The organism is Actinacidiphila alni, from assembly GCF_900112845.1.
Taxonomy (GTDB): Bacteria; Actinomycetota; Actinomycetes; order Streptomycetales; family Streptomycetaceae; genus Actinacidiphila; species Actinacidiphila alni.
Genome location: NZ_FONG01000006.1, coordinates 1 through 57,013 on the forward strand (window position 1 = coordinate 1; position 57,013 = coordinate 57,013).

At 72.5% G+C, this 57,013-nt stretch carries 52 protein-coding genes and 1 pseudogene (1 of these 53 cut by a window edge); 39 read left to right on the forward strand and 14 right to left on the reverse strand.

Going from position 1 to position 57,013, the window contains the following annotated elements; genetic code table 11:
- From BM076_RS11710 to BM076_RS11725, 4 genes are all read left to right on the forward strand, one after another.
- Positions 1-203: LUD domain-containing protein (locus BM076_RS11710; RefSeq protein ID WP_177246416.1), on the forward strand; the 203-nt coding region annotated here is incomplete at its 5' end.
- 157 nt (positions 204-360) lie between these two features.
- Positions 361-1,203: a molybdate ABC transporter substrate-binding protein gene (modA, locus tag BM076_RS11715; RefSeq protein ID WP_093713411.1), complete on the forward strand. Its 843-nt coding sequence runs from the start codon at positions 361-363 to the stop codon at positions 1,201-1,203.
- Between the two features lie 32 nt (positions 1,204-1,235).
- On the forward strand, positions 1,236-2,063 hold the full coding sequence (locus BM076_RS11720) for an ABC transporter permease (protein ID WP_093713644.1): 828 nt from the start codon (positions 1,236-1,238) through the stop codon (positions 2,061-2,063).
- The gene (locus BM076_RS11725) at positions 2,060-3,169 is read left to right on the forward strand and encodes an ABC transporter ATP-binding protein (protein ID WP_093713412.1); all 1,110 of its coding nucleotides are present in this window, start codon (positions 2,060-2,062) and stop codon (positions 3,167-3,169) included. The genes BM076_RS11720 and BM076_RS11725 overlap by 4 nt, the downstream gene beginning before the upstream one ends.
- Here the strand turns inward: BM076_RS11725 and BM076_RS11730 are convergent.
- Together BM076_RS11730 and BM076_RS11735 are read right to left on the reverse strand one after the other, a co-directional pair.
- The gene (locus BM076_RS11730; protein ID WP_093713413.1) at positions 3,135-3,416 is read right to left on the reverse strand and encodes a sigma factor; all 282 of its coding nucleotides are present in this window, start codon (positions 3,414-3,416) and stop codon (positions 3,135-3,137) included. The two genes, BM076_RS11725 and BM076_RS11730, sit on opposite strands and share 35 nt — an antisense overlap.
- Positions 3,417-3,569: 153 nt before the next feature.
- The gene (locus tag BM076_RS11735) at positions 3,570-4,817 is read right to left on the reverse strand and encodes a ThuA domain-containing protein (RefSeq protein WP_093713414.1); all 1,248 of its coding nucleotides are present in this window, start codon (positions 4,815-4,817) and stop codon (positions 3,570-3,572) included.
- Positions 4,818-5,123: 306 nt separating this feature from the next.
- Here BM076_RS11735 and BM076_RS11740 point away from each other — a divergent pair.
- From BM076_RS11740 to BM076_RS11745, 3 genes and pseudogenes are all read left to right on the forward strand, one after another.
- Positions 5,124-6,338 (forward strand): annotated as a pseudogene (locus BM076_RS11740) (alginate lyase family protein); the annotation flags it as partial.
- Between the two features lie 3 nt (positions 6,339-6,341).
- Positions 6,342-6,761, forward strand: coding sequence for a ricin-type beta-trefoil lectin domain protein (locus tag BM076_RS37425; protein ID WP_322935259.1), 420 nt, complete (start codon positions 6,342-6,344; stop codon positions 6,759-6,761).
- 253 nt (positions 6,762-7,014) lie between these two features.
- A complete protein-coding gene (locus BM076_RS11745) occupies positions 7,015-7,452 on the forward strand; it encodes a VOC family protein (protein WP_093713415.1) in 438 nt (145 codons plus the stop codon).
- Here BM076_RS11745 and BM076_RS11750 read toward each other — a convergent pair.
- Both BM076_RS11750 and BM076_RS11755 read right to left on the reverse strand, forming a co-directional pair.
- Entirely contained in the window at positions 7,439-8,158 is a 720-nt protein-coding gene (locus tag BM076_RS11750) for a helix-turn-helix domain-containing protein (RefSeq protein WP_093713416.1), read from the reverse strand. The two genes, BM076_RS11745 and BM076_RS11750, sit on opposite strands and share 14 nt — an antisense overlap.
- Before the next feature lie 40 nt (positions 8,159-8,198).
- On the reverse strand, positions 8,199-9,473 hold the full coding sequence (locus BM076_RS11755; protein WP_093713417.1) for a YihY/virulence factor BrkB family protein: 1,275 nt from the start codon (positions 9,471-9,473) through the stop codon (positions 8,199-8,201).
- 18 nt (positions 9,474-9,491) lie between these two features.
- On the opposite strand from BM076_RS11755, the gene BM076_RS11760 reads away from it, so the two are divergent.
- From BM076_RS11760 to BM076_RS11835, 16 genes are all read left to right on the forward strand, one after another.
- Positions 9,492-11,129 carry an acyl-CoA dehydrogenase family protein gene (locus tag BM076_RS11760; RefSeq protein WP_093713418.1) on the forward strand — a complete coding sequence of 546 codons (1,638 nt, stop codon included), beginning with the start codon at positions 9,492-9,494 and terminating at the stop codon, positions 11,127-11,129.
- Between the two features lie 637 nt (positions 11,130-11,766).
- Positions 11,767-13,005, forward strand: coding sequence for a GAF domain-containing protein (locus tag BM076_RS11765; RefSeq protein ID WP_093713645.1), 1,239 nt, complete (start codon positions 11,767-11,769; stop codon positions 13,003-13,005).
- A gap of 52 nt (positions 13,006-13,057) precedes the next feature.
- The gene (locus BM076_RS11770; protein WP_093713419.1) at positions 13,058-13,675 is read left to right on the forward strand and encodes a GNAT family N-acetyltransferase; all 618 of its coding nucleotides are present in this window, start codon (positions 13,058-13,060) and stop codon (positions 13,673-13,675) included.
- A 92-nt stretch (positions 13,676-13,767) separates the two neighbouring features.
- Complete coding sequence (locus BM076_RS38165) at positions 13,768-13,851, forward strand: putative leader peptide (protein ID WP_322935262.1); 84 nt, start codon at positions 13,768-13,770, stop codon at positions 13,849-13,851.
- Between the two features lie 154 nt (positions 13,852-14,005).
- Complete coding sequence (locus tag BM076_RS11775) at positions 14,006-15,730, forward strand: nitrite/sulfite reductase (RefSeq protein ID WP_093713420.1); 1,725 nt, start codon at positions 14,006-14,008, stop codon at positions 15,728-15,730.
- A complete protein-coding gene (locus tag BM076_RS37430) occupies positions 15,727-15,906 on the forward strand; it encodes a hypothetical protein (protein WP_093713646.1) in 180 nt (59 codons plus the stop codon). Before BM076_RS11775 ends, BM076_RS37430 begins: the two co-directional genes overlap by 4 nt.
- Positions 15,903-16,607 carry a phosphoadenylyl-sulfate reductase gene (locus tag BM076_RS11785; RefSeq protein WP_245795994.1) on the forward strand — a complete coding sequence of 235 codons (705 nt, stop codon included), beginning with the start codon at positions 15,903-15,905 and terminating at the stop codon, positions 16,605-16,607. Before BM076_RS37430 ends, BM076_RS11785 begins: the two co-directional genes overlap by 4 nt.
- Before the next feature lie 65 nt (positions 16,608-16,672).
- On the forward strand, positions 16,673-17,212 hold the full coding sequence (cysC, locus tag BM076_RS11790; RefSeq protein ID WP_093713422.1) for an adenylyl-sulfate kinase: 540 nt from the start codon (positions 16,673-16,675) through the stop codon (positions 17,210-17,212).
- The gene (cysD, locus tag BM076_RS11795; protein WP_093713423.1) at positions 17,209-18,144 is read left to right on the forward strand and encodes a sulfate adenylyltransferase subunit CysD; all 936 of its coding nucleotides are present in this window, start codon (positions 17,209-17,211) and stop codon (positions 18,142-18,144) included. The genes cysC and cysD overlap by 4 nt, the downstream gene beginning before the upstream one ends.
- 2 nt (positions 18,145-18,146) lie before the next feature.
- Positions 18,147-19,520, forward strand: coding sequence for a sulfate adenylyltransferase subunit 1 (locus tag BM076_RS11800; RefSeq protein WP_093713424.1), 1,374 nt, complete (start codon positions 18,147-18,149; stop codon positions 19,518-19,520).
- A gap of 259 nt (positions 19,521-19,779) precedes the next feature.
- Complete coding sequence (locus tag BM076_RS11810; RefSeq protein ID WP_093713425.1) at positions 19,780-20,934, forward strand: aliphatic sulfonate ABC transporter substrate-binding protein; 1,155 nt, start codon at positions 19,780-19,782, stop codon at positions 20,932-20,934.
- 69 nt (positions 20,935-21,003) lie between these two features.
- Positions 21,004-21,798: an ABC transporter ATP-binding protein gene (locus tag BM076_RS11815; protein ID WP_093713426.1), complete on the forward strand. Its 795-nt coding sequence runs from the start codon at positions 21,004-21,006 to the stop codon at positions 21,796-21,798.
- Positions 21,785-22,738: an ABC transporter permease gene (locus tag BM076_RS11820; protein ID WP_093713427.1), complete on the forward strand. Its 954-nt coding sequence runs from the start codon at positions 21,785-21,787 to the stop codon at positions 22,736-22,738. The genes BM076_RS11815 and BM076_RS11820 overlap by 14 nt, the downstream gene beginning before the upstream one ends.
- Positions 22,738-23,520: a sirohydrochlorin chelatase gene (locus tag BM076_RS11825; protein ID WP_093713428.1), complete on the forward strand. Its 783-nt coding sequence runs from the start codon at positions 22,738-22,740 to the stop codon at positions 23,518-23,520. The genes BM076_RS11820 and BM076_RS11825 overlap by 1 nt, the downstream gene beginning before the upstream one ends.
- Positions 23,521-23,785: 265 nt before the next feature.
- A complete protein-coding gene (locus tag BM076_RS11830; RefSeq protein ID WP_177246432.1) occupies positions 23,786-26,056 on the forward strand; it encodes an MMPL family transporter in 2,271 nt (756 codons plus the stop codon).
- Positions 26,057-26,224: 168 nt separating this feature from the next.
- On the forward strand, positions 26,225-27,256 hold the full coding sequence (locus BM076_RS11835) for a sigma-70 family RNA polymerase sigma factor (protein ID WP_245795995.1): 1,032 nt from the start codon (positions 26,225-26,227) through the stop codon (positions 27,254-27,256).
- Here BM076_RS11835 and BM076_RS11840 read toward each other — a convergent pair.
- Positions 27,215-27,436, reverse strand: coding sequence for an STAS domain-containing protein (locus BM076_RS11840; RefSeq protein ID WP_245795996.1), 222 nt, complete (start codon positions 27,434-27,436; stop codon positions 27,215-27,217). The genes BM076_RS11835 and BM076_RS11840 overlap by 42 nt on opposite strands.
- Positions 27,437-27,813: 377 nt before the next feature.
- On the opposite strand from BM076_RS11840, the gene BM076_RS11845 reads away from it, so the two are divergent.
- Positions 27,814-28,680, forward strand: coding sequence for an aminoglycoside phosphotransferase family protein (locus tag BM076_RS11845; protein ID WP_093713430.1), 867 nt, complete (start codon positions 27,814-27,816; stop codon positions 28,678-28,680).
- Between the two features lie 40 nt (positions 28,681-28,720).
- On the opposite strand, the gene BM076_RS11850 is transcribed toward BM076_RS11845, so the two are convergent.
- Positions 28,721-29,428, reverse strand: coding sequence for a 3'-5' exonuclease (locus BM076_RS11850; protein WP_093713649.1), 708 nt, complete (start codon positions 29,426-29,428; stop codon positions 28,721-28,723).
- A 173-nt stretch (positions 29,429-29,601) separates the two neighbouring features.
- Positions 29,602-30,834 (reverse strand): SAV2148 family HEPN domain-containing protein, encoded by a 1,233-nt coding sequence (locus BM076_RS11855; protein WP_093713431.1) that lies wholly within the window; start codon positions 30,832-30,834, stop codon positions 29,602-29,604.
- Positions 30,835-31,131: 297 nt separating this feature from the next.
- Between BM076_RS11855 and glgX the strand changes: the two genes are divergently transcribed.
- A complete protein-coding gene (gene glgX, locus BM076_RS11860; protein ID WP_093713432.1) occupies positions 31,132-33,267 on the forward strand; it encodes a glycogen debranching protein GlgX in 2,136 nt (711 codons plus the stop codon).
- A gap of 147 nt (positions 33,268-33,414) precedes the next feature.
- A complete protein-coding gene (treY, locus tag BM076_RS11865; RefSeq protein ID WP_093713433.1) occupies positions 33,415-35,862 on the forward strand; it encodes a malto-oligosyltrehalose synthase in 2,448 nt (815 codons plus the stop codon).
- Positions 35,863-35,944: 82 nt separating this feature from the next.
- On the opposite strand, the gene BM076_RS11870 is transcribed toward treY, so the two are convergent.
- Positions 35,945-36,706 (reverse strand): SDR family oxidoreductase, encoded by a 762-nt coding sequence (locus tag BM076_RS11870; RefSeq protein WP_093713434.1) that lies wholly within the window; start codon positions 36,704-36,706, stop codon positions 35,945-35,947.
- Between the two features lie 167 nt (positions 36,707-36,873).
- Between BM076_RS11870 and BM076_RS11875 the strand changes: the two genes are divergently transcribed.
- The 4 genes from BM076_RS11875 to BM076_RS36020 all read left to right on the forward strand — a co-directional run bounded on the left by BM076_RS11875 (position 36,874) and on the right by BM076_RS36020 (position 41,132).
- On the forward strand, positions 36,874-37,782 hold the full coding sequence (locus tag BM076_RS11875; protein ID WP_093713435.1) for a helix-turn-helix transcriptional regulator: 909 nt from the start codon (positions 36,874-36,876) through the stop codon (positions 37,780-37,782).
- Between the two features lie 274 nt (positions 37,783-38,056).
- Positions 38,057-38,989, forward strand: a complete 933-nt coding sequence (locus BM076_RS11880) for a GNAT family N-acetyltransferase (protein WP_093713436.1) — start codon at positions 38,057-38,059, stop codon at positions 38,987-38,989.
- 191 nt (positions 38,990-39,180) lie between these two features.
- Positions 39,181-40,938, forward strand: a complete 1,758-nt coding sequence (gene treZ / locus BM076_RS11885; protein ID WP_245795997.1) for a malto-oligosyltrehalose trehalohydrolase — start codon at positions 39,181-39,183, stop codon at positions 40,936-40,938.
- Entirely contained in the window at positions 40,935-41,132 is a 198-nt protein-coding gene (locus tag BM076_RS36020) for a hypothetical protein (protein WP_143120554.1), read from the forward strand. Before treZ ends, BM076_RS36020 begins: the two co-directional genes overlap by 4 nt.
- Positions 41,133-41,181: 49 nt before the next feature.
- On the opposite strand, the gene BM076_RS11890 is transcribed toward BM076_RS36020, so the two are convergent.
- Complete coding sequence (locus BM076_RS11890) at positions 41,182-42,006, reverse strand: PPK2 family polyphosphate kinase (protein ID WP_245796024.1); 825 nt, start codon at positions 42,004-42,006, stop codon at positions 41,182-41,184.
- Between the two features lie 212 nt (positions 42,007-42,218).
- Positions 42,219-43,235, reverse strand: coding sequence for a cell division protein ZapE (gene zapE / locus BM076_RS11895; protein WP_093713650.1), 1,017 nt, complete (start codon positions 43,233-43,235; stop codon positions 42,219-42,221).
- A 204-nt stretch (positions 43,236-43,439) separates the two neighbouring features.
- Here zapE and BM076_RS11900 point away from each other — a divergent pair, with 204 nt between their 5' ends.
- The 4 genes from BM076_RS11900 to msrB all read left to right on the forward strand — a co-directional run bounded on the left by BM076_RS11900 (position 43,440) and on the right by msrB (position 46,889).
- Positions 43,440-44,201, forward strand: a complete 762-nt coding sequence (locus tag BM076_RS11900; protein WP_093713439.1) for a pyrimidine reductase family protein — start codon at positions 43,440-43,442, stop codon at positions 44,199-44,201.
- Positions 44,202-44,354: 153 nt separating this feature from the next.
- Positions 44,355-44,822 carry an indole-3-glycerol phosphate synthase gene (locus BM076_RS11905; protein ID WP_093713440.1) on the forward strand — a complete coding sequence of 156 codons (468 nt, stop codon included), beginning with the start codon at positions 44,355-44,357 and terminating at the stop codon, positions 44,820-44,822.
- A 248-nt stretch (positions 44,823-45,070) separates the two neighbouring features.
- Complete coding sequence (murC, locus tag BM076_RS11910) at positions 45,071-46,474, forward strand: UDP-N-acetylmuramate--L-alanine ligase (RefSeq protein WP_093713441.1); 1,404 nt, start codon at positions 45,071-45,073, stop codon at positions 46,472-46,474.
- A gap of 10 nt (positions 46,475-46,484) precedes the next feature.
- Positions 46,485-46,889, forward strand: coding sequence for a peptide-methionine (R)-S-oxide reductase MsrB (gene msrB, locus BM076_RS11915; protein WP_093713442.1), 405 nt, complete (start codon positions 46,485-46,487; stop codon positions 46,887-46,889).
- Positions 46,890-46,995: 106 nt separating this feature from the next.
- On the opposite strand, the gene BM076_RS38170 is transcribed toward msrB, so the two are convergent.
- Positions 46,996-48,615: an ATP-binding cassette domain-containing protein gene (locus BM076_RS38170; protein WP_322935093.1), complete on the reverse strand. Its 1,620-nt coding sequence runs from the start codon at positions 48,613-48,615 to the stop codon at positions 46,996-46,998.
- Between the two features lie 106 nt (positions 48,616-48,721).
- On the opposite strand from BM076_RS38170, the gene BM076_RS11925 reads away from it, so the two are divergent.
- Together BM076_RS11925 and BM076_RS11930 are read left to right on the forward strand one after the other, a co-directional pair.
- Complete coding sequence (locus tag BM076_RS11925) at positions 48,722-49,444, forward strand: peptidyl-tRNA hydrolase (protein WP_245795998.1); 723 nt, start codon at positions 48,722-48,724, stop codon at positions 49,442-49,444.
- Between the two features lie 353 nt (positions 49,445-49,797).
- Positions 49,798-50,556 (forward strand): TIGR04222 domain-containing membrane protein, encoded by a 759-nt coding sequence (locus tag BM076_RS11930; RefSeq protein ID WP_093713445.1) that lies wholly within the window; start codon positions 49,798-49,800, stop codon positions 50,554-50,556.
- 74 nt (positions 50,557-50,630) lie between these two features.
- On the opposite strand, the gene hemQ is transcribed toward BM076_RS11930, so the two are convergent.
- Both hemQ and hemG read right to left on the reverse strand, forming a co-directional pair.
- Positions 50,631-51,383 carry a hydrogen peroxide-dependent heme synthase gene (gene hemQ, locus BM076_RS11935; protein ID WP_093713446.1) on the reverse strand — a complete coding sequence of 251 codons (753 nt, stop codon included), beginning with the start codon at positions 51,381-51,383 and terminating at the stop codon, positions 50,631-50,633.
- Between the two features lie 78 nt (positions 51,384-51,461).
- A complete protein-coding gene (hemG, locus tag BM076_RS11940; protein WP_093713447.1) occupies positions 51,462-52,907 on the reverse strand; it encodes a protoporphyrinogen oxidase in 1,446 nt (481 codons plus the stop codon).
- Between the two features lie 151 nt (positions 52,908-53,058).
- Here hemG and BM076_RS11945 point away from each other — a divergent pair, with 151 nt between their 5' ends.
- The gene (locus BM076_RS11945) at positions 53,059-54,204 is read left to right on the forward strand and encodes a DUF4349 domain-containing protein (RefSeq protein WP_177246418.1); all 1,146 of its coding nucleotides are present in this window, start codon (positions 53,059-53,061) and stop codon (positions 54,202-54,204) included.
- Positions 54,205-54,296: 92 nt separating this feature from the next.
- Here the strand turns inward: BM076_RS11945 and hemE are convergent, their stop codons facing one another.
- Positions 54,297-55,346 carry a uroporphyrinogen decarboxylase gene (gene hemE, locus BM076_RS11950; protein WP_093713449.1) on the reverse strand — a complete coding sequence of 350 codons (1,050 nt, stop codon included), beginning with the start codon at positions 55,344-55,346 and terminating at the stop codon, positions 54,297-54,299.
- Between the two features lie 169 nt (positions 55,347-55,515).
- Between hemE and BM076_RS11955 the strand changes: the two genes are divergently transcribed.
- Both BM076_RS11955 and BM076_RS11960 read left to right on the forward strand, forming a co-directional pair.
- Positions 55,516-56,148 carry a DUF3000 domain-containing protein gene (locus BM076_RS11955; protein WP_093713450.1) on the forward strand — a complete coding sequence of 211 codons (633 nt, stop codon included), beginning with the start codon at positions 55,516-55,518 and terminating at the stop codon, positions 56,146-56,148.
- Positions 56,149-56,433: 285 nt separating this feature from the next.
- Positions 56,434-57,013: the 5' portion of a response regulator transcription factor gene (locus BM076_RS11960; RefSeq protein WP_093713451.1), read on the forward strand. It continues 86 nt past the right edge of the window; 580 of the gene's 666 nt are visible here — the first part of the coding sequence; it begins with the start codon at positions 56,434-56,436; its stop codon lies beyond the right edge, outside the window.

Consider the following 57,013-nt stretch of genomic DNA (forward strand, 5'->3'; position numbering starts at 1 on the left):
TCACCCTCGTCCCCGACCACCACATCTGCGTCATCCACACCCCCGACCAGATCGTCGACTCCGTCCCCCAAGCACTCCCCCGCCTCACCCCCCACCACCCACAAACCTGGATCTCCGGACCCTCCGCCACCAGCGACATCGAACTCGACCGCGTCGAAGGCGTCCACGGCCCCCGCACCCTCGACGTCATCCTCGTGGAGTGACGGCTGCCTTTGTGTGATCGCACAAGCCAAGCGAGTGGCGGAATCGTATGGCTTATGCAATGTGACAGGAGACTTACTCCTCGCAGATGCGTCACTATGATCGTCACATCGACCTCGTGACATTCACCTTGTGCGCGGCAGAGAGAGAGTTCCCGTGATGATCCGTACCGAACGGCGCCGCACCCTGGTGGCGGCCGTCGGCGCCGCCGCCGTCCTGCTGACGCTCAGTGCCTGTTCCTCCGACTCGGACAAGAAGGACGACGCGTCGTCCTCCGCCTCCTCGTCGCCGTCCGCGTCGGCGTCGGCCTCGGCGACGCCGAAGATCACCGGCTCGGTGACCGTCTTCGCGGCCGCGTCGCTGAAGGAGAGCTTCACGACGCTCGGCAAGCAGTTCGAGGCCGCGTATCCGGGTACGAAGGTGACGTTCAACTTCGGCGGCAGCGACGTCCTCGCCGCGAGCATCACCTCCGGCGCGCCCGCCGATGTCTTCGCGGCGGCCAGCACGAAGACGATGAAGATCGTCACGGACGCCGGTGACGCGGCGGGCACGCCCGCGACCTTTGTGCGCAACCAGCTGGAGATCGCGACGCTGCCCGGCAACCCGGACAAGATCGCGTCGCTGAAGGACCTCACGAAGTCCGGTCTGAAGGTCGCGCTGTGCGCGAAGACGGTGCCGTGCGGGGCCGCCGCGCAGACCGCGCTGACCGCGAGCGATCTCAAGCTCACCCCGGTCAGCTACGAGCAGGACGTCAAGGCCGCGCTGACGAAGGTGGAGCTGAAGGAGGTCGACGCGGCGGTGGTGTACAAGACGGACGTGAACGCGGCCGGCGGTAAGGTCCAGGGTGTGGACTTCCCCGAGTCGGCCAAGGCGATCAACACGTATCCGATCGCGACGCTGAAGGACGCGCCGAACGCGACGGCGGCGCAGGCGTTCGTCGCGTTGGTGCAGTCGGCCGAGGGCCAGAAGGTGCTCACCGGGGCGGGCTTCCTCCAGCCGTGACCGGGTCGAGTCGGCCGTCCGCCGCGGCCGGGCTGCCGGAGTTTCCGGACGCCCGGCCGCGGCGGCGTTTGGCCGGGGGCCGCGGCGGTGCGCCGCTGCCGCTGCTGCTGCCCGCGCTGATCGCGCTGGTCTTCCTGCTGCTGCCGCTGCTGGCGCTGCTGATCAGGGCGCCGTGGCGGAGCCTGCCGTCGCAGCTGACGAGTTCCGCGGTGTGGCAGGCGCTGCGGCTGTCGTTGCAGACCGCGACGACGGCGACGGTGGTGTCGCTGCTGTTCGGGGTGCCGCTGGCGTGGCTGCTGGCGCGCACCACGTTCCCCGGGCGCAAGCTCGTACGGGCGCTGGTGACGCTGCCGCTGGTGCTGCCGCCGGTGGTCGGCGGTGTGGCGCTGCTGCTGGCGCTCGGCCGCAACGGTGTGGTGGGGCGCTGGCTGGACTCGGCCTTCGGCATCACGCTGCCGTTCACGACGTCGGGTGTGGTGGTGGCCGAGACCTTCGTGGCGATGCCGTTCCTGGTGATCACCGTGGAGGGGACGCTGCGGGCGGCCGACGCGCGGTACGAGGAGGCGGCGGCGACCCTGGGCGCGTCCCGCTTCACCGCCTTCCGCCGGGTCACGCTGCCGATGATCGCGCCGGGGGTCGCGGCCGGCGCCGTCCTGGCGTGGGCGCGGGCGCTCGGCGAGTTCGGCGCCACGATCACCTTCGCGGGCAGCTTCCCGGGGCGGACGCAGACGATGCCGCTGGCGGTGTACCTGGCGCTCCAGGACGATCCGGCCGCGGCCATCGCGCTGAGCCTGGTGCTGCTCGCGGTGTCCGTGGCGGTGCTGGCCGGGCTGCGGGAACGCTGGACGGCCGCCGCATGACACGACTCGACAACGCCGGTCCCTCCCCCGCGGCGGGGGTGTCCGACGGGCTGGACGCGCATCTGGTCCTGGACCGCGGCGCCTTCCGGCTCGATGTGCGGCTGACGGTGGCGCCGGGTGAGGTGCTGGCGCTGCTCGGGCCGAACGGCGCGGGCAAGACCACCTCGCTGCGCACACTGGCCGGCCTGACGCCGCTGACCGACGGCCATCTGCGGCTCGACGGCCGGACGCTGGAGGAACCCGCGCTGCGGCGGCGGGTGCCGACCGAGGACCGGCCGGTCGGCGTGATCTTCCAGGACTATCTGCTGTTCCCGCATCTGACCGCGCTGGACAATGTGGCGTTCGGGCCGCGCTGCCACGGTGTGCCGAAGGCGGACGCGCGGGCGCGGGCCGCGGAGCTGCTGGCGCGGATGGGGCTGACCGACCACGCGGGCGTCAAACCGCGCAGGCTGTCCGGCGGGCAGGCCCAACGGGTCGCACTGGCACGGGCGTTGGCGACCGGCCCGCGACTGCTGCTGCTCGACGAGCCGCTGGCGGCGCTGGACGCCCGCGCGCGGCTGGACGTACGGGCCGAACTGCGCCGTCATCTGGCCGCGTTCGAGGCGGTGGCGGTGCTGGTGACGCACGATCCGCTGGACGCGATGGTGCTGGCGGACCGGCTGGTGGTGATCGAGCACGGCCGGGTGGTGCAGGAGGGCACACCGGCCGAGATCGCGCGGCGCCCGCGTACCGACTACATCGCCCGGCTGGTGGGGCTCAATCTCTACCAGGGCGAGGCCGACGGGCACGCGGTCACGCTCGGCCACGGGGTGACGGTGACCACCACGGAACGGCTGACCGGACCGGCCTTCGTCGCCTTCCCGCCGAGCGCCGTCACGCTCTCGCCGGACCGGCCGGACTCCAGCGCGCGCAACGCCTGGCGGGCCGCGATCACCGGCCTGGAGTCGCACGGCGACCAGATCAGGGTCGCGCTCACCGGGCTCGCCGACGGCATGCCGCTGACCGCCGATCTGACGGCGGTCTCGGTCGCCGAACTCGGCCTGCACGAGGGCGCGCAGGTGTGGGCGACGGTCAAGGCCGCCCAGACGCACGCCTACCCGGCGTGAGGTCCTGCGGCTCGACCGGGGACCCGGTGGTCCTGACGGCCAGCAGATTGCGCGCGATGGTCAGCAGATAGGCCCGTACGGTGGCGCTGCCCGGTTCGATCCGGCCCAGGTGCAGCCAGGCCCGCAGCAGTGTCTCGTGGGCCACGTCCTCGGCCTGTGCCCGGTCGTGTCCCTGGCCGAGCGCGAAGGCCACCAGCATGTCGAAATGCTCGGTGCGCAGTCCCGCCTCGCGTTCCTCCGGTGTCACCGGTCGCCCTCCCTCCCCTGGGGCGTCCGGCGTGGCGCCCCCTGTGCGGGTAGGTACGTCGGCGGTGCGCCGCGCGTTCACCCGCTCCGTGAGAATGCGACAAGCGGTGCCCGGGCGAAACCCCGGGCACCGCTTTCGTTCATCCGGATCGGGTCAACTCGGCAGATTCCACTGCTGATTCGCGCCGCTGCCGCAGGTCCAGATCTGCAGCCGGGTGCCGTTGGCGCTGCTCGGTCCCGTCGCGTCGAGGCACTTTCCGGAGCCGGCGTTCACCAGGGTGCTGCCGCTGCGCGTCCACTTCTGGGCGTTGCTGCCGTTGCAGTCGTACAGCTGCACCTTGGTGCCGTTGGCGGTGCCGGCGGCGGTGACGTCCATGCACTTGCCGAGCGCCTTCAGGGTGCCGTCGGAACCGACCGTCCAGTTCTGGGCGTTGGTGCCGTTGCAGTCGTAGAGCTGGACGGCGGTGCCGTTGGCGCTGTTGGCGCCGGCGATGTCCACGCACTTGCCGCCGTAGCCGGTGATCGCGCCGGTCGGGCTGCCGGAGGGCGGGGTGACCGGGCCGCTCTGTCCCGCCGCCCAGCGGATCTCCTGGATCAGCAGCTGATTCTGCTGGGCGCTGGCGAAGGTGGAGGACAGCGCGGTGTTGGTGTCGTAGTTCATCGCGTTGTGCCCGAAGTTGTTGTAGACCATTCTGTAGTTCTTGTTGGTCCACACGATCGGGTAATAGCCGCTGTACCAGGTCTGGTTGGGGTCGGTCCCGATCGGGAAGGTCGACTGGTCCATCGACGCCAGGATGTCGATGTTGGGGTTCTGCCGCAGGTCGTTCTGCCAGCTGTACCACTCGCTGACCGACGAGGCGATCGTGCCGGGCAGGCCCGCGGTGGCCGGGTGGTTCGGGTCCTCGATCTTCAGCGTCTCGGCGGTCGGGCCCCAGCTGTTGGACTTGAAGGTGCCGGTGCCGAGGAAGGTCTGGTGGTACCAGGACCAGCCGTTGGACGACGCGTCGTTGTAGGCCGCGACATGGAAGCCGATCCAGCCGCCGCCGTTGTTCATATAGGTCTGGAAGGCACTCTGCTGGGCTGCTGTGGACGGGTAGTTGTCCAGGAACATCACGACCTTGTACTGGGCCAGATTCGCGGCGTTGAGCTGGCTCCAGTCGTTGGTCGAGGTGTACGAGAAGCCGTACTCGGCGGCGTGCTGCGGGAACCATGCGTTCGCTTCATGGACGAAGCTGATGTGCGCCGCGTCGTACGTGCCGTCGTAGAAGGCGAGCACCTTGAAGTCGGGTGCCGCGTGCGCGGAGTGGGCGGGGGCCGCCTGGAACCCGAGCACCACGGCGAACAGTGCGAACAGTCTCAACAGGGTGCGTGACCAGGGTATTTGCCGGTGGGAACTGACCATGTGGAGGACCTTCCTCGTGCGCGACGGTGGGGACGTGCGCCTGTACCGAGGATTGAATGGTCCGGACTATGTTCATGTCAATGACCTGTGATCGGCTCCTTGACCTTGTAACAGCATGGAACACATGCTGAACCGATTGACGTTCATCTCCTTGACCCAAGGCATGCCTCAGCCCTTGACTCAGGGGCCCCGCACCGCGATCCTTCCGAACCAAAGGACAGGAAGTTTTCCTGTCCGGCACCACTGCGTACCTCCCCCGTACCACCGTCGCGCACTCCCCCTGCCCGCGGTCCACAGGAGCCCCCCATGCGCAGCTTCCTCCGGAGCGGACTCGCTCTGCTGGCCACCACCGCGGCGGCGGCCGTCACCGCGCTGGCCGTCCCCGGTTCGGCCCCGGCCGCCTCCCCCGCCACCGCACCGGCCGCCGTGTCCGCCGCGGCCCCCACCTCCTTCGTCCACCCCGGTGTGCTGGTCAGCCGCTCCCAACTCGACTACGTACGCGCCAAGGTGCAGGCCGGCGCCGCGCCCTGGGCGGCCGCGAACTCCCAGATGATGGCCAGCTCCTACGCGTCGCTGTCGCGCGTCCCCAAGCCGCGGGCGAATGTCGAGTGCGGCTCGTACTCCAACCCCAACAACGGCTGCACGGACGAGCGCGAGGACGCGATCGCCGCGTACACCGACGCGCTCGCCTGGTACATCACGGGGAACGCGGCGTACGCGCAGGAGTCGATCAGGCTGATGGACGCCTGGTCGGCGACGATCACGCAGCACACCAACAGCAACGCGCCGCTCCAGACCGGCTGGGCGGGCTCGGTGTGGCCGCGGGCGGCGGAGATCATCCGCTACACGTACTCCAGTTGGCCCAACCAGGCGCGCTTCGGCACGATGCTGCGCAACGTCTATCTACCCGAGGTCATCAACGGCTCCAACAGCAACGGCAATTGGGAGCTGACGATGATGGAGGCCGCGGTCGGCATCTCCATCTACCTCGACGACACCGTCTCGTACGGCAAGGCGATCACCCGCTACCTGAACCGGGTGCCCGCCTACGTCTACCTCAGCTCGGACGGCGCGCTGCCGAAGACCGTGCCGGGCAGCGGTCTCACCACCGCGGCGCAGATCATCAACTACTGGCAGGGGCAGTCCACTTTCGTGGACGGCCTGACGCAGGAGACCTGCCGGGACTTCACCCACACCGGCTACGGCATCGCGTCGATCTCCGACATCGCCGAGACCGCGTACATCCAGGGCCAGGACCTCTACCCCCAGGTCGGCCCGCGCCTCCAGCAGGCGCTCGGCTTCCAGTCGACGTACGAACTGGGCACGGCCCCGCCGTCCTGGCTGTGCGGCGGGCACCTGACGCTGGGGCTCGGCCCGGTCACCGAGATCGGCTTCAATGCGCTGCACAATCGGCAGGGCATCGCGATGACCCACACCCAGACGCTCACCGAGTCGCGGCGCCCGGCCGGCACCAACAACCTCTTCGTGGCCTGGGAGACGCTGACCAACGCCGACAACCCCGATGTGGCGCCCGGCGGTTCGACCCCGCCGGCCGGCGGCGGCACCGGTCCCGTCACCGGCATCGGCGGCAAGTGCGTGGACGTCGCGGGCGCGAGCAGCGCCAACGGCACGGCGGTCCAGCTCTACGACTGCAACGGCACGGGCGCCCAGAGCTGGACGGCCGGCTCCGACAGCACGCTGAAGGCGCTCGGCAAGTGCCTGGACGTGACGGCGGCCGGCACCGCCAACGGCACCCTCACCCAGCTCTACGACTGCAACGGCACCGGCTCACAGGTGTGGCAGCCGGGCGCGAACCACTCCTTGGTGAACCCGCAGTCCGGCAAGTGCCTGGACGCGACGGGGAACACCTCGGCCAACGGCACCCGGCTGCAGATCTGGACCTGCACCGGGGCCGCCAACCAGTCCTGGAATCTGCCGGGTTGAGCATGCGGCAGCAGAAGTGCGGTGCCACAAGCGCGATGCCGGGCGTGCGGCAACGGACGTGCGATACCGGGCGTGCGGTGACAGACGTGCGGTGACGCGAGCGCGGTGACCACGGACCGCGCCGCCGCGGGGAATGGTGCGCCCCCGCGGCGGCGCACGCCACTCCGGCTGGGGGCCGGGGGGCCGCGGGCCGGGCGCCGGGTGTCCGATTCGTTCAAGACACCCGGCGCCCGGCCCGCCTAGCGTGCTGCGTATGACCGCACACACCGCACCGCCCGCACCCCGTCTCGATCTGATCGGCCTCGTCGTCGCCGACATGGCCGCCTCGCTCGCCTTCTACCGCCGGCTCGGCCTCGACCTGCCGCCGGAGGCCGACAAGGAGCCGCACGTGGAGACCGTGCTCCCCGGCGGTCCGCGGCTGGCGTGGGACACCGTGGAGACCGTCCGTTCCTTCGACCCGGGCTGGTCGCCCGCGACCGGCTCCCGGATCTCCCTCGCCTTCGACTGCGGGACACCCGAAGGGGTGAACGCGCGGTACGCCGAGCTGACGGGCGCCGGGTACCAGGGGCATCTGGCGCCGTGGGACGCCTTCTGGGGCCAGCGGTACGCCGTCGTGCACGACCCGGACGGCAACGGCGTCGACCTCTTCGCCGCCGCGCCCGGCGCTGCGGCAGGTCCTACCGCCGGGTGACCGGAGCCTCGGCCGAAGGCGCGGGCGGCGGGGCCACCAGCCGCCCGAGCGGCACCCCGGCGAGCGCCTTCACCTCGCGGGACAGATGGGCCTGGTCGGCGTAGCCCGCGCGCACCGCGACGTCCGCGAAAGCGGTGCCGCAGCGGGCCAGTTCCAGGGCCCGCTGCATCCGCAGCACCCGGCCCAGCGTCTTCGGGCCGTAGCCGAAGGCGGCCTCGCAGCGCCGCCGCAACTGCCGCTCGCCGAGCCCCGTCCCGGCCGCGATGCCGGCCACCGGGCGGCCCGCCGCCAGTTCGCGGGCGACCACGAAGGGCAGCCGGTCCACCGGCCCGGCCGTACCGGTCCGCGCGACCACCCACGCCTCCAGGACGGCCGCCGCGTCGGTGCCGTCGACCCGGTCCGCGAGCCGTCCGGCGCGCGCGGCGGGCCACAGCGCGTCCAGCGGCACCCGCTGGTCGCGCAGTTCACGGGCGGGCACGCCCAGCATCAGCGGTCCGAGCCCGGGCGCGAACCGCAGTCCCGCGTACGAGCCGCCCGGCGGGTCGTCGGCCAGGTACGCGCGGGTATCGGGGCCCGCGATCAGCAGCCGGCCGTCGTGCCAGATGAGGTCCATGCAGCCGTCGGGCAGCACCCGGTAGGAACCGCCGCCGTTCACGCGGGTCCACAGGGTGACGCCGGGCACCGCGGCGGCACGTTCCTCGTACATGCCTCCATGGTGCACCGGCGGCGCCGGGCAAGGGACGCCGTCAGAAGCCGCCGTCGAGGTCCGACGGCCGGTGCGGGGGCCTGACCGGGGGTGGCAGGGGCGGCACGGCCGGCGGTGCCACGGGCCGCGGCGGGGCGGGCTGCGACGGGGGCCGGGTCGGCGGCACCACCGGGGTGATCGGCTGCCCCGCCGCCGGGCGGCGCAGGCCGCGCAGCCGGGCGCGTACGTCGCGGTGCGGCAGGAATTCCGCCCACCGCTCCGGGTACTCCGACGGCGGGTCGTCCTCGTCGGCGCCGTCGTCGTCCTTGGCGTGCCGGGCCCTGCGGGCGGCGGCCTGCGCGACGACCTCGGCGGCGGCGGCCTCCCGGCGTCTGGCGTTCTCCTCGCGGGCGGCGGCGGTGGCCAGCGACGGCCACACCCGGTCGACGGCCGCGTTGACCGCCGCGCCGACCAGGACGGCGAAGGCGGAGACACCGATCCACAGCAGGACGGCCACGGGCGCGGCCAGCGAGCCGTAGATCGTCGGGCCCTCCACCGCGTGCGTGAGGTAGATCCGCAGCACGAAACTGCCGACCACCCACATCAGCAGCGCGACCAGCGCCCCCGGCACGTCCTCGTACCAGGGCGAACGCACCGGCACCGACACGTGGTAGAGCGTGGTGAGGAAGGCGATCGAGGAGAACAGCACGACCGGCCAGTACAGGACCTGAATGGCGCCCTGGCCGCCGGGCAGCACGTCGACCACCGCGTCCGGGCCCGCCACCACCAGCGGCAGCACGGCCGCGCCGAGGATCAGCGCGACGACGTAGAGCACCAGCGACATCAGCCGGGTCTTGACGATGCCGCGGCGGCCCTCCAGGCCGTACATGATCGTGATGGTGTCCACGAAGACGTTCACCGCGCGCGAGCCCGACCACAGGGCGATCAGGAAGCCGAGCGAGATCAGGTCCGGGCGGCGGCCGTGGAAGACGTCGTCGACCAGGGGTTTCACCAGCTGGTTGACGCCCTTGTCGGACAGCACGGTCGCGGACGCGGTGAGGATGTTGTGACGGATGTGGTCGATGGTGTCCAGGCCGACGACCGTGTCCACATAGCCGAGCGCGCCGACCAGGCCGAGCAGCAGCGGCGGCAGCGACAGCAGGACGAAGAAGGCCGCCTCGGCGGCCAGGCCGGTCACCCGGTACTCCATGCAGGAGTTGACGGTGTCCTTCAGCAGCAGCCAGCCGACCTTGCGCTTGGAGACGTTGCGATAGACCGCCCGAGCCCGGCGCCAGCGGCTCGGGCGACGGTGGCCTCTTTCTTCGGCTGCTTGCACCCCCTTACGTTAGCTGCCATGAGCACCCTCACTCACACGGTGACCAACCAGGCTCCGCCGCTGGTCGGCCACGACGTCTACCGCACCGACAGCGCCCTCACCGAGGCCGTGGCCCGGCACGCCGATCCGGCCCGGCTGGCGGAGATCACCGACGAGCTGAGCGAGCTGGGCCGGGCCGCCGGATCGGCCCAGGCGCAGCGCTGGGGCGAGGAGGCGAACACGTACTCCCCCGTGCTGCGCACCCACGACCGCTACGGCAACCGGATCGACGAGGTGGACTTCCACCCCTCCTACCACCGGCTGCTCGGCCACGCGGTCTCCGCCGGGCTCACCGACGCCTGGTCGCGGCCCGACGGGCACCTGCGGCGGGCCGCCGGATTCCTGGTCTGGTCGCAGACCGACGCCGGGCACGGCTGCCCCGTCTCGATGACGCACGCCGCCGTGCCCGCGCTGCGCACCGACCCGGCACTCGCCGCCGAGTGGGAGCCGCGGCTCGGCTCCCGGGTCTACGAGCCGCGACTGCTGCCGCCCGGCGAGAAGACGGGCGCACTGTTCGGGATGGGCATGACCGAGAAGCAGGGCGGCTCCGACGTCCGGGCCAACACCACGCACGCGGAACCCCTCGCCGAGGAGGGCACGTACACGCTCACCGGGCACAAGTGGTTCTGCTCGGCGCCCATGTCGGACGGCTTCCTGGTCCTCGCCCAGGCTCCCGGGGGACTCACCTGCTTCCTGCTGCCGCGCGTCCTGCCCGACGGCACCCGCAACGTCTTCGCGATCCAGCGGCTGAAGGACAAGCTCGGCAACCGCTCCAACGCCTCCTCCGAGGTCGAGTTCAGCGGTACGTGGGCGCGACGGGTCGGTGACGAGGGGCGCGGGGTCGCCACCATCATCGAGATGGTCGCGGCGACCCGGCTGGACTGCTCGCTCGGCTCGGCCGCCCTGATGCGGCAGGCCGTCGCCCAGGCCGTGCACCACGCCACCCACCGCAGCGCGTTCGGCGGCCCCCTCGTCGACAAGCCCCTCATGCGCAACGTCCTGGCCGACCTCGCCCTGGAGTCCGAGGCGGCCACCACCACCGCGCTGCGGCTGGCCGCCGCCTGCGACGCCGACACCGAGCAGGAACGGCACCTGCGGCGGCTCGCCGTCGCGGTCACCAAATTCTGGGTCACCAAGCGCTGCCCCGCGGTCGCCGCCGAAGCCCTCGAATGCCTGGGCGGCAACGGCTACGTCGAGGAATCGGGCATGCCGCGGATCTTCCGCGAGTCCCCGCTCAACTCCGTCTGGGAGGGCTCGGGCAACGTCCAGGCCCTCGACGTCCTGCGCGTCCTCCAGCGCGAGCCCCTCGCCCTCAACGCCTTCCTCACCGAACTCGGCCTCGCCCGCGGCGCCGACCACCGCCTCGACGCCGCCGTCAAGGACCTGCTCACCGAACTCGCCGACCTCGACGCCATCGAGACCCGCGCCCGCCGCGTCGTGGAACGCATGGCCCTCGTCCTCCAGGGCACCCTCCTGGTCCGCTTCGCACCCCCCGCCGTCGCCGACGCCTTCTGCGCCTCCCGCCTGGGCGGCGACTGGGGCGCCACGTTCGGCACTCTGCCCGCGGGCCTGGACCTGGCCACGATCGTCGACAGGGCGAGGCCGATAGACCGCTGACCCGAGCCGGTGGGTGACGACTGCGTCGTGCGGCAGGCCGGTGTAGCCGGCGAGCCAAAGGCGGCGCCGGTGTCGAAAGGGAGAACGCGCACAGGCCCCCGAGGAACGAGGGGGGCGAGCACGATCGACCGTCGACACCGGATCTAAGCCGCCGGAGGCGAGAAGGCGGCAAAAAAAAGGGGCAGTTACGGCGCCCCCACGGAAACCGGCGCCCGATCACGGCACGCCGTCACCAGTCACGCGCGTTTCACGGCGCCCGATTCCTCAAAAAATAACGGCGCGGCAGCAGAAAGGTTTCCGCCGCCGCGCCTGCGGGGGGTGGTGCCGCGCCGACTCGGCACCACCCCCGGTCCGTCGGGCCGTCAGGCCACCCGCGGGCGCCGGGTGGGCCACCCGTGACGCCGCGTCACTCTCCGTCGAAGTCGCGTACGCTCGCAATGGTTGCAGTTCGTTGCACAACGCGTCAGCCCCTGCCGCAAGCCGTGGGCGGCCGGACGGAAAACCCGGCGGCCGGGCGCGTACGGGCGGCACCATGGGCAGCACAAGGCACAAGTACAAGCACCAGCAGCACAAGCAGAGTTCGCAGGGCGGGGGCGACGTGGCACACTTCCCGATCCAGGCCGGCCGGCCGGACGCGATGGACGTCCGCACATCGGCGCAGCTGCTCGCCACGGTCCGGGAAGCCACTCTTGCGGGTGACGTGCCGCCCAAGCCGCCGCGGCCGGTGATCGGCGCGTCGTGGCGGCGGGCGCTGCGCGGCGGCGTCGATCCGGAGACCGGTCTGCACGACGTGCCGCTGGGCACGGACGAGCTGGAGTACCGGCGGCAGTCGACCCCGCTGGGCGACGTCCTGCCGCTGCTGCGCGACGGGCTGCACTCGGTGGCGGACGGCGCGGGCCACATCATGCTGGTCACGGACCCGGAGGGCCGGGTGCTGTGGCGGGACGGCGGGCTCGCGGCCCGCAAGTCGCTGGCCGACCGGCTGGGCTTCGTCGAGGGCGCGACCTGGGCGGAGGACGTGGTCGGCACGAATGCGATCGGTACGGCGCTGGTGACGCGTTCGCCGCTCCAGGTGCACTCGGCCGAGCATTTCGTGCGCAGCCTGCACGGCTGGACGTGCGCCGCCGCGCCGCTGCACGATCCGCGCGACGGGCGGCTGCTCGGCGTGGTCAATGTGACCGGTCCGGCCGCGACCGCGCATCCGGCGAGCCTGTCGCTGGTGTCGGCGGTGGCGCAGGTCGCCGAGGGCGAGCTGCGCAGCAGGCACTGGGCGGCGGTGGAGCGGCTGCGGTCGGTGGCGGCGCCGCTGCTGGCCCGGATGGACGGCCAGGCGCTTGCGGTGGACCGCAACGGCTGGGTGGCCGCGGTCACGGGCATGGCGCCGCCGGACCGGCTGACGCTGCCGGTGGCGGTGCGGGACGGGCAGGTGTGGCTGCCGTCGCTGGGGCTGTGTTCCGTGGAGCCGCTGCCCGGCGGCTGGCTGGTGCGGGTCGGCGGCCGGGAGCGGGCGCCGGGCGCGAGCCAGGTGGTGCTGGATGTGAGCCGCCCGCGCAATTGGGCGGTGACGGTGACGGGCGCCGCGGGCAGTTGGGCGCAGCAGCTCAGCCCGCGCCACGCGGAGCTGCTGTTCGTGCTGGCAGTGCACCGCGAGGGCCGGACGGCGGCGGAGCTGGCGGGCGATCTGTTCGGCGACCCGAGCCGTACGGTCACGGTGCGCGCGGAGCTGTCCCGCCTGCGGCGCAATCTCGCGGGGGTGCTCGCGCACCGGCCGTACCGCTTCGCCGACGGGGTGGACGTCCAACTGGTGCGGCCGCACCATCCGTTGGACCTGCTGCCGCACTCGCACGCGCCCGCGGTGCTCGCGGCCCGCGTCTGACCTGGGCTCGGGCGCCCCGGGCCGGGGCGCGGCACACCCTAGGCTGGGCCGTATGAGCACGCCCGTGACCACCTGGTCCCTCGAACTGACCTCGCCCGACGAGCTGCGGCCGGCCGCCGACGCGCCCGCCGGGGCGGGGGTGCGGATCATGCGCGCGGAGGTGCCGTCGGCGGAATTCGGCCGCTTTCTGTATACGGCGGTGGGCGCGGACTGCGCGTGGCGGGACCGGCTGCCGTGGCCGCCGGAGCGGTGGCGGGCGCATCTGGAGCTGCCGGGCACCGAGGTGTGGGTGGCCTACGAGCGCGGGACGCCGGCGGGTTACGTGGAGCTGGGGGCGCAGGACGCGGGCGTGGTGGAGATCCTCTACTTCGGGCTGCTGCCGGACTTCCGCGGCCGGGGTCTCGGCGGCCGTCTGCTGTCGTTCGGTACGCGGCGGGCCTGGGACCTGGCGGACCGCTGGGAGGGGCGGGAGCCGACGAAGCGGGTGTGGGTGCACACCTGCTCGCTGGACGGGCCGTACGCGCTGGAGAACTACCGGCGGCGCGGCTTCCGGGTGTTCGACACGGTCACGGAACCGGCGGCCGGGACGGGATCGGGAGCGGCGCCTGGAACGGCATCCGGATCAGTGTCCGAAACTGCATCCGGAACGGCGGAAACGCCCGCCACGTGACCGGGGACACAGTTTCTCATTAGATGAGATGATCTGGTCCACATAGTGGATGACGGTGGACTCGCCCGAGACCCGCATGCCACGCTTTCGTCATGTCACGCACTGGAATCGCCTTGGTAGGTCGGCCGCACGTCGACTTCTGCCGCGTGTCCAGCGCCATCTGTCCGGCGGCCTGACCGTACCCGCACCGTCCCCGCCATCCCCGTCGTCGTGGATGCACGGGAGTTCCCGGCCGCCCCGCTGTGCTTGACAGCCTTGCGTTTCCCCAGGCCATAGGGTGCTTCCGCGCGTAATCGACCGTATTCGAGCCTGCCCGAAGGACGCATCGCCATGGCCTCCACGCCCGACCAGAACCGGACTCCCGCGGCCGGCGCTCCCGCCGCCGCGGCGGCCGCCCCCCGGAAGACCAGGCGCCACCGTGGTGAGGGCCAGTGGGCCAAGGGCCACTTCACTCCGCTCAACGGCAACGAGCAGACCAAGAAGGACGACGACGGTCTCAACGTACGGACACGTATTGAGACGATCTACTCCAAGGCCGGGTTCGACTCGATCGACGGCGCGGACCTGCGCGGGCGGATGCGCTGGTGGGGGCTGTACACCCAGCGCCGCCCCGGGATCCACGGCGGGCGCACCGCCATCCTGGAGCCGGAGGAGCTGGACGACCGCTACTTCATGATGCGGGTCAGGATCGACGGTGGCCGGCTGACCGTGGCCCAGCTCCGGGTGATCGGTGAGATCTCCCAGGAGTTCGCCCGCGGCACCGCCGACATCACCGACCGGCAGAACATCCAGTACCACTGGATCAGGATCGAGGACGTGCCGGAGATCTGGCGCCGCCTTGAGGAGGTGGGCCTGTCCACCACCGAGGCGTGCGGCGACACCCCGCGCACCATCCTCGGCTCGCCGGTGGCCGGCATCGCCGCGGACGAGATCATCGACGGCACCCCGGCCATCGAGGAGATCAAGACCCGCTACATCGGCAGCAAGGAATTCTCCAACCTGCCGCGCAAGTTCAAGACCGCGGTCTCCGGTTCGCCGTTGCTGGACGTGGTGCACGAGATCAACGACATCGCCTTCGTCGGTGTCGAACACCCCGAGCACGGCCCCGGTTTCGATGTGTGGGTGGGCGGCGCGCTGTCCACCAACCCGCGGCTGGGCGAACGGCTCGGCGCCTGGGTGCCGTTGGCCGAGGTGCCCGACGTGTGGGCCGGTGTGGTGGGCATCTTCCGCGACTACGGCTACCGGCGGCTGCGGTCCCGCGCGCGGCTGAAGTTCCTGCTCGCCGACTGGGGCGTCGCCGAATTCCGCCGGGTGCTCCAGGAGGAGTACCTCAAGCGGGAGTTGATCGACGGTCCGGCGCCCGAGCTGCCGCAGGCGCAGTGGCGCGACCACATCGGGGTGCACCGGCAGAACGACGGCCGTTTCTACGTCGGCTTCGCGCCCCGGGTCGGCCGGATCGACGGCACCACCTTGACGAAGATCGCCGAACTCGCCGGACAGCACGGCTCGGACCGGCTGCGCACCACTACCGACCAGAAGATGCTGGTGCTGGACGTCGAGGAGGCGCAGATCGAGGCGCTGGTCTCGGGCCTGGAGTCGCTGGACCTCCAGGTCAGGCCGTCGCCCTTCCGGCGCGGCACGATGGCCTGCACCGGCATCGAATTCTGCAAGCTGGCGATCGTGGAGACCAAGGCGCGCGGCGCCTCGCTCATCGACGAACTGGAGCGCAGGCTCCCGGACTTCGACGAGCCGGTAACCATCAACGTCAACGGCTGCCCCAACTCCTGCGCCCGTATCCAGGTCGCGGACATCGGTCTCAAGGGGCAGTTGGTCACCGACGCCGACGGCGAGCAGGTCGAGGGCTTCCAGGTGCATCTGGGCGGCAGCCTCGGCCTCACCCCGGGCTTCGGCCGCAAGGTGCGCGGCCTGAAGGTCACCGCGGCCGAACTGCCGGACTACGTCGAGCGGGTGCTGACCCGTTTCCGGGACGAGCGCACCGACGGCGAACGCTTCGCCCAGTGGGCGGCGCGCGCGTCCGAGGAGGCCCTCTCATGAGTGAGCGGGCGGCGCCCTTCTACTGCCCCTATTGCGGGGACGAGGACCTGCGTCCTTCGGAGGAAGGCCATGGCGCGTGGGAATGCCGGGCGTGCAGTCGCGCATTCACGCTGAAGTTCCTCGGGCTGCTGTCCCGGGAACGGCATGCCAACTCCCCGCATGGAGGCGCCTCGTGACCACCGCACCGCACACCGCCGAGGACTTGCGCGTACTGGCCGAGCAGGCGGGCCGCGACCTGGAGGAGGCGTCCGCGCTCGACGTGCTGCGCTGGGCGGCGGACACCTTCGGGCCGCGCTTCTGCGTCACGTCCTCGATGGAGGACGCCGTCGTGGCGCATCTCGCGTCCCGGGCGCTGCCCGGTGTGGACGTGGTGTTCCTCGACACCGGCTACCACTTCCCGGAGACCATCGGCACCCGGGACGCGGTCGCGGCCGTGATGGACGTCAACGTCATCACGATCGGCCCGCGGCAGAGCGTCGCCGAGCAGGACGCGCAGTACGGGCCGAAGCTGCACGACCGCGACCCGGACCTGTGCTGCGCGCTGCGCAAGGTCGCCCCGCTGGAGGAGGGCCTGCGCGGCTACGACGCGTGGGCGACCGGTCTGCGCCGCGACGAGTCGCCGACCCGGGCGAACACCCCGGTGGTGGCGTGGGACGCCAAGCGGCAGAAGGTCAAGATCGCCCCGATCGCGCGCTGGACGCAGGACGACGTCGAGGCGTACGTCGCCGAGCACGGGGTGCTCACCAATCCGCTACTGATGGACGGTTACGCCTCGGTGGGCTGCGCGCCCTGCACCCGCCGGGTGCTGGAGGGCGAGGACGCCCGGGCCGGCCGCTGGGCGGGCCTGGGCAAGACCGAGTGCGGGATCCACCTGTGACGAACCATCAGCGAATTGATGCCGCGCCGAGAAGTGACGCCGTGACGACCAGTCAGGAGAGCGGGATGACCACCGGGGCCACCGTCTGGCTGACGGGTCTGCCGAGTGCGGGCAAGACCACCATCGCGTACGCGCTGGCCGAGCGGCTGCGCGCCGAGGGCCGCGCGGTCGAGGTGCTCGACGGCGACGAGATCCGCGAATTCCTGTCCGCGGGGCTCGGCTTCAGCCGCGAGGACCGGCACACCAATGTGCAGCGGATCGGCTTCGTCGCCGAACTCCTCGCCTCCCACGGCGTGCTGGTGCTGGTGCCGGTCATCGCGCCGTACGCGGACAGCCGCGAGGCCGTCCGCAAGCGCCACCAGCAGCAGGGCACCGGCTATGTCGAGGTGCATGTCGCCACGCCGGTCGAGGTCTGCTCGGTCCGCGACGTCAAGGGCCTGTACGCCAAGCAGGCCGCGGGTGAACTCACCGGTCTGACCGGCGTGGACGACCCGTACGAGGCCCCGCAGGACCCGGATCTGCGGATCGAGACGGAGGGCCGCACGGTCGAGGAGTCGGCATTGCTTGTGCACGCGTTGCTCGTCGAGAGGGGTCTCACGATATGACCGCCACTGTCGCTCATGCCGGAGCCACGGACAGTCCTTACGCGCTGTCGCACCTGGACGCGCTGGAGTCCGAGGCCGTGCACATCTTCCGGGAGGTGGCGGGCGAGTTCGAGCGGCCGGTGATCCTCTTCTCCGGCGGCAAGGACTCGATCGTCATGCTGCACCTGGCGCTGAAGGCGTTCGCGCCGGCCGCGGTGCCGTTCTCGCTGCTGCACGTGGACACCGGGCACAACTTCCCCGAGGTGCTGGACTTCCGGGACCGTACGGTCGCCGAGCACGGGCTGCGGCTGCACGTGGCGATGGTGCAGGAGTACATCGACGACGGGCGGCTGCGGGAGCGCCCCGACGGCACCCGCAATCCGCTGCAGACGGTGCCGCTGACCGACGCCATCAGGCACCACCGCTTCGACGCGGTGTTCGGCGGCGGGCGCCGCGACGAGGAGAAGGCCCGGGCCAAGGAGCGGGTGTTCTCGCTGCGCGACGAATTCTCGCAGTGGAATCCGCGCCGCCAGCGCCCCGAGCTGTGGCAGCTCTACAACGGCAGGCACGCGCCGGGCGAGCACGTCCGGGTCTTCCCGCTGTCCAACTGGACCGAGCTGGACGTGTGGCAGTACATCGCCCGGGAGCGGATCGCGCTGCCGGAGATCTACTTCGCGCACGAGCGCGAGGTGTTCAACCGGTCCGGGATGTGGCTGACGGCGGGCGAATGGGGCGGCCCGAAGGCCGGCGAGCCGGTGCAGAAGCGGACGGTGCGCTACCGCACGGTCGGCGACATGTCCTGCACGGGCGCCGTCGATTCCGACGCCACCACGCTCGACGCGGTGATCACCGAGATCGCCGCCTCCCGGCTGACCGAGCGGGGTGCCACCCGGGCCGACGACAAGATGTCGGAAGCCGCGATGGAAGACCGCAAGCGCGAGGGGTACTTCTAACCATGACCGCCACCACGGGGCCCGACAGTCCCCTGACCGCCGAGCAGTTGTCGGCCACGACGCTGCTGCGCTTCGCCACCGCGGGCTCCGTCGACGACGGCAAGTCCACGCTGGTGGGCCGACTGCTGCACGACTCCAAATCGGTGCTGACCGACCAACTGGAGGCGGTGGAGCGGGCGTCGCTCGGCCGCGGCCAGGACGCGCCCGATCTCGCGCTGCTCACCGACGGCCTGCGGGCCGAGCGCGAGCAGGGCATCACCATCGACGTGGCGTACCGCTACTTCGCCACCGCCCGCCGGCGGTTCATCCTGGCCGACACCCCGGGCCATGTGGAGTACACCCGCAACATGGTCACCGGCGCCTCGACGGCGGAGCTGGCCGTGGTGCTGGTCGACGCGCGCAACGGGGTGATCGAGCAGACCCGGCGGCACGCGGCCGTCGCGGCGCTGCTGCGGGTGCCGCACGTGGTGCTGGCGGTCAACAAGATGGACCTGGTGGACTACGCGGAGCCGGTATTCGCCGCGATCGCCGAGGAGTTCACCTCCTACGCGGCCTCGCTGGGCGTCCCGGAGATCACCGCGATCCCGATCTCGGCGCTGGCCGGCGACAATGTGGTGGAGCCGTCCGCGCACATGGACTGGTACGGCGGCCCGACCGTCCTTGAGCACCTGGAGACGGTTCCGGTCAGCCACGACCTGACCGGCTGCCCTGCGCGTTTCCCGGTGCAGTACGTGATCCGCCCGCAGACCGCGGAGCACCCGGACTACCGCGGCTACGCGGGGCAGATCGTCTCCGGTCTGCTGCGGGTCGGCGACGAGGTGACGGTGCTGCCGTCGGGGCGTACGACCACGATCTCCGGGCTCGACGCGCTGGGACAGGCGGTGGACACCGCGTGGGCGCCGCAGTCGGTGACGGTGCTGCTCACCGACGACGTGGACGTCTCGCGCGGCGACATGATCGCGCCGACCGCGACCGCGCCCGCGCTCACCCAGGACATCAGGGCCACGGTGTGCCATCTGCACGAGCGTCCGCTGCGGGTCGGCGAGCGCGTGCTGCTCAAGCACACCACCCGGACGGTCAAGGCGATCGTGAAGGAACTGCCGTACCGGATCGACCTGTCGGCGGGTCTCGCGCACGAGAACGCGCCGGCCGAATTCGCGGCGAACGACATCGGCGCGGTGGTGCTGCGCACGGCGGAACCGCTGCCGGTGGACGCGTACGCGGACTCCCGGCTGACCGGTTCCTTCCTGCTGATCGACCCGGCGGACGGTACGACGCTGACCGCGGGCATGGCGGGCGAGCCGTTCGCGGCGCACAAGGAGCATCTGGATCAGGCCGCGGACAGCGCGGCCGAGGACGAGGGCTGGGATTTCTGACGATGACTCAGGATGCCTTCTCGGGTTTCGCGAAAGAGGGTGGCCGCGTCGGCAGCGGCGCGCTCGGCGCGGGTACGGGCGGGGTCGCACGATGTGTGCGCTGACGCTCCCGGTCGCGGGCCACGTGCAGCACGTGCCCGCCGCCGTACCCCAGCGCCGCGCCACGCGGCCCCCGCTGCACCGCTTTCGAAGACCTGACGACTTTCCGGCCGCGCCCTGAACGAGCGCGACACGCCGGGCCTTACGAGAGGACACCCACGTGTCTGCCCAGTCCAGCCCCGCATTCCGCGCCTCCCGCCGCCGTAGATACCTCGCCGCGGCGGCCGCCCTGCCGATCCTGATCGGCGCGCTCGCCGCCTGCGGCTACGGCTCCGACGACGACAACAAGTCCGACGACGCCACCAGCGCCCCGGCCGCCAGCGCCGGCGCGAGCGGAACCGCGAAGAAGCTCTCCGCCGACGAGGTGAAGATCGGCTACTTCCCGAACCTGACGCACGCCACCCCGCTGATCGGGCTCAAGGAAGGCATCTTCCAGAAGGAGCTGGGCGCCACCAAGGTCAAGCAGCTGACCTTCAACGCGGGTCCCGCCGAGATCGAGGCGCTCAACGCCGGGTCCATCGACATCGGCTGGATCGGCCCCTCCCCCGCGATCAACGGCTACACCAAGTCCGAGGGCAAGAGCCTGCGGATCATCTCGGGTTCGGCGTCCGGCGGTGTGAAGCTCGTCGTCAACCCGAAGAAGATCAAGACCCTGGACGACGTCAAGGGCAAGAAGATCGCCACCCCGCAGCTGGGCAACACCCAGGACGTGGCGCTGCTGAACTGGATCAAGTCCAAGGGCTGGAAGGTCGACGCGCAGAGCGGCAAGGGCGATGTGTCGGTGGTCCGCACCGACAACAAGATCACCCCTGACGCCTACAAGCAGGGTTCCATCGACGGCGCGTGGGTGCCGGAACCCACCGCGTCCAAGCTGGTGTCCGAGGGCGCGAAGGTGCTGCTGGACGAGAGCACGCTGTGGCCGGACAAGAAGTTCGTGATCACCAATGTGATCGTGTCGCAGAAGTTCCTCACCGCGCACCCGGACGTCGTCGAGGCGGTGCTGCGGGGTTCGGTGAACACCAACGCGTGGATCACGGCCAACTCCGACAAGGCCAAGGCCGTCGCGAACGAGCAGCTCAAGGAGCTGACGCAGAAGGCGCTGCCGGCCGACATCCTCGACCCGGCCTGGCAGTCCATCCAGGTGCTGGACGACCCGCTGGCCAAGACCGCCAACGAGGAGGCGCAGCACGCGGTGGACGCCGGTCTGCTCAAGGCGCCGAAGCTGGACGGCCTGTACGACCTGACGCTGCTGAACAAGATCCTCACGGCGGACGGCAAGCCGACGGTGGACGCCGCGGGCCTGGGCACCCAGTGACCGGCCCGGTGACCAGCGGCACGTACTGACCATCCATCCGCCCCGTAGGACCCCCAGGAGGTGACATCCATGGCCGACACCCTCACCGCCGCCGGCGAGCGGACCGCGGAGCCCGCCGCGCACGCGGCGCGGATTGACCATGTGTCGAAGGCGTTCGGCAGGCCCGGCGCCCGGCAGCTCGTGCTGGACGACATCACGCTCGACGTGCGGCCCGGTGAGTTCGTCTGCCTCCTGGGGGCCTCCGGGTGCGGCAAGTCCACCCTGCTCAATCTGGTCGCGGGACTGGACGAGCCGTCCGCCGGCGAGATCGGCACGCCCGGCGGGCGGCCCGCCCTGATGTTCCAGGAACACGCGCTGTTCCCGTGGCTGACGGCGGGCAAGAACATCGAACTGACCCTGCGGCTGCGCGGGGTGCCGCGCGAGCAGCGCCGCGCCGAGGCCGAGCGGCTGCTGGAGCTGGTGCGGCTCGGCGGCGCCCACGGCAAGCGGGTGCACGAGCTGTCCGGCGGCATGCGGCAGCGCGTGGCGCTGGCCAGGGCGCTCGCCCAGGACAGCCAACTGCTGCTGATGGACGAGCCGTTCGCGGCGCTGGACGCCATCACCCGCGATGTGCTGCACGACGAGCTGACCCGGATCTGGTCCGAGACGGACCTGTCGGTGCTGTTCGTGACGCACAACGTGCGGGAGGCGGTACGGCTCGCCCAGCGGGTCGTGCTGATGTCCTCGCGGCCGGGCCGGATCGCCCGGGAGTGGACCATCGACATCCCGCAGCCGCGCCGCATCGAGGACGCGGCCGTGGCGGACCTGTCCGTCGAGATCACCGAAGAACTGCGTGGGGAGATCCGCCGCCATGGCCAGCACTGAGACGTCCGCGCAGGACGCCGTACCGCTGCGGAAGTCCGGCGCCGGGGACGGCGGGGACGGGCAGCAGCAGGACGACCGGCACGACCTGTCCGGGCTCGAAGCGGGCCTGGACGCGCTGGAGACCGTGCAGGTCCGGCGGGCCCCGGTGTGGGAGCTGCTGGTCAAGAGGGTGCTGCCGCCGCTGTCGGCGATCGTGCTGGTGCTGGTGGTGTGGCAGCTCGCCGTGTGGGGCGGGGTCGCCGATCCGACGAAGCTGCCGAGCCCGCACGCGGTCGGCAAGGCCCTGGCCGACCGCTGGAACGAGGGCGACCTCTTCTCCATCATCTGGACCAGCGTGGAGCGCGGCCTGCTGGGCTTCCTGGCGGCGCTGGCCATCGGCACCCCGCTGGGGCTGCTGGTGGCGCGGGTGCCGTTCGTCCGGGCGGCGATCGGCCCGATCCTGTCCGGGCTCCAGTCGCTGCCGTCGGTGGCGTGGGTGCCCGCCGCGGTGATCTGGCTGGGCATCAACGACTCGGCGATGTACGCGGTCATCCTGCTCGGCGCGGTGCCGTCGATCGCCAACGGCCTGGTGTCCGGCATCGACCAGGTGCCGCCGCTGTATCTGCGGGCGGGCCGTACGATCGGCGCGACGGGGCTGCGCGGCGCCTGGTACATCCTGCTGCCGGCCGCGCTGCCCGGCTACGTGGCCGGCCTCAAGCAGGGCTGGGCGTTCTCCTGGCGCTCGCTGATGGCCGCCGAACTCATCGCGTCCTCGCCCGACTTGGGCGTGGGCCTCGGCCGCTATCTGGAGAACATGCGCGAGGGCTCCGACATGGCGGGGGTCTTCCTCGGCATCCTGCTGATCCTGTTCGTGGGCATCGCCATCGACCAGATCATCTTCAGCCCGCTGGAGCGCTGGGTGCTGCGCAGCCGCGGCCTGACCGCGGGGAGCCGGCGCTAGTGCGCCCGGCCGCCCGGCTCCGCTCCGTACCGGCGCCGCGGGACGCGCCGCCGCTGCTGCTGATCGCGCACGGTTCGCGCGATCCGCGGCACGCGGCAACGGTGCGCGCGCTGACCCGGCGGGTACGGGCGGCCCGGCCGGGCCTGCGGGTCGTCACCGGCTTCCTGGACTTCTGCACGCCCTCGGTTCCGCAGGTACTCGACGGTCTGGCGCGCGACGGCGTACGGGAGGCCGTCGCGCTGCCGCTGCTGCTGACCCGGGCCTTCCACGCCAAGTCCGACATCCCGGCGGTGCTGCGGGAGGCGCCCGCCCGGCTGCGGGTCACGCAGGGCGAGGTGCTGGGCCCGTCGCCACTGCTGATCGCCGCGCTGGAGCGGCGGCTGGCCGAGGCGGGGCTGCGGCCCGGCGACCGCTCGTCGACCGGTGTCGTCCTGGCCTCGGCGGGCTCCACCGATCCGGAGGCGGGCGCGGTGATCGCAGAAATCGCGCGGGAGTGGCGGCACACCGGCTGGTGCGCCGTGCGGCCCGCGTTCGCCTCCGCCCTGCTGCCGCGCACCGAGGACGCCGTCCGCGCGCTGCGCGCCGAGGGCGTCCGCCGGATCGCGGTCGCACCGTACGTCCTCGCGCCCGGCTTCCTGCCGGACCGGATCGCGGGCGGCGCGCGCGAGGCGGGCGCCGACCTGCTCGCGCCGGTCCTCGGCGCGGCGCCCGAGGTCGCGGAGTTGCTGCTGCGGCGGTACGACGAGGCGCTGCTGCCCGCGCGGCGGCTGATCCCGGCCTGAGGCCGGCACACCCTTCGGCACCCTTCCAGCCTCTCTCGCACCCTTTCGTGTAAGGGCCACCTTCCGCGGCATGGTGGGGTTGTCCCCACCCTTGAGGGGGAGAACGCCCTCCCGGAAGTCACCAGCAGGCCGGATGGGTCGGTGGCCCCGCTCCCCATAGCGTCATAGGCAGACAGAGCGGCCCCTGATCACCGGGTCCGGCCGCCACCCATGACGATCCTTCAAGGGGGACACCGTGAGTCGCGCACGCGCACACGGCAGCAGGATGGGCATCGCCGCGGCGATGGGCAGTTGGAGTGCCCGGCACCGCTGGGCGGCGGTGGGCGGGTGGCTGCTCTTCGTCATTCTCGCCATGTTCATCGGGCAGTCGGCGGGCCGCGTCGACCTCGACCAGGACAAGTCGATGGCCGGCGAGGTCAATCAGGCCGCCACCATCAACGACAGCTCCGGGCTGAAGAGCGCGGCCGGTGAAATGGTGCTGATCCAGGGCAAGGGCTCGGTCAAGGCGACCGACCCGGCCTTCCGTACCGCGGTCAGCGATGTGATCACCGCGGTCAAGGGCACCGGCAAGGTCACCGCGGTGACGTCCCCGTACGACACCAAGGCCGTCTCTACCGACCAGCGGTCCGCGCTGGTCAGATTCGACATGCTCGGGTCCGAGGACGACGCGCCCGACCATGTGCAGCCGGTGATGGACGCGGTGAAGAAGGTGCAGTCCGGCCACCAGGACCTGAAGATCGAGGAGTTCGGCGACGCGAGTGCCGGCAAGGTGCTCAACGACGCCTTCGGCAGCGACTTCAAGACCGCCGAGTACTCCGCGGTGCCGGTGGCGCTGGGCATCCTGCTGATCGCGTTCGGCGCGCTGGTCGCGGCGCTGCTGCCGGTGGCGCTGGCGATGACGGCCTTCCTGGCCGCCGGCGGTGTGGTGGCGATGGTCAGCCACTCCGTACCGATGAGCGACACCGCCAACTCGGTGATGCTGCTGGTGGGTCTCGCGGTCGGTGTCGACTACTGCCTGTTCTACCTGCGCCGCGAGCGTGAGGAACGGGCGGCGGGACACGACCGGATGACCGCCATCAAGATCGCGGCGGCCACCTCGGGGCGGGCCGTGCTGATCTCCGGCATCACCGTGATCGTGGCCATGGCGGGCATGCTCTTCACCGGCATCGGCGACTTCAAGGCGATGGGCCTGGCCACGATGATCGTCGTCGCCATCGCGATGTTCGGCTCGGTCACGGTGCTGCCCGCGCTGCTGTCGCTGCTGGGCCACCGGGTCGAGAAGGGCCGTATCCCGTTCCTGAACCGCGGCCGCAAGAACGCCGCCCGCCGGTCCCCCGACAGCGGCAGCCGCTTCTGGAAGACCGTGCTGCGGCCGATGCTCTCCCACCCCAAGGCCGCCACCGTGCTGGCCGGCGGCACACTGCTGGTCATCGCACTGCCCGCCTTCGGCATGAAGACCGCGAATCTGTCCATGCAGCAGGAGCTGGGCGACGGTCTGCCGATCATCCAGACCTACGAGCACATCAACGAGGCGTTCCCCGGCGGTCCCGACCCGGCGCACGTGGTCCTCAAGGCCGACGACATCAACGCCCCCGCGGTCAGGAAGGCCATCGCGGACTTCCGCGCCGAGGCGGTCTCCTCCGGCGCGAGCAAGGGCCCGGTCACCGTCACGGTGCACGCGAAGCAGAATGTCGCGCAGATCGACGTGCCCCTGGCGGGCGGCAGCGACCGTGCCAAGGCGGAGTCCGACCTGAAGACGCTGCGGAACGACGTACGGCCCGACACGCTCGGCAAGGTCGACGGGCTCCAGGCGCCGATCACCGGTGAGACGGCCGGTTCGATGGACTTCACCCACAAGATCACCAGCAGTGTGCCGCCGGTCTTCGCCTTCGTGACCGTCTTCGCCTTCCTGCTGATGCTGCTGTCCTTCCGGTCGCTGACCATCGCGCTGACCTCGATCGCGCTGAATCTGCTCTCGGTGGGCGCGGCCTACGGCATCCTCGTGGCGGTCTTCCAGCACGGCTGGGGCGCGTCCCTGGTGGGCGCCACCGGTACGGGCGCGGTGGTGGCCTGGCTGCCGCTGTTCCTCTTCGTGATCCTGTTCGGCCTGAGCATGGACTACCACGTGTTCGTGGTCTCCCGGATCCGCGAGGCCAAGATGCGCGGGCTGAGCACCAAGAACGCGATCGAGCACGGCATCACCACCACGGCCGGCGTCGTGACCAGCGCCGCGGTCATCATGGTCGCCGTCTTCGCGATCTTCGGAACGCTGTCCATGCAGAGCATGAAGCAGATGGGTGTCGGCCTGGCCTTCGCGGTGCTAATCGACGCGACGATCATCCGCGGGGTGCTGCTGCCGGCCGTGATGAGCCTGCTCGGCGAGCGCAACTGGTACCTGCCGCGCTGGATGAACCGGCTGCCCGACATGACGCACGACGAGTCGGCGCTGCCGCTGCCGCCCGCTCCCGCCGCGCCGGCCGGCGGACCGCAGGGGCCGCACGACCCGCACTACGGCCAGGTCCCCGACCGGGTCTGAGGATTCCGGGCCGCCGGCCCTGAACCCGTACCGTCCGCCCGGAGCCCGTATCACCGCAGGTCACGGTGCCCCCGTCCCGCCCGGGACGGGGGCACCGGCGCGTCCGGCACGGAACGTCCGCGTCCTTCTCCTCGCCCGTTGTCAGTGGGCGGGCCTAGTGTGGAAAAGGTGACCGTACGAGAGAGCGAGAGCGCCGGGAGCGGTACCGCCCTGGCCGCCGACGAGGTGGAGCTCCGTCTTGAGGAGCACCGGGCAGAGCTGACCGGCTACTGCTACCGCATGCTCGGCTCGGTGTTCGAGGCCGAGGACGCCGTCCAGGAGACCCTGGTCCGTGCGTGGCGCAGCCACAGCGGCTTCGAGGGGCGGTCGTCGTTCCGCTCCTGGCTGTACCGGATCGCGACCAATGTCTGCCTGGACAGTCTGAACGCGGGCAAGCGCCGGGCGCGCCCGATGGACCTGTCCCCCGCGTCGCACGCCGACGCGACGCTGCCCGCCGCCTCCCCGGAGAGCGTGTGGGTCGAACCGGTGCCGGACGTCCGGGCGCTGCCGTCGTCCGGCGACCCGGCCGATGTGGTGGTCTCCCGCGAGACGATCAAGCTGGCGTTCGTCGCCGCGCTCCAGCACCTGCCCGCCCGGCAGCGGGCCGTGCTGATCCTGCGCGAGGTGCTGGCGTGGAAGGCCAGCGAGACCGCCGAGCTGCTCGGCACGTCCGTGGCGTCGGTCAACAGCGCGCTGCAGCGGGCCCGCGCCACCCTCAGTGACGCCGGGGTGAGCACCTCGGGCGCCGACCATGCGAAGGCCGCGGCCGCCGCGCCGATGGACGAGGCGCAGGAGAAGCTGCTGGCGCGCTATGTGGACGCCTTCGAGCGCTACGACCTGGATTCGCTGACCGCCCTGCTGCACGAGGACGTCACGCTGTCGATGCCCCCGTACGCGCTGTGGCTCCAGGGCCACCAGGACATACGCGACTGGTTCCTGGGCACCGGGATCGAGTGCAAGGGGTCGCGGCTGGTGCCGGTGGCGGCCAATGGGTCGCCGGGCTTCGCCCAGTACCGCTCGAACGGTGAGGGCGGCGGCCACCACGCGTGGGCGCTCCAGGTGCTGGAGATCACCGACGGCCGGATCACCGGTATCAACGCCTTCCTCGACACCGCCCACCTATTCCCGCTCTTCGGCCTCCCACTCGAACTCCCCGGCTAGCCCGGCGAGTTCCAGCAGTTCGCGCAACTCGGCGGTGGCGCCGCGCAGCCGTACGCGATGACCGGTACGGCGCGCGGCCAGCCGCAGCCGGGCCAGCGCGCCGATCGTCCCGGCGGAGTTCGCCGGGAGGTCCGTCACGTCCACGACCAGGGGTTCCATCGGGCCCGGTGCCGCCGTCACAGTCGTTCCCGCCTTTCCTGGGCCCGGCCCCCTGACGGGCCTTCATGGATACCGACCGGCCGGGCGGCCCGGAATCATCGCCGCGCGGCGGGCGGATTCGCCGGGTGTGGCGGGACTCACCGTCGTATTCGGGGCGCATTCTCGACCGGTGTCACTCCTGCGGGGGGCGCGCGGATGCGACACTGGCGTAGTTCCGCACTGGTGAGCGATGCCGTCGGCATATGCGGGGACGGAAGCGGCACGTCGACGGGGCGGCGCGCGGCACCGCGCGGGCGCACGGGGGCGGTGTCCGCGGGGGCGCGGTGGTGCGGTGACACCGCGGTGCGGGACAGTGGACGATTCGGGACTGCGGCGATCGGCGAAGGGTTCGGTTCGGCATGGCGGACACGGTGGTGTTCACGCAGGAGCGGGCGCGGGCGGTGCTGGACGCCGCCGGGCATCCCGAGGCCGAGCTGCTCGCCTTCGGCGAGAACGCGGTCTTCGCCGCCGGCCGCCTGGTGATCAAGATCGGCCGCGGCGCCGACCTGCTGGAGCGGGCCCGGCGCGAGGTGCGCACCGCCGACTGGCTGGCCAAGCACGATGTGCCCGCGGTGCGCTCCGCGGAGTCCGAGGTACGGCTGGTGGACGGCCATCCCGTCACCTACTGGCAGCGGCTGCCCGATCCGCTGCGGCCGGCCGAGCCCGCCGATGTGGCGCCGCTGCTGCGCCTGGTGCACGCGCTGCCCGAGCCGGACTTCGGGCTGCCGCCGCGCGATCTGCTGGGCGGCGTCGAGCGCTGGCTGCGGCTGGCCGGGGACGCCATCGACCCGGCGGACGCGGCCTATCTGCGCAACCGGCGGGACGGGTTCGCCGCCGCCGCGGCCGAGTTGGAGCCGTATCTGGAGCGCGGACCGATCCACGGGGACGCGCTGCCGCGCAATGTGCACATCGGACCCGACGGCCCCGTCCTGGTGGACCTGGAGACCTTCTCCTCCGATCTGCGCGAGCACGACCTCGTCGTCCAGACGCTCAGCCGGGACCGCTACGGGGTGCCCGCGGCGGCCTACGACGCCTTCACCGCCGCCTACGGCTGGGACGTCACCGAGTGGCCGGGCAACACGGTGCTGCGCGGCGCCCGGGAGACGGCCGGCTGCGCCTGGGTCGCCCAGCACGCCCCGGCCAGCCCCGCCGCCCTCCATGAATTCCGCCGCCGCGTCGCCTCCCTGCGGGCGGACGACGCGACGGTCCGCTGGTATTCGTTCTGACGGCGGGTCACCGCCGCGACCGGAGCCGGGGGCAGGTCGCCTAAGCAGCCACCCGCAGCGGCCAGGCCCGGTCCACCGACGCGGCGTCGGCCGACCCCTTGCGGCGCAGCCAGGAGGCGAAGTCGTCGGCCCAGTCGGCGTACCAGCCGCGCTGGTCGTCGTAGAGGTCCCACAGATCGGCGTCGCCGACCTCGGGGAAACGGGCGGCCAGCGCGCGGGCGACACGGACCGCGGCGAGCGCGTCGGCGCCCGCTTCGTGGGCGCCGTCCAGCACGACGCCGTAGACGGCGCAGGCGGCTTCCAGGGTGCGCTTGCCGCGCCGGTACTTGTCCAGGGCGCGGTCCATCACCAGCGGGTCGATCACCGGCCCGGGGCGGGTCCCGGGCGCGGCCAGCGACGGCAGCGCGTACCGGCGCAACTCCTCGTCCAGCAGGGTGAGGTCGAAGGGCGCGTTGTAGACGACGACGGGCACCCCGGCCGCCCAGTAGCCGCGCAGCGCGTCCGCGATCTCGGCGACGACCTCGGGCGCCGGACGCCCTTCCGCCGCCGCGCGGGCGGTGCTTATGCCGTGGATGGCGGTGGTCTCCTCGGGGATGGCGACCCCGGGGTCGGCGAGCCACGCCCGGTGCCGCACCGGCTCACCATCCTTCACCTCGGTGACCGCGGCGGTCACGATCCGCGCCCGCAGCGGATCCGTGCCCGTGGTCTCCAGGTCGAACCCGACCAACAGCTCCTGGTGCCATGCCATGGCGAGCATCCCTTCCCACCCAGTTCCCCGTAACCCCCGATTGCCCTGCCATCATCGCGCGGGCCACTGACAACGCCGGACGCCGGGGTTCCGCTTCACCCGTGCGGCCCTGCCCGCCGGGTGCCGTCGACAGCCGTACGGACAGGCGGTCCTTCACCCGGCCGTACGTACGGTCACGACACCGGCCGCGAGTCCGTCCAGATGCCCTCGAACTCCTCGCGGTAGACCTCGAACAGCCCGTGCTCGGCGGGCCCGTCCTCGGCGACCACCTGCCGGGAGGCGCCGCGCAGCAGCAGTACGGGCACCTCCATGCCGCGCGCCCGCCGCAGATAGGACTGGACGACGGCCAGGCCGTCGCCGGTGTCCCCGTCGACCAGGTAGGCGGTGAAGCGCGGGGTCTCGTCGAAGACCCGGATCTCGAAGGCGTCGGGGTCGCGCAGCCGGGCGCGTACCCGGCGCATGTGCATGATGTTCATCTCGACGGACCTGGCCAGCTCGCCGCGGCCGAGCCCGAGTTCGCGCTCGCGGCGGCGCACCGTGCTGCTGGCCGGGTTGAGGAAGAGCAGTCTGATCCGGCAGCCGGATTCGGCGAGCCGCACCAGGCGGCGGCCGGAGAAATTCTGCACCAGCAGATTGAGGCCGATGCCTATCGCGTCGAGCCGGCGCGCGCCGGAGAACAAGTCCTCGACGGGGAGCTGCCGTTGCAGCCGCACCCGGTCGGGATAGACGCCGATGACGTCGGAGTAGCGGTCGGCGACCAGGTCCTCGACGGCGTCCACCGGCAGTCGCTGGGCGGCGGTGCGGGCCGGGCCCGCGCCCAGCAGTTCCAGCAGCCGGGCGGCGGCCCGCTCGGCCTGGTCAAGGACGGTCCTGGACAGCGCCCGGTTGCGCGAGACGACGTGCCGGGCCACCTCCAGCTCGTCCAGCGCCAGTTCGAGGTCGCGGCGGTCGTCGAAGTACGGCTCGAAGCACGGCCAGTGCTGGACGACCAGCTCGCGCAGCTGGGGCAGCGTCAGGAAGCTCAGCACATTGTCGTCGGCCGGGTCGAGCAGGAAGCCCTTGCGGCGGCTCACCTCGCGGACGGCGACGGCCCGTTGCACCCATTCGTGTCCGGCGGGCCCCGCGGCGGCGACCACCCACTCCTCGCCGTGCACGGGCTCGTAGATCGGGCGCAGCACCGCGTTGACGACGGCGCGCAGGCGCTGTTCGACAAGGTTCAGCCATACGTAGGCCCGCCCGGCCCTGGTGGCGCGGGTGCGCACCTCCGACCAGACCTCGGCGCCCCAGTCCAGTTCCGCTCCGATCTCCAACGGCTGGGCGAGGGTGACCGCGTTCTGCACCGTCGTCTCCGCGACGGCACCGTCCGCGACCTGCCGGTCCTCCTGATCTCCACCACCCGGGAGCATCAGACCTCCGGACGTCTCCACGCCACCCGCCTCCCACCCCCGTCCACGATCAAGGAAGGGTACTGCGGTGCAGGGTGCGTCGCAGCCCTGTTGACCCTACTTGACTACTACCGGACAACCTCATCACCCTTGCGGTCGCTGCCTGTTGTGGCGTTGTCACCCTCGGGTGGGCCTCGACGCGCGGATGCGCCCCCGGCGGGTGGCCCAGGTGGGAGGATGCACCTTCGGCAACGAGTCTGGCCGGGTGCGCGGAATGGGTCCGCGTCGGCCCCGGTCCGGGAGTGGAAGAGTCACGAGATGCAAGTCTGGCCGGGTCAGTCGTACCCCCTGGGTGCCACCTTCGACGGCGCGGGCACCAATTTCGCCGTGTTCTCCGAGGTGGCGTCCCGTATCGAGCTGTGTCTGCTGCACGACGACGGCTCCGAGACGGCGGTCGAGCTGCGCGAGGCGGACGCCTTCGTCCGGCACGCCTATCTGCCGGGGGTGATGCCGGGGCAGCGGTACGGCTTCCGGGTGCACGGGCCGTACGACCCGGTGCGCGGGCACCGGTGCAACTCCGCGAAGCTGCTCCTGGATCCGTACGCCAAGGCGATGAGCGGCACGATCGACTGGGACGAGGCGGTCTACGGTTACCGCTTCGGTCAGCCCGACTCGCGGAACGACCTGGACTCCGCCCCGCACACCATGACGTCGGTCGTGGTCAATCCGTACTTCGACTGGGCGGACGACCGGTCGCCGCGGATCGATTACCACAAGACGGTCATCTACGAGGCGCACGTCAAGGGCCTGACGATGACTCACCCGGGTCTGCCGGAGGAGATCCGCGGTACGTACGCGGCGCTGGCGCACCCGGCGGTGATCGGCCATCTGGTGGAACTCGGGGTGACGACCCTGGAGCTGATGCCGGTGCACCAGTTCATCCAGGACCACCGTCTGGTGGACGCGGGGCTGACCAACTACTGGGGTTACAACACCATCGGATTCTTCGCGCCGCACCACTCGTACTGCTCGCTGGGCGACCGCGGGCAGCAGGTGCTGGAGTTCAAGACCGCGGTGCGCGCGCTGCACCAGGCCGGTATCGAGGTGATCCTCGACGTGGTCTACAACCACACGGCCGAGGGCAGCCACCTCGGGCCGACGCTGTCGCTGCGCGGCCTGGACAACGCCTCGTACTACCGGCTCGGCGGCGACAAGCGCTACTACACGGACACCACGGGCACCGGCAACAGCCTGCTGATGCGCAGCCCGCACGTGCTCCAGATGATCATGGACAGCCTGCGCTACTGGGTCACCGAGATGCATGTGGACGGCTTCCGCTTCGACCTGGCGGCCACACTGGCCCGGCAGTTCCACGAGGTGGACCGGCTCTCGTCCTTCTTCGACCTGGTGCAGCAGGACCCGGTGGTCTCGCAGGTGAAGCTGATCGCCGAGCCGTGGGACGTCGGCGAGGGCGGCTACCAGGTGGGCAACTTCCCGCCGCTGTGGACCGAGTGGAACGGGAAATTCCGCGACACCGTACGGGACCTGTGGCGCGGCGAGAGCGCCACGCTCGCCGAGTTCGGTTCCCGGCTGACCGGCTCCTCCGACCTCTACCAGGACGACGGCCGCCGCCCGCTGGCCTCCATCAACTTCGTGACCTGCCACGACGGTTTCACGCTGCGCGACCTGGTGTCGTACAACGACAAGCACAACGAGGCCAACGGCGAGGGCAACCGGGACGGCGAGAGCCACAACCGGTCGTGGAACTGCGGCGTCGAGGGTCCCACCGAGGACGAGAAGGTGCGGGCGCTGCGCGGCCGGCAGATGCGCAATTTCCTCGCCACCTTGATGCTGTCCCAGGGCGTGCCGATGATCTCGCACGGCGACGAGTTCGGCCGCACCCAGAAGGGCAACAACAACGTCTACTGCCAGGACAACGAACTGGCGTGGGTGTCCTGGCCGGGCAAGCCGGACGACGGCGGGCCGAACGACGAGGCGCACCAGCTGCACGAATTCCTGCGCACCATGGTGTGGCTGCGCCGCGATCACGCGGTGTTCCGGCGCCGCCGCTTCTTCCACGGCCGGCCGGTCGAGGGCACGCACGACGAGCTGTCCGACATCGCCTGGTTCACGCCCGAGGGGCAGGAGATGGCGCAGCGCGACTGGCAGGCGGCGCACGCCCGCTCGATGTCGGTGTTCCTCAACGGCATGGCGATCTCCGAGCCGGGGCCGCGCGGCGAGCCGGTCACCGACGACTCCTTCCTGCTGATGGTCAACGCGGCGCCGAAGGCCCAGGAATTCGTCGTGCCGGTCAACCACGGCAAGGAGTGGCAGCTCGTGGTGGACACCGAGCGGGCCGAGGGCGTCCCGCCGGGCACCGGCCAGAAGGTGCGGGCCGGGGACAGGATCGAGCTGGCCGACCGCACCATGGTGGTGCTCCAGCGGCCCGCCTAGCGGCGCACCCGGCGGCGGCGCGGCGCTTTCCGTGGCGCGGCGCTTTCGGCGATACGGACGGCATCAGGGACGGCGTACGGACGGCGCCCGGGGACTCCCGGGCGCGTTCGTCCGCTTCCCCGGCCGATCCGGGGTAGAGAAGACGTCATGAGCGCACTTCCCGCGACGCCCACCGCCACCTACCGGGTGCAGGTGCAGCCCGGTTTCACCTTCGCCGACACCGCGCGCTGGGTGCCGTATCTGGCCACGCTCGGCGTCTCCCACCTGCATCTGTCCCCGGTGCTCGAAGCGGTGCCTGGCTCCACGCACGGCTACGACGTGGTGGACCACTCCCGGGTGCGGGAGGAGCTGGGCGGCGAGCAGGGGCTGCGGGCGCTGTCCCGCACCGCCCGCGAGCACGGCCTCGGGCTGATCCTGGACATCGTCCCCAACCACATGGCGGTGCCCGCGCCCGAGCACCTCAACGGCCCGCTGTGGGAGGTGCTGCGCGACGGCCCGGAGTCGGCGTACGCGCACTGGTTCGACATCGACTGGGCGGCGCTGGACGGCAAGGTGCTGCTGCCGGTGCTGGGCGACCCCCTGCCCGACGTCCTCGGACAGCTCACCGTCGGCACCGACAAACGGGCCGACGGCAAGGTGCTGCGCTACTACGACCACGCCTTCCCGCTGCGCGCGGGCACCGAGGACCTGCCGCTGCCCGAGCTGCTGGACGCGCAGTGGTACCGGCTGGCGTACTGGCGGGAGGCCCGCACCGAGCTGAACTACCGGCGTTTCTTCACCATTTCCGACCTGATCGCGATCCGCGTCGAGCGGCAGGACGTCTTCGACACCACCCACGCGACCGTGCTGCGGCTGCTGGAGGAGGGTGTCGCCGACGGCCTGCGGATCGACCACCCGGACGGTCTGGCCGACCCCGCCGGCTATCTGCGGCGCCTCGCGGAGGCGAGCGGCGGGCGCTGGACGGTGGTGGAGAAGATCCTCCAGCGCGACGAACCGCTGCCCGCGGACTGGGAGTGCGCGGGCACCACCGGTTACGACGCGCTCGACCGGATCGACGGGCTGTTCACCGATCCGGCCGGCGTCGGCGAACTGACCGACTTCTACCGGGAGTTCACCGGCGCCGAGGACGACCGCGGCGGCCGGTGGGAGCCGACCGCGCGGCGCGCCGCGCACCGCATCGTGAGCCATGACCTGACCGCCGAGGTCGAGCGCCTGCGTCGCGCGGCCGAACGCGCCCGCGCGACGCTGCCGGACGAGCACCCGTACCGCCCCGAGGTGCTGTCCGAGGTGCTGCGCGAACTCCTGGTCGCGATCCCGGTCTACCGGCCGTACGTCGTCCCCGGCCGGCCCGCGACGGACGCCGACACCGCTCTGCTGGAACGAGCCGCCGACCAGGCCCGTACGGCGGTGGCGCCGGAGCTGTCCGGCGCCGTGTACTTCCTCCGCGACCTGGCGCTCGGGCGCGCGGCGCAGGGTCCGGACGCGGCCGACTTCGCCGTCCGCTTCGCGCAGGTCGCCTCCGCGCTGCACGCCAAGTCCATTGAGGACACCGCCTTTTACCGCTACACACCGCTGCTGTCGCTGTGCGAGGTCGGCCGCAGCCCGGCGCGTCCGGCGACCACGCCGGAGGAATTCCACGCCTACTGCGCGGACATCCTGCGCGACCGGCCCACTACCGGCACCGTGCTGTCGACGCACGACACCAAGCGCAGCGCCGATCTGCGGCTGCGGCTGGCCGTGCTGTCCGAACTCCCTTCCCAGTGGCGGCACTGGATGAACGAACGCCCGGCCGTCGCCGAACGCCACGGCGACGCCGCCGCGCCCGATCCGCATACCGCGTACACCGTCTTCCAGACCGGGGTCGGCATCGGCTTCTGCCACCCCGACCGGCTGGTGCCCGCCGCCCTCAAGGCGGTCCGCGAGGCGGGCCTGCGCACCGCCTGGACGGCCCAGGACGCGGCGTACGAGAAGGCTGTCGCCGACTTCACCGAGCAGGGGCCCTGTGGGCCGCAGATCTACGAAGTCGGGGAATTCGTCAACCAGTTGCGGCCGTACGCCGAGGCGAACGCGCTCGGCGCGGCGCTGCTGCACCTCACGATGCCGGGGGTGCCCGACGTCTACCAGAACACCGAATTCCCGGTGTACACCCTGGTGGACCCCGACAATCGCGGGCCCATGGACGCGCCGGTCGGCGGCACCCAGCGGTTCGGGATCGACCGCACGCTCGCCGCGCTCCTGGACGGGGCGGAGCCGCACTCCTTCGACGAGGTGAAGCTGCGGCTCACCGCTGTGGCGCTGCGCCTGCGCCGTGACCGCCCCGACTGCTTCGGGCCCACCGCCGCGTACGCCGCTCTCGCGGCCGAGGGTCCGGCCCGCTCCCACTGCGTCGCCTTCCGGCGCGGGCCCGCCGCCCTCACCGTCGTCACGCGGCTCTCGCGCCGCCTCGCCGAGGCCGGTGGCTGGCGCGAGACGCTTCTCCCCCTCCCCCCGGGCCCCTGGACCGACCGCCTCTCCGGCACCACCTTCGAGGGCCGCGTCCTCCTCTCCGACCTGTTGTCCACCTCCTCGGTGGCCCTCCTCACGCAGGGCGCGTGATGCCTCCTGCGGAGTGCGGTGCCTGATGTCTTTGGGGGCGCCCCCGGCAGGGGATCACGCACCCCTCTCCGGAGGAGAGCCGTCATGACTGTGCCGTCGGCAGGACGATGAGCTGGCGGAGATTGACGCGGGCCGGCCGGGTCACCGTGAAAGCGATCAGATCGGCCACGTCCTCCGACGTGAGAGCGGGAATCGCCGCGTGCATCCCGTCGAGCTGAGCGGCCAGCGAAACGTTGTCGATGTGGTCGCCCAACTCCGTCCCGGTCAGGCCGGGTTCGATGTTGGTGACGCGGACGCCGAGGGGCCCGAATTCGGTGCGGAGGATCTCCGAGAGGTGGGTGAGCGCCGCCTTGGTGGCGCCGTAGACGGCGTAGTCCGGGAAGGACAGGTGCGCGCCGATGGAGGAGATGTTGACCAGGTCGGCCGGCCGGTGCGCGGCCCCGGCGGCGGCGAGGTCGGCGCGGAAGGCGTCGATGACGTGCAGCGCACCGCTGAGATTGGTGTCGATCATCCGCGCCCACTCGTCGGAGCGCCCGGCCGCGACGGGGTTCGGCAGCATGACACCGGCCGCGTTGACGACGAGGTCGGCGCCGCCGAAGGTCTCCCGGACCCGCGCGGCGGCGGCCCGTACGGACGCCGGGGCGGTGACGTCGGTGGTGACGGCCAGCGCCTGCCCGCCGTCCGCGGTGATCTTCGCGGCGAGGTCGTCGAGCCGGTCGGTGCGGCGGGCCAGCAGGGCGACCCGGGCGCCGTGCGCGGCCAGAAGCCGGGCGGTGGCGGCGCCCATGCCGCTGGCGGCTCCGGTGACGATGGCGGTACGGCCTGCGAGATTGTCGTAGCTCATGGTGACGGTGCTCCCTGGTGGGTCCGGTGCGGACGGTGTCCGCCGCGATCTGTCACCACTGTGCGGCGGCCCGCGCACCCCACCCAGGGCACCGCTTTACCCTGGGTCCACCAGTACCAGGATCGGCGCCGCGGGGCCGCCCCCGGCCAGGCCGTAGGCTCGTGAGCATGGACAACACGCTCGGTGGTTTCCTCCAGTCGCGCAGGGCCCGGATCCAGCCGGAGGACGTGGGGCTGCCGCCGTACGGCAGGCGGCGGGTGCCGGGGCTGCGGCGCGAGGAGGTCGCGCAGCTCGCCGGGGTCAGCGTGGACTACTACATCCGGCTGGAGCAGGGCCGCGGCAGGCATGTGTCGGACGCCGTGCTGGACGCGGTGGCGCGGGTGCTGCGGCTGGACGCGACCGAGCGGGCCCATCTGCGGGACCTGGCAAGGCCGGGGCAGGCGCACACCGTGGCGCCGGTGCCCGGCGCCGTCCCCTCCCCCGCGGTGCGCCCCGGGGTCCGGCTGATGCTGGACAGCTTCCACGACACCCCGGCCTTCGTCCTGGGCCGCCGGATGGACGTACTGGCGTGGAACGCGCTCGCCGACGCGCTGCACGGCTTCTCGACGCCGGGCGCGTCCCGGAACATGCTGCAAAGGGTCTTCCTGGACCCCGCGGCCGGTGACATCTACCCCGACTGGTCGGCCGTCGCCGCGGAGTCCGTCGCGTACACCCGGTTGCGGGCCGGACGGCACCAGGACGACGAGGAGTTGGAGGCGCTGGTCGCCGAACTCTCCACCAAGAGCGCCGACTTCCGGCGGCTGTGGGACGACCACCTGGTGAAGGAGAAGACGTACGGGGTGAAGCGGCTGGTCCACCCCGTCGTCGGCCGCATGGACTTCGGCTACGAGACGCTGGCGCTGCCCGGCGACCCCGAGCAGACGATCGTCGTCTACACCGCGCCGCCGGGCTCCGCGAGCGAGGAACGGCTGCGGATGCTGGCCAGTTGGACGGCGAAGAGCACCGCCGGGGTCGGCGGTCACGGCGGCCGGGACTGCCCGGGCCAGGGCGCGGACCCGGCGCCCGACCACCGCTGACACACCGCCCCGCCCCGCCCGTACCGCGTCAACCGCCGTACGCATGCGCCGCCGCCTTACGCATGCGGCGCGTCGTTAATTCGGTGGACCCCGGTGCGCGCCACGCCTAGGGTGGCGATCACGCCCGTGACAGGACCGGAAGGAGGCGAGAGCGATGACGTACACCACTGTGCCGCGCTCCCGCCCCGCCGCCGGGCGTCGTCCGTAGGGTCCGACAGGCCCACGGGGAGATCCACGGGAGCGCTCCGTTCACTCCCGAAGGACACGTATCACCATGTCTGACCTGGTCATCCGCCCGCTCGTCGCGGGCGAGTCCGCCCTTTTCTCCTCCCTCACCCCCGACGCCCCGGGCGCCGAGGTCGGCCGCGTGCTGCTCGGCCACTCCTTCGCGACCACCGACGAGGGCGGCGAGTACCGCCCCGAGTGGTCGTGGGTCGCGCTGCGCGACGGCAGGGTCGTCGCGCGCGCCGCGTGGTGGGCCAAACCCGGTGACGCCGAGCCGCTGGCCCTTGACTGGTTCGACTTCGCCCCGGGCGAGGCCGACGCCGCCGCCGAACTGCTGCGTACCGCACCGCTGTACGCCGAGTACAGCCTGCTGCTGCCGCCCGACTGGCGGGAGCGCCCCGCCGTCACGGCAGCGGCCGAGGGCCGGGCGGCGGCCGTCGAGGCGGCCGGGCTGCGCCGGCTGGTCGAGCGCTACCGCTACGAATGGACGGCCGCGGACTGCCCGCTGCCGGAGCGCACCGGCCGCCTGGAGTACCGCCCCGAGCCGGACGACGTCGCCTTCCGTGCCGTCATGGCCCGCATCATGGACGGCACGCTCGACGCCCACGACCGCCGGATGGCCGAGCGGCACGGCCTGGCGGCGGCGCTCGACGAGGCCATCGGCTTCTTCGACTGGTTCGACTCGCCGAACGACTGGCGGCGGGTGGCGTACACCCCGGCCGGCGAGGTCGCCGGGCTGCACGTCCCGGCGCGCAATCCGGGCGGCCCCTGCATCGGCTTCATCGCCGTCGTTCCCGAACAGCGCGGCCACGGCTACGCGTACGACCTGCTGGTGGAGTGCACCCACGATCTGGTCGGCCACGGTGCCACGAAGATCGCGGCGGCCACCGACCGGACCAATTTCCCGATGGCGCGGAATTTCGCGAAGGCGGGGTATCCGGTCACCCAGGAGCGGGTGGATTTCGTGCGCGACACCGACTGACGCGCGCAGGCCGCGCCCACCGATCGGCGCCGGGGTGATGCTCCGGGCCGTTCGGTGGGCATGCATGTGCCCGGGGTCCGTGGCGCGGCCACGGGGCCCGGGCACGCGGGACGATGGACGCTGACCGATCCGGCCGGGACCGAACGGGCCCGTACGGAACCGTGTGGGACCGGACGAGACGGGAGTCGTGGGTGCTGTTCGAGGTGTGGGCGCCGCAAGCCCAGCAGGTGGAGATCCTGATCGACGACCGCACACGGCACTCGCTCGGCCCCGACCCGGCGCGGGCCGGCTGGTGGCGCGCCGACCTGCCGGCGGCGCACGGCACCCGTTACGCGTATCTGCTCGACGGCGGCCCGCCGCTGCCCGATCCGCGTTCGCGCCGCCAACCGGACGGTCCCGACGGCGCGAGCGCCGTCGTGGACCACGACGCGTTCGACTGGACGGTGCCGTGGCCGGGCCGCGCGCTGCCCGGCGCGGTGGTCTACGAACTGCACGTCGGCACCTTCACGCCCGAGGGCACCTTCGACGCCGCGATCGGGAAGCTGCCGCATCTGGCCAGGCTCGGCATCACGCACATCGAGCTGATGCCGGTCTGCCCCTTCCCCGGCACGAACGGCTGGGGCTACGAGGGCGTGTCGCTGTGGGCGGTGCACGAACCGTACGGCGGGCCCGAGGCGATGAAACGATTTGTCGACGCGGCACACCAGCACTGCCTGGGTGTCGTGCTCGACGTGGTGCACAATCACCTCGGCCCGTCCGGCAACCATCTGCCGCCCTTCGGCCCGTACTTCACCGACCGGCACCACACCCCCTGGGGCGACGCGGTCAATCTGGACGCGCCCGGCTCCGACGAGGTGCGGGACTTCCTGATCGGCAGCGCGCTGTCCTGGCTGCGCGACTACCGGCTCGACGGGCTGCGGCTGGACGCCGTGCACGCGCTGGTGGACACGCGCGCGCTGCACTTCCTGGAGGAGCTGTCCACGGCGGTCGACGGCCTGTCGGCCGCGCTCGGCCGCCCGCTGTTCCTGATCGCCGAGTCCGATCTGAACGACCCGCGCACGACCGCGCCGCGCGAGGCCGGCGGCCTCGGCCTGCACGCGCAGTGGAGCGACGACTTCCACCACGCCCTGCACGCCGCCGTCACCGGCGAGGCGCAGGGCTACTACGCCGACTTCGCCGCCGCCGGGCCGGCCGCCGTCGCCAAGACCCTTACCGGCGGCTTCTTCCACGACGGCAGCTGGTCGTCCTTCCGCGGCCGGCACCACGGCCGCCCACTGGACCGTAGGGCCGTACCCGCGCACCGGCTGCTCGGCTACGCGCAGACGCACGACCAGATCGGCAACCGGGCGACCGGCGACCGGCTCACCGCGGACCAGCTCACCGTGGCCGCCGCGCTCGTGCTGACCTCGCCCTTCACCCCGATGCTCTTCATGGGCGAGGAGTGGGGCGCGGGCACGCCCTGGCAGTTCTTCACCGATCACGACGACCCGGAGCTGGGCGCGGCCATCACGCGCGGGCGGCGGCGCGAATTCGCCACGCACGGCTGGGCCGAGGAGGACGTGCCGGACCCGCAGGCGCACGCGACCCGCGACCGGTCCTGCCTGGACTGGGCCGAGCCGGACAAGGCCGGGCACCGCGATCTGCTCGACTGGTACCGCGGGCTGATCGCGCTGCGCCGCGCCGAGCCCGCCCTGACCGACCCGCAGCTCGACACGGTGGCGGCGACCGCGGGCGGGCGCACCCTGCGGCTGGCCCGCGGCCCGATCCGTACGGTGGTGAACTTCTCCGACGCGCCCGCGCGCGTACCGCTTGACGTGCCGTGCGAGGTGCTGCTGGCCCGGCCGTCGTGCAAGGTACTGCCGGGGCCCGACCCGGCGGTGCAGCTCCCGGCCCGGGGCGCCGCGGTGCTGCGCGCGCGGGAGGCGGCGGGCGCTACGGTGAACGGGTGACGCAGACGCCAGCACCCGAATCCGCGCCAGAACCGGCGGCCGGTACGCACCAGGTGCGCGAGGAGGCCGACGCGGCCCTCGCGGACTGCGTGCTGTGCGGCGAGCCGACCGAATATCCGGCGAGCACGCGCGGCGCGACGTACTGCCCGGTGTGCGAGTGGCAGGAGGCGCAGCGGACGGCCTGCTCGGGCTGAGCGGGCCGCCCGCCGGCCATGTCACGTGGCGGGTGTCGGGCGGCGGGTGTCAGGTGGCGAGCAGTTCCGTCCTGCTCCGCTCGACGTCGAAGTCGGCCTTGGGATAGGCCGGGTCGATCAGTTCGAGGTGTTCGAGCAGCAGCTTGGCGACCGCCCAGTTCCGGTACCACTTCCGGTCGGACGGCACGATGTGCCAGGGCGCGGCGTCGGTCGAGCAGCGCTCAAGGGCGGCCTCGTACGCCTCCTGGTACGCCGGCCACAGCGCGCGCTCGCTGATGTCGCCGGGGTTGAACTTCCAGTGCTTGTCCGGGCGGTCGAGCCGCTCCAGCAGGCGTTCGCGCTGCTTGTCGTAGCTGATGTGCAGGAACGCCTTGACGACGGTGACGCCGTCGTCGGCGAGCGACTGCTCGAAGCGGTTGATGACGCCGTAGCGGCGGCTCCAGGTGGCGCGCGGCACGAGGTCGCGCACCCGGGCGATCAGTACGTCCTCGTAGTGCGAGCGGTCGAAGACGCCGAGTTCGCCGGGGCGCGGCAGGGCCTGCCGGATCCGCCACAGGAAGGGGTGCTGCCGTTCCTGCTCGGTGGGCGCCTTGAACGCCTTGACGCGGATGCCCGCCGGATTCAGGCCGTCGGACACGTGCTTGATGGTGCCGCCCTTGCCCGAGGTGTCCATGCCCTGGAGCACCAGCAGCACGCAGTGCGGGTCGCCCTGGGTGCTCTGTGCGAACAGCCGTTCCTGGAGTTCGGCGAGCCGGAGCCGGATCTCGGCGGTCGCCTCCAGCGCCTCGGCCTTGTTCCGCGGGCCGCCGGGGGTCGCGGAGGGGTCGTGCGCGCGCAGGTTGACCGGGCCGCTGCCGGGCGGGACGCGCAGCATCGTGCGCAGGGGCCGTTCCTTCTGGCCCTTGCGCTCGTCCTGCCGCTGCTTGTGCTTCTTCTTCTGCTGGTCCTGCTCGTGCTTGTGCTTCTTGCCGTCGCCCTTGGCGCTGTGCCTGTCGCCGCTCTTGCTCCCGGTCTTCGCCATGCACCGATCCTGCGCCCGATCGGCGGCAGCCGCCAGTGACGGGCCGGGCGGTCCGGTGCCCAGGGTCAGCCGTTCTGCCGCTCCGTCAGCCGCTCGGCGTCGCGGGCGAGCGCGGTCAGCCGGGAGACGGCGCGGAAGTACTTCTTGCGGTAGCCGCCGGCGAGCATCTCCTCGCTGAAGAGGCGGTCGAAGGGCACGCCCGAGGCGAACACCGGGATCTCCCGGTCGTAGAGCCGGTCGGCGAGCACCACGAGGCGCAGCGCCGTGGCCTGGTCGGTGACCGGCTCGACACCGCGCAGGAAGACGGCGCGGACACCGTCGCAGAGCGCGCCGTAGCGGCTGGGGTGGACGGTGGCCAGATGCGCGGCGAGCGCCGGGAAGTCGTCGAGGGCGGCGCCGGGGGTGGTGGCGGCCGCGGTGGTGACCTCGTCGTCGATGTGCGGCTTCGGCGCCTCGGGCAGGCCGCGGTGCCGGTAGTCCTCGCCGTCGATCCGCAGGCTGGTGAAGCGGGCGGACAGGCCCTGGATCTCCCGCATGAAGTCGGCGGAGGCGAAGCGGCCCTCACCGAGCCTGCCGGGCAGTGTGTTCGAGGTGGCGGCGAGCCGTACGCCCGCGTCGGCGAGCTTGCCGAGCAGCGTGGAGACCAGCACGGTGTCGCCCGGGTCGTCCAGTTCGAATTCGTCGATGCAGACCAGGCGGTGGCCGCTGAGCGCGGTCACGGCGTGCTGGAAGCCGAGCGCGCCGACCAGATTGGTCAGCTCCACGAAGGTGCCGAACGCCTTGCGCTCGGGCGGTGCGGGGGTGGCGTGCCACAGCGAGGCCAGCAGGTGCGTCTTGCCGACGCCGAAGCCGCCGTCGAGGTACATCCCGCCGGGCCCGGCGGGCGCGGGCGCCTCCCGGCGGAACCACCGCCTGGCCGGTTCGGCGGCGGTCAGCGAAGCGGCGAAGCCGGCGAGCGCCCGTACGGCCGCGGCCTGGCTCGGTTGCCCCGGGTCCGGCACATACGTCTCGAACCTGACGCCGTCGAAGCGCGGCGGCGGCACCATCTCGGCGACCAGCCGCTCCACGGGCACGTGCGGCATACGGGAAGCGAGCGAGACGGGTGCGCCGCCGTCGGTCGGGGCGCTCTCGGACGGTACGGCGGAGGTCGACACAACTCCCCAGAGTAGTGCGTCCGGCCGGGCCGCCCGCCCCGGTGTGTCCGGCCTCACGCCGGATGCGGGGCCTGTCCGCCGGGCGGTGGACGTGGCCGCGCCGGGGATCCGGCGTGGTGGCAGACTGCGGGCATGCAGCGCCTGTATCCCACGGCGGAAGCCGATGGTTCAGCCGGTCTCGGCACCCCGCTCGGCCTGGCGGAGGCGTACGCGTACCCGGAACGGGCGGCGGGGCCGTATCTGCGGGCCAACATGGTGTCGTCGCTGGACGGGGCGGCCCGCTACGACGGCAGGTCGGCGCCGCTGTCCTCGGAGGCGGACATGCGGATCTTCGGTGTGCTGCGGGCGCTGGCCGATGTCGTCCTGGTGGGTGCGGAAACGGTTCGCCAGGAGGGTTACCGGCCCGCGAAGGCCCGCGCGGCCTTCGCGGCGCGGCGGGCCGCCGACGGTCAGCCGCCGGCCCCGGCCATCGCGGTGATCAGCCGCCGCCTCGACCTGGACTTCACGGCGCCGCTGTTCACCGAGCCCGCCACCCCCACGCTCGTCCTGACCGGCGCGGCCACGCCCGAGGACCGGATCGCCGCCGCCCGCGCTGCGGGCGCCCAGGTGGTGATCGCGGGTGACGGCGACGGCGTCGACCCGGTCCGTACGGTGCGTGAACTGGCCGCGCTCGGCCATGCGCGGCTGCTCCACGAGGGCGGTCCGCGGATCCTGGCGCAGTTCGCCGCCGCCGGCGCGCTGGACGAACTCTGTCTGACCGTCGCCCCGCTGATCGGGGGCGGCGACGCGCCCCGGATCATGAACGGCCCCAGTGTCCCGGGACCTGCCCGCTTCGTCCCCCGTTCCGTTCTGGAGGAGGACGGCTTTCTGTTCACCCGTTATGTCAGGGCCTGACCAGCGGTGAAGCACCGGTGAAAAAAGCGGATTCTGTCGTTCCGTTTCGCTTCGTGCGGGAACACTTACCCGAGTGCCCCGCGAAGATCGGGGCAGGATGGTTCCAACGCCGGCCCGGTGGCCCGACGATGCACGAGAAAGAAGGATGCGTCCGTGTTCACGACCGTACTCATGATCGAGAAGCCGCTCGCACCGGCCGACGTGGAGCTCGTCACCTCACTCCACGGCGACGAGCAGGTCTCCTTCGTCGTGCTCATGCAGCCACGCGGCGATCAGGACAGACTCTTGCGGGCCGTGGACGACGTGGCGCTCGGATATCTGGAGGACGCCGCCCACGAGGACCGCGAACCCGAGGGGGACGACGCCGCCCCCGCCGCCGAACGGGCGCTGGCGCACTCCCTGGACGCGCTGCGCGCCGCCGGCTCCGAGGCGGTCGGCGAGGTCGTCGACAGCCACCCGCTCGACCTGCTGCGCTCGGTGGTCGAGCAGACCCACGCGGACGAGGTCATCGTGCTCACCGCGCCGCACTTCGTGGAGGAGTTCTTCCACCGCGACTGGACCTCGCGGGCCCGGCACAAGGTGGGCGTGCCGGTCCTGAAGCTCTTCGCGCAGCACGACTAGACCGGCCCGACCGCCGGTCGCCGTACACGGTTCCGCCGTACACGGTTCCGCCGTACGCGGTCCGCCGTACGGTCCCGGCCGGTCCGCCCGCCGCCCCCGTGCAGAAACGTCTCGCCCGACGGTGGGGGACGGTACGGGCAGCCCGTGCGCGACGGCGGCGCGGCGGCGCGCGGGCGGGGCCGTACGGGCCGGGCCGGAGGTGCGAGAATCGGCTTCCGACCTATGTGAGAGCACGCCCAGGAGTCCGTATGAGCCCGTCCGCCCCGTCCGTTCCCCCCGCCATGGACCGACCGCACTTCATCGGCATCGGCGGCGCCGGGATGTCGGGGATCGCGAAGATCCTCGCGCAGCGCGGGGCGCGGGTGGCGGGCAGCGACTCACGTGAGTCGGAGACCGCGGCGGCGCTGCGCGCGCTCGGCGTGACCGTGCACATCGGCCACGACGCGGCGCACCTTGCGCCGGACGCCACCTCGGTGGTCGTCTCCAGCGCGATCCGGCCGGAGAATCCGGAACTGGCCGCGGCCCGCGAGCGCGGTGTCCCGGTCGTGCACCGCAGCGACGCGCTGGCGGCGCTGATGGACGGCACCCGGCCGATCGCGGTCGCGGGCACCCACGGCAAGACCACCACCACCTCGATGCTGGCGGTCGCGCTCACCGCACTCGGCTCGCGCCCCTCGTACGCGATCGGCGGCGACCTGGACGCGCCCGGCTCCAACGCCCACCACGGCGACGGCGAGATCTTCGTCGCCGAGGCCGACGAGAGCGACCGCAGCTTCCACACATACGCGCCCGAGGTCGCGATCATCCTCAACGTGGAACTGGACCACCACGCCAACTACGCCTCGATGGACGAGATCTACGACTCCTTCGAGACCTTCGTCGGCAAGATCCGCCCCGGCGGCACCCTGGTGATCTCCGCCGACCAGCCGGGCGCGGTCGAGCTGACCTCGCGGGTGCGGGACATCGGCGGGCTCACGATCGTGACGGTCGGCGAGTCCGAGGATGCCGACCTGCGGATCACGAAGATCAATCCGCGCGGGCTGACCAGCGAGGTGACCGTCGTCCTGGACGGCCGCCCGCTGACCTTCACCGTCTCGGTGCCCGGCCGGCACTACGCGCACAACGCGGTCGCCGCGCTGGCGGCCGGCATCGCGATCGGCGCGCCGGCCCGCAATCTCGCCTCGGCGCTCGCGAAGTACACCGGCGTCAAGCGCCGCCTCCAGCTCAAGGGCGAGGCCGCGGGCGTCCAGGTGATCGACTCCTACGCCCACCACCCCACCGAGATGGCCGCCGACCTGGAGGCGATCCGCGGCGCCGCGGGCGACGCCCGGGTGCTGGTGGTCTTCCAGCCGCACCTGTTCAGCCGGACCCGTGAGCTGGGCACCGAGATGGGCGGCGCCCTCGCCCTGGCGGACGCCTCGGTGGTCCTGGACATCTACCCGGCGCGCGAGGACCCGATCCCGGGGGTCACCAGCGACCTGATCATCGACGCGGCGCGCGCCGCGGGCGCCGACGTCACCGCCGAGCACGACAAGCAGGCGGTGCCCGAGGTGCTGGCAGGAATGGCGAAGCCGGGTGATCTCGTTCTCACCATGGGCGCGGGCGACGTGACCGACCTCGGTCCCCTGATTCTCGCCCGCCTCGGCAGCTGAGGAGAACTCCATGTCCTACGAAGTCAGCAAGTCCGACGAGCAGTGGCGCGCCGAGCTGTCGCCGCAGGAGTACGCGGTCCTGCGGGAGGCGGGCACGGAGCGGCCGTTCGTCGGTGAGTACACCGACACGAAGACGACCGGCGTCTACTCGTGTCGGGCCTGCGGGGCGGAGCTCTTCCGCTCCGACACGAAGTTCGAGTCCCACTGCGGGTGGCCGTCCTTCTACGACCCGGCCGACACCGACGCCGTCGAACTCATCCAGGACCGCTCCCTCGGCATGGTCCGCACCGAGGTCCGCTGCGCCCGCTGCGGCTCCCACCTGGGCCATGTCTTCGAAGGGGAGGGTTACGGCACCCCTACGGATCAGCGGTACTGCATCAACTCCATCTCCCTCAAGCTCACCCCGGAGGAGTAGCCCTGGGCCCGTACCCCGGGGCCCGGCCCCTGAGCCCGCGCGTGCGGTGGACGTTGCGCCTCAGGGGCGCTGGGGGTGAACGTCCTCCGCAGGGTGCCCGGGGGGCTCAGTCGGTGCCGCCGAGTCGGGACACGAAGCGGCAGGAGAGCCAGGCCGCCGCCGCGGCCAGGACGGCCGCCGCCACCAGCGGCAGCACCGGATAGTGCACGGTGCCGGTACGGGAGCCGGTGACCAGGCCGCCGACGGCGGCGTTGGCGGGCGACCCGGCGGCCACCAGAACGGCTCCGGCCACCAGGCACGTCCCCAGGATCGACCAGCCGCTGCCGCGGACGAGCGGCGGATTGGTCAGCGCGCCCACCGCGCAGCCGAGCAGGACGGAGACGGCCGCCGCCAGCAGTCCGGCCACGGCGGCCGGGCCGACCGGCACCGATCTGCGCAGGTCGTCCGAGTGCGGCCCGCTGATCGCCACGACCAGACCCGTACCGGCCGCGCCCAGTACCGCCGACGCTCCCAACGCCGTCGCAAGCGCGCCCAGTTGGGCGCGGCCCGCACCGACCGCCGAGGCGACGCAGGCCCGCGCCGCCCCCGGTTCACCGCGTACGCACACCCGTACCAGCCAGGCCGCGACCGGCAGCAGCAGAGCCGTCTCGTATCCGAGCGAACCGAGCAGGGGCTCCCCCGTGGAGACCCCGATCGCCAGCACGGCGCCGTAGAAGAGGAGCGGCGCCAGCCAGCGGTGCGAGCGCAGCAGCAGGTCGGCCTGGTACGCGAGCACCGCCCGGCCCGGGCGTCGGGGGGAGGGCGGTGCGGGCCGTACGGCAGGGGCAGGGGTCGTCACGGCCGCAGCGGCGACGACCGGCTCCTGGGTGCGTACGGAGACGACGTGCCACGCCGGTTCTGCCGCCACCAGGCCGAGCAGCACCCGGTCCGACTCCCCGGCCCCCGCCACAACGCGTACCGTCCCGTCGTCCTCCCGGCTCACCGTCCCGGGCACGGCGGGCACCTCCCCTTCCCCGACGGCCTCGATGACCACGGCGGCCGCCGCGTCCCGTTCGGCCGCGCGCGGCGCGACGGTGACGGAGCCGGGCGTCATATGGAGGACCGTCATCGGGACGCCGGCGAGGCGGCGCGGGTCGTGGTCGACGAACAGGACGGTGCCGCCGGCGGCGGCTCGGGCGCGCACGGTGGTGTCGAGGAGGGCGCGGGAGGCGTGGTCGAGGCCGGTCCACGCCTCGTCGAGGACGAGCAGGGCGGGGTCGGCGAGCAGCGCCTGGATGACGGCGACCTTCTGGCAGGTGCCCTTGGAGAGTTCGTCGAGCGGGGTGCGGGCGTAGCCGGCGATGCCGAAGAGGTCGAGCCAGTAACCGGCCCGCTCGCGGGCGTCCTCGCGCGACAGGCCGCGTACGGCGCCGAGGTGGGTGAGATAGCGCAGGACGGGGAAGGGCAGCGCGGCCGGGAAGCGCTCGGGCACATAGGCGGTGGAGCCGGCCGGACGGCCGGTGATCCGGCCCGCGGTGGGCCGGTCCACGCCGGCGATCAGTCGCAGCAGCGTGGACTTGCCGGTCCCGTTGGCCCCTTCGATCCGGACGAGGCCGCCGCGCGGCAGGTCGAGGGTGACATCGCGCAGCACCCAGCGGGCCCGCGGGCCGTACCGGCGTCCCACGCCGTCCAGCCCGATCCCCGGTCTCCCGGCCGTCTCCGTCTGCTCACCGATGGTGTCGCGCACGCCCACCATCCTCGCGTACGGCCGCGGCCGCGGGCCACGGCGGTGTACGCGTCAGGGCCACGGCGGCCCGCGAGGGCCGGCCGCGGCGGATGGCAGACTGGGGCGGGTGACCAGCCCCTTCCAGCACCAGGCCGCCGAGCGCGACGCGGCACCGCAATTCGTCCTCCCGCTCGTCGTCCGGATCGAGCGGGACGCTCCCCCGGCGCGTACCGACGCCCTGGAGACGGCGGCCCGCGCCGTCCTCACCCTGCTGTCGGACGAGCGGGCGACGGCCGACGACGGCGAGTGGACGCAGGCGGTACGCGACTGGCAGGACGCCAGGATCCGCAAGGTGGTGCGCAGGGCGCGCGGCTCGGAATGGCGGCGGGCGACGGAACTGCCCGGCATCACGCTGACCGGGACGGCCGAGACGTCCCCCGCCGAGGTGCGGGTCTTCCCGCCGGTGCCGCTGGACGGCTGGCCCAAGGAACTGGCCAAACTCCAGGTCTCCGGCACCGAGTTGGCCGATCCCGAGCCGCCCGCGCCGCTCCCGTCCGACCATCAGGGGCCGGTGCTCTGGATGAATCCCGAGGTCACCATGTCGGCGGGCAAGGCCATGGCCCAGGCCGGCCACGGCGCCCAACTCGCCTGGTGGGAACTGTCCGACGCCGACCGTGCCGCCTGGCGCGCCGCCGCCTTCCCCCTCACCGTCCGCACCCCGTCCCCCGACGCTTGGTCCCAACTCGTCGCCTCCCCCCTGCCGGTGGTCCGCGACGCCGGCTTCACCGAGATCGCCCCGGGCTCGGCCACCGTCATCGCCGACCACCCGTCGCTGCGCGCACGGTTCTGACCGGGGCGCCCACGCGGGCGGGCACGCACGCGCGTCGTCGGGTCGGTGACCGACCACCGGTACGGATCGCCCACGCGTGGGCTTTCCACGGAACCCGTCCGGCCGTCCCGCGCGTCACGCGCGCTGGGCACCGACGCCCGGGGAGCGGACGGGCACGCCGTTTCGGCGCGACCGCCCCGCCGGGCACACCCGCTGCCGGCACCCGCCGGAGCCGGCCGCCGGGCCGCGTTGCCCGGCCGCGTTGCCCGGCCGCGTTTGCCGGAGCCGGCCGCCAGGTACGACCGGCCGGGAGTTATCCACAGGGCGGCGGAAAGGGCGGGCACGGGGGTGGCGGGGGCGAGTAGAAAGTCCGTATGTGGATTTTGCTGCTGCTCGTCGCGTGTGCCGCGGCGGCCTCCGCCGGTGCGCGTCTGTGCCTGGCCGGGGTCGCCGCCGGTGGCGTGCCCGGGGAGCGGCGGGGTCCGGCGGCCGAAGTCGGCCTGTACGAGACGGCGTTCCTGGCCGGTGGCCCGGGTCGGGTGACCGATACGGCGCTGGTGGCGCTGGTCGGCCGACGCCGGGTGCTGCTGGCGCACACCGGTTGGGTGACGGTGGTCGCGCCGGATGACGAGGACGGCCTGGACGAGGTGGAGTGCGCGCTGATGGCGGCGGCCGGGCCCGACGGGCAGGCGTCGTTGGCCGCGATACGCGCCGCGCACGCCGCCACCGATGCCGTGCGCGCGCTCGGCGAGCGGCTGGCGGCGGCCGGTCTCGCGGTGCCGTTGGCCGCCCGCGAGCGCGTCGCGGCGGGTGTCCGCCAGGTGCGCGGCGCGACCGCGCTCACCCTGGCGATGGCGGCGGCCACCCTCGCGCTGAACGGTTCGCCCCGGACGGCCGGCGGCACGCCCGCGCTGCTCTGGTACGTGCTGCCGCTGCTGCTGACCTGCTCGTGCTGGGCGGTGGCCGGGGTGGAGTTCTACCCGTACACGCGGTGGGCGTCGGCCGCGGGCCAGGACGCGCTGCGGGCGATACCCAGGGCCGCGCCGCCGCTGCTGGCGCTCGCCGCGCGGGGGCCGCGCGTGCTGCCCGACCCCGGCATACGCGCGGCACTCCGCGGCCGGCACCGTCCGTGACCGGGGGCGGCGAGGGCCGCCCCCTCACCTCCCCGGCCGGAGGTCCGGCCGCAGGCCAGACCGACGACCCGGCCTCAGGCCAGGCCGGCGACGAGGTCGGCGATCGCGCGGCGGCGGCCGGTGAAGAAGGGGACTTCCTCGCGGACGTGGCGGCGGGCCTCGGAGCCGCGCAGGTGCCGCATCAGGTCGACGATGCGGTGCAGTTCGTCGGCCTCGAAGGCCAGGATCCACTCGTAGTCGCCGAGCGAGAAGGAGGCGACGGTGTTGGCGCGCACGTCGGGGTAGCCGCGGGCCATCTTGCCGTGGTCGGCGAGCATCCGGCGGCGGTCCTCGTCGGCCAGCAGGTACCAGTCGTAGGAGCGCACGAAGGGATAGACACTGACCCACTCACGCGCCGTCTCGTCGGCGAGGAAGGCCGGAACATGCGACTTGTTGAACTCTGCGGGGCGGTGCAGCGCCATGTTGGACCACACCGGCTCCAGCGCCCGCCCGAGCTTGGTGCGGCGGAAGCGGTTGTAGGCGTCCTGGAGTTCCTCGGCGGTCTCGGCGTGCCACCAGATCATCAGATCGGCGTCGGCGCGCAGCCCGGAGACGTCATAGGTGCCGCGGATCGTGATGTCCTTCGCGGCGAGCTGGGCGAACAACTCCTCGACCTCGTCCGCGTAGCCCGTGCGGTCCTCGGGGAGGAGGTCGCGCAGCCGGAAGACCGACCAGAGGGTGTAGCGGATGACCTCATTGAGGTCCTTCGCCTTCTTGCCCGCGTTGGGGGCCTTGGCGAGCGCGGCGGCGGCGGTGTCGAGGGCGTGATCAGCAGTCGAGTCGGTCATGCCCCTATTCTCCCGCGCCCTCCCCCGCCCCCGGCACCAGGGGTCGGTCGGCGCCGGGAGCCCCGGTGCCGCGGCCGGTCAGGACCCGGCCGCCACGATTCCCGGCAGGATGTCGGCCGCCGCGCGCTGCCCGCTCGCGATGCAGGCGGGGATGCCGACGCCCTCGTAGACGGCGCCGCACAGGGCGAGGCCGGGGAGCTTGGCGACCTGTTCCCGGATCCGGGCGACCTTGTCCAGGTGGCCGACCGGATACTGCGGCAGCCCGGCGTCCCAGCGGGTGACCCGGGCCGCGACCGGGGCGGCGCGCAGCCCGACGGCGGCCTCCAGGTCCTCCCGGGAGAGCCGGACGAGGTCGGTGTCGTCCCAGGCCAGATCGGCCTCGTCGCCGTGGCGGCCGACCGAGGTGCGCAGGACGAAGGTGTCGCCGCCCGCCTCGCCGAGCCAGCCCCACTTGCGGCCGGAGAAGGTGGACGCCTTGATCGTCCGGCCGTCGACGGGCGGTACGAGGAAGCCGCTGCTGTAGGGCAGCCGGGTCATGTCGCGGCGGCGGTAGGCCATGGTGACCAGGGCCATGCTCGCGTATTCGACGCCGCCCAGTTCGGCCGCGGCGGCGGGCGACTCGGCGGCGAGCAGCCGGGCTGCGACGGGCGCGGGCGCGGCGAGCACCACGGCGTCGGCCGCCAGTGCGCGGCCGTCGAGCACGACCTGCCAGCCGTGCGGGGTGCGGCGCAGTTCGCGCACCGCCGTGTCGGTCTCGATGGTGACGCCGAGCGCCCGGCACGCCTCGGCGACCGCGAGCGGCAGCCGGCCGACGCCGCCGCGGATGCCGTTGAAGACCGGTCCGCCGCCCGCGCTCGCCGCGGCCCGGCGCTGGATGCCGCGGGCGGCCTCGATCAGCGAGCGCCCCTCGCGCATGGCGGCGAAGAGCTGCGGCACCGCGGCGCGCAGCGAGATCTCGTAGGCGTTGCCCGCGTAGACGCCGCCGAGCAGCGGTTCGACGAGCCGGTCCACGACCTCGTGGCCGAGCCGGGCCGCGACGAAGGCGCCGACGGCGACGTCGTCGCCGATGTCGGTGCGCGGCAGCACATGGTCCAGCGGCAGCCGGGCCAGTCCGGCGGCGGACAGCACTCCGGAGGATGCGAGCGGCCCGAGGTCGCCCGGCACGCCCATCACGTGCCCCTTGGGCATCGGCCGCAGTTTGCCCCGGGTCCACAGCGCGGCGCCGAGCACGGCGGGCGGTTCGAGGTCGTCGCCGAGCCCGACCTCGCGGGCGAGGCCGGTCGCCTCGGGGCGGCGGGCGAGCAGCGACTCGGCGCCGAGGTCGACGGGCACCCCGGCGATCTCGTCGGCGTACAGCTTCCCGCCGAGCCGCGACGACGCCTCCAGCAATGTGACGCGGACGCCCGCGCCCGCCAGCCGGTGCGCGGCGGCGAGTCCGGAGATCCCGCCGCCGATGACGATCACGTGCTCCGGAGCGTTCACCGGGGCGCCGGTGGCGTCCGTGCCGCTGTGCGTCTGGCTCATGCCTCCACTGTCTCAGACTCCGTTCCGAGTTCCGAACGTGATCCCATCGCTACCGCACGGCCGAAACCCGTGGCGCCCCGCCGACGTCAAAATCTCACTACAGGTCACTGCACGGGCCCGAAGCGGCCCGATCCTGGGGGGAGTTGACGTGATGAAGCACAGACCCGAGGTGCGGCGCGGCGGCATTCGCGGCGCTGCCGGAGCCCGCCGACGGCGCCTGGCGGCCGTCCCGTTCGCGCTGCTGCTGGCGGCGTCCGTGGCCGTCGCCGGGTGCAGCGCGAGCGACCACGCGTCGTCCGACAAGGCCGCCGCGCCCGCGGCGCGCGGCCAGAGCGATACGGGCAACGGCGATTCCGGCAGCGAATCGGCGGCCAATGGCAGCAGCGGTACGGACGCCACGCGCGCCCCGTCGGGCGCGCCGAGCACGGGCAAGGGTGCCACCAGCGGCGGCTCCGACCGGCGGACGACACCGGCGCCGACGTATCTCGTCCGCACCGCGAATCTCACCGTGCGCACCCCGACCGTCGGCGACGCCCTCGACAAGGCGCGCGCGATGGCGGCGGACGCGGGCGGTTACGCGGGCGACGAGGACACCTCGGTGGACTCCGCCGGGCACGAGCAGTCCACGATCCAACTGCGGGTGCCGCCGGCCGCGTACGACGGCATGCTGACCCGGCTGGCCGGGCTCGGCAAGCTGCTCGACCGCAAGGTCAGCGTGGAGGACGTCACCGGGCAGGTGGTCGACGTCGAGAGCCGGATCAAGTCCCAGCAGGCCAGCGTGGCGCGGGTGCGCAAGCTGATGGACCAGGCCGGATCGCTCGGTGACGTGGTGTCGCTGGAGAGCGAACTGAGCACCCGCGAGGCCGATCTGGAGTCCCTTGAGGCCCAGCAGGCGGCGCTGCGCGCCCGGACGGATCTGGCCACCGTGACCCTGCGGCTGGTGGAGCCGCCGGTGAAGCCGGCCGTGCCGAAGCCGAAGCCGGTGCACCACGACGGTTTCTGGACGCAGGTCGGCCACGCGCTCGGCGGTGGCTGGCACGCCTTCTACGTGACGATGCGCGGCATTCTCGTCGTCGTCTCGGCCGCGCTGCCCTTCCTGCTGGTCGCGCTGTCCGTCCTGGTCGGCTACCGGCTGTTCCGCCGCTACCGGCCGCGTCAGGAGCCGCCGACGATGGCGCCGCCGGCGTGGAGCCCGACACGTTTCCCGACGCAGGACGGCCCGGCCGTACGCACCGGCGGCGCGCCGCCCACGGCCGGCGCTCCCGAGCCGCCGGCCCCGGAGCGCCCGGCCGACTGACCGTCACGCCCCGCTGCCGGGTGCGCGGCCGGCGAAAGGCCGCGCACCCGGCAGCGGGTCACGAACGACAACGGGTCACACCCGGCAGCGGGTCACACCTGGGTGCTGCGGTGCACGAAGTCGACCAGCCGGGTCAGCGCGTCCGGGTCGGTGGTGGGCAGCACACCGTGGCCGAGGTTGAAGATGTGGCCGGTGGCGGGCGCCGCCGCCAGCACCTCGCGGGTCTTGGCCTCGACGGCCGGGGTCGGCGCGAAGAGCACCGCCGGGTCGAGGTTGCCCTGCAGCGCCTTGCCGGGGCCGACCCGCCGGCCGGCCTCGTCCAGCGGCACCCGCCAGTCGACGCCGACGACGTCCGCGCCCGCCTCGCCCATCAGCCCGAGCAGTTCGCCGGTGCCGACGCCGAAGTGGATGCGCGGCACCCCGTAGTCCGCGACCGCGTCGAAGACCTTCACCGAGGACGGCATCACATACCGCCGGTAGTCGGCGGGTGCGAGCGCCCCGACCCAGGAGTCGAAGACCTGGACGGCGCTCGCGCCCGCCTCGATCTGCACCTTGAGGAAGGCCGTGGTGATGTCCGCGAGCCGGTCGAGCAGGTCGCGCCACAGTTCGGGCTCGCCGTACATGAGGGCCTTGGTGCGCTCGTGGTTGCGCGACGGGCCGCCCTCGACCAGGTAGCTGGCCAGGGTGAAGGGGGCGCCCGCGAAGCCGATCAGCGGGGTGCTGCCCAGTTCCGCGGCGAGCTGTCCGACGGCCTCGGTGACGTACGGGACGTCGCCGGGCTCCAGGGGCCGCAGTCGCTTCAGGTCCTCGCGGGTGCGGATCGGGTCGGCGACCACCGGGCCGACGCCGGGCTTGATGTCCAGGTCGAGGCCGATCGCCTTGAGCGGGACGACGATGTCGCTGAAGTAGACGGCCGCGTCGACCTTGTGGCGGCGCACCGGCTGGAGGGTGATCTCGGTGATGAGATCGGGCCGCGTGCAGGACTCCAGCATCGGGATGCCCTCGCGCGCCTTCAGGTATTCGGGCAGCGAACGCCCCGCCTGCCGCATGAACCACACCGGCGTATGCGGGACCGGCTCTCGCCGGCAGGCACGGATGAACGGGGAAGCAGCGGTCTGCTGATGCGCACTCACGCCGAGCATCCTCCCACGGCGCGCACCGGCCCCTCGGCCACCCCGCGACGGGGCCGCGCACCCTCCGGCGCAAGGGTGCCCCCGCAGGTCGGCGCGGGTGCCGCGCGGCGCCCGTTCACGGGCGGGAAACGGGTGTTGGTGCGCGCACGGAGCGCTTACGGCGCTTAGTCTTCCGGGCATGGCAGCGGTTCACGGGCACCTCGGCGACGGCAGTGACGACGTCCCCCTCCCCTTTCGACGCTCCGTGGACGTGCTGCGCTCGGCGCGGGTGCGGTCCGAGGTGCGCATCGACGAGACGGCCGCGCCCAAACGGCTCGCGTCGTACGCGTACGCGCTGGAGGCCACGGTGCTCTCCGACGGCGAGGAACTGGCGGACGGACGGCTGGTGCTGCTGCACGAACCCGACGGGCACGAGGCATGGCACGGCGCCTTCCGCCTGGTGACGCTGGTGCGGGCGGAACTGGAGCCGGAGATGGCGGGCGATCCACTGCTGCCCGAGGTGAGCTGGTCGTGGCTGACCGGGGCGCTGGCGACGCGCGGCGCCGCGTACAGCGATCCGAGCGGTACGGTCTCGCGCGCGTCCTCGCACTACTTCGGCGCGCTCGCGGACCGGGTGGACGACACCCAGATCGAGATCCGGGCGTCGTGGACACCGCGCGAGCGGATGGGCGGGGCACCCGAGGTGGCGGCGCATCTGGCGGCGTGGTGCGATCTGCTCTGCGCGTGCGCCGGGCTGCCGCCCTCCGAGGGCCCCGAGCCGCTGGTGCGCGGCGGCAGCGGTGTGGTGCCGATGCCCAAGCGCAGGACCTGAACCGCCGAACCGGCCACCGCGCCCCCGCGGTAAGCCCTCCGCGGTACGGCTCCCGCCTGCGGAGACGTACCGCTCACGCATTTCCGGCGCACGGTTCGCGCAGGTCCGGCGCACCCCGCTCCCTCGTGTGCGGGGCCCTGGCGCCCGCGTCCTCCGCATGTTCGATTTACCGTCCGATTTGCCGGAAATCGTCCTCAATAAATCGTGATCTTTCCCTAAAGCCGGGCGCAATTGCTGCCGAAGGAGACTGTGACCGTTTCAGTCCCCTTTGCCACAGGAGGCCCGGTGTCCGTTCTTCTCGAGCAGCCCACGAGCCTGGTCGCCTATCGCCCCAGCAAGCCGACGGCCATGGTCGTCGTGGCCGACCCCCGCGTACGCTCCACTGTCACCCGACACCTGTGGGCTCTCGGGGTTCGCGATGTGATCGAGGCCTCGTCCATCGCGGAGGCCCGGCCCCGGGTCGGTAATCCCCGCGACATCTGCGTCGCCGATGTCCATCTCCCCGACGGCTCCGGCCTCACCCTGCTCGCCGAGACCCGTGCGGCAGGCTGGCCCAACGGCCTCGCGCTCTCCGCCGCCGACGACATCGGCGCCGTGCGCAACGCCCTGGCCGGGGGTGTGAAGGGGTACGTCGTGACCGGTACCCGCAACAGCCCCGGCGGCCTCGGCACCCGCCCGGGCCTGGCGCCGCTGGGCGCCACCGCGGCCCGTATGCAGCGTCGTCCGCCGGGCGCGCCCGGCCACCCCAGCGGCTACCGCGAGCTGTCGGGGCGCGAGGTCGAGGTGCTGCGGCTGGTCGCGGAGGGCCAGTCGAACAAGGCGATCGGCGTGTCGATGGGTCTGTCGGCGCTGACCGTCAAGAGCC

Excerpts from the sequence above, each read along its gene's own strand:
- BM076_RS11870 (WP_093713434.1), bottom strand. The coding sequence starts at position 36,706 with ATGAGCTACGACAATCTCGCAGGCCGTACCGCCATCGTCACCGGAGCC.
- BM076_RS11820 (WP_093713427.1), top strand. The coding sequence starts at position 21,785 with ATGGCCAGCACTGAGACGTCCGCGCAGGACGCCGTACCGCTGCGGAAG.
- BM076_RS11890 (WP_245796024.1), bottom strand. The coding sequence starts at position 42,006 with ATGCTGCGCGTCCCGCCCGGCAGCGGCCCGGTCAACCTGCGCGCGCAC.
- BM076_RS38165 (WP_322935262.1), top strand. The coding sequence starts at position 13,768 with ATGTCACGCACTGGAATCGCCTTGGTAGGTCGGCCGCACGTCGACTTC.
- treY (WP_093713433.1), top strand. The coding sequence starts at position 33,415 with ATGAGCGCACTTCCCGCGACGCCCACCGCCACCTACCGGGTGCAGGTG.
- BM076_RS11815 (WP_093713426.1), top strand. The coding sequence starts at position 21,004 with ATGGCCGACACCCTCACCGCCGCCGGCGAGCGGACCGCGGAGCCCGCC.
- BM076_RS11845 (WP_093713430.1), top strand. The coding sequence starts at position 27,814 with ATGGCGGACACGGTGGTGTTCACGCAGGAGCGGGCGCGGGCGGTGCTG.
- BM076_RS11725 (WP_093713412.1), top strand. The coding sequence starts at position 2,060 with ATGACACGACTCGACAACGCCGGTCCCTCCCCCGCGGCGGGGGTGTCC.
- BM076_RS11770 (WP_093713419.1), top strand. The coding sequence starts at position 13,058 with ATGAGCACGCCCGTGACCACCTGGTCCCTCGAACTGACCTCGCCCGAC.
- cysD (WP_093713423.1), top strand. The coding sequence starts at position 17,209 with ATGACCGCCACTGTCGCTCATGCCGGAGCCACGGACAGTCCTTACGCG.
- modA (WP_093713411.1), top strand. The coding sequence starts at position 361 with ATGATCCGTACCGAACGGCGCCGCACCCTGGTGGCGGCCGTCGGCGCC.
- glgX (WP_093713432.1), top strand. The coding sequence starts at position 31,132 with ATGCAAGTCTGGCCGGGTCAGTCGTACCCCCTGGGTGCCACCTTCGAC.
- hemE (WP_093713449.1), bottom strand. The coding sequence starts at position 55,346 with ATGCTCGGCGTGAGTGCGCATCAGCAGACCGCTGCTTCCCCGTTCATC.
- hemQ (WP_093713446.1), bottom strand. The coding sequence starts at position 51,383 with ATGACCGACTCGACTGCTGATCACGCCCTCGACACCGCCGCCGCCGCG.
- BM076_RS11745 (WP_093713415.1), top strand. The coding sequence starts at position 7,015 with ATGACCGCACACACCGCACCGCCCGCACCCCGTCTCGATCTGATCGGC.
- BM076_RS11880 (WP_093713436.1), top strand. The coding sequence starts at position 38,057 with ATGTCTGACCTGGTCATCCGCCCGCTCGTCGCGGGCGAGTCCGCCCTT.
- BM076_RS11875 (WP_093713435.1), top strand. The coding sequence starts at position 36,874 with ATGGACAACACGCTCGGTGGTTTCCTCCAGTCGCGCAGGGCCCGGATC.
- BM076_RS11775 (WP_093713420.1), top strand. The coding sequence starts at position 14,006 with ATGGCCTCCACGCCCGACCAGAACCGGACTCCCGCGGCCGGCGCTCCC.
- BM076_RS11800 (WP_093713424.1), top strand. The coding sequence starts at position 18,147 with ATGACCGCCACCACGGGGCCCGACAGTCCCCTGACCGCCGAGCAGTTG.
- BM076_RS11900 (WP_093713439.1), top strand. The coding sequence starts at position 43,440 with ATGCAGCGCCTGTATCCCACGGCGGAAGCCGATGGTTCAGCCGGTCTC.
- BM076_RS11945 (WP_177246418.1), top strand. The coding sequence starts at position 53,059 with ATGAAGCACAGACCCGAGGTGCGGCGCGGCGGCATTCGCGGCGCTGCC.
- murC (WP_093713441.1), top strand. The coding sequence starts at position 45,071 with ATGAGCCCGTCCGCCCCGTCCGTTCCCCCCGCCATGGACCGACCGCAC.
- msrB (WP_093713442.1), top strand. The coding sequence starts at position 46,485 with ATGTCCTACGAAGTCAGCAAGTCCGACGAGCAGTGGCGCGCCGAGCTG.
- BM076_RS11750 (WP_093713416.1), bottom strand. The coding sequence starts at position 8,158 with ATGTACGAGGAACGTGCCGCCGCGGTGCCCGGCGTCACCCTGTGGACC.
- BM076_RS11955 (WP_093713450.1), top strand. The coding sequence starts at position 55,516 with ATGGCAGCGGTTCACGGGCACCTCGGCGACGGCAGTGACGACGTCCCC.
- BM076_RS11760 (WP_093713418.1), top strand. The coding sequence starts at position 9,492 with ATGAGCACCCTCACTCACACGGTGACCAACCAGGCTCCGCCGCTGGTC.
- BM076_RS11765 (WP_093713645.1), top strand. The coding sequence starts at position 11,767 with ATGGACGTCCGCACATCGGCGCAGCTGCTCGCCACGGTCCGGGAAGCC.
- BM076_RS11930 (WP_093713445.1), top strand. The coding sequence starts at position 49,798 with ATGTGGATTTTGCTGCTGCTCGTCGCGTGTGCCGCGGCGGCCTCCGCC.
- BM076_RS11855 (WP_093713431.1), bottom strand. The coding sequence starts at position 30,834 with ATGCTCCCGGGTGGTGGAGATCAGGAGGACCGGCAGGTCGCGGACGGT.
- zapE (WP_093713650.1), bottom strand. The coding sequence starts at position 43,235 with ATGCCGCACGTGCCCGTGGAGCGGCTGGTCGCCGAGATGGTGCCGCCG.
- BM076_RS11735 (WP_093713414.1), bottom strand. The coding sequence starts at position 4,817 with ATGGTCAGTTCCCACCGGCAAATACCCTGGTCACGCACCCTGTTGAGA.
- BM076_RS37430 (WP_093713646.1), top strand. The coding sequence starts at position 15,727 with ATGAGTGAGCGGGCGGCGCCCTTCTACTGCCCCTATTGCGGGGACGAG.
- BM076_RS11850 (WP_093713649.1), bottom strand. The coding sequence starts at position 29,428 with ATGGCATGGCACCAGGAGCTGTTGGTCGGGTTCGACCTGGAGACCACG.
- BM076_RS11830 (WP_177246432.1), top strand. The coding sequence starts at position 23,786 with ATGGGCATCGCCGCGGCGATGGGCAGTTGGAGTGCCCGGCACCGCTGG.
- hemG (WP_093713447.1), bottom strand. The coding sequence starts at position 52,907 with ATGAGCCAGACGCACAGCGGCACGGACGCCACCGGCGCCCCGGTGAAC.
- cysC (WP_093713422.1), top strand. The coding sequence starts at position 16,673 with ATGACCACCGGGGCCACCGTCTGGCTGACGGGTCTGCCGAGTGCGGGC.